Source organism: Bradyrhizobium sp. SZCCHNRI1029 (assembly GCF_032487555.1).
Taxonomy (GTDB): domain Bacteria; phylum Pseudomonadota; class Alphaproteobacteria; order Rhizobiales; family Xanthobacteraceae; genus Bradyrhizobium.
In genome coordinates, this window is record NZ_JAUEUK010000011.1 from 1 (window position 1) to 56,542 (window position 56,542).

The window sequence follows — 56,542 nt, forward strand, 5'->3', positions numbered from 1 at the left end:
TCGCCGACAGCAGTCAGCCCGAGCTTGCCCAAGGTGCCGGTGCTGCCCGAGAGCGTCAATCCCGCCGCCGGCGGCGTCAAGGTGATCGCACCCGCCGTGATCGACGCGGTGACGCCGGTCTGGGTCTGGATCGCCGACAGCAGGTTGCTGACGCTGTCGCCGATGCCGATGTTGGTGCCCGTCGAGGACGTGCCGGTGATGAAGGTGAAGGTGGTGCCGTTGACGACCAGCGTCTCACCGGAGGTGATGCCGGAGGCGAGGTTGTTCGACGCGGTGCCCGCCGTGCCCGACAGCTTGGTCGAGCCGGTGATCGCCACCGCGCTCGAGGTATTGTCGTTGTTCACGACCGAGCCGGTCACAGCCGTCGAGCTGGAGCCGAGCAGGTCTGTGGCGGTCGCGCCGGTCAGAGCCGCCGAGGTCACGCTCGACTTGGTGGAGTAGCCCACCGCGCTCTGCAGAACCTGGTTGGCGATCGACTTGGCGCTGTCGACGAGCTTCTGCAGCGAGGTGATGCCGGTGTTGGCGGCCTGCAGCACCTGCACGCCGTTGCCGATGCCGTCGAGCAGATTGGAGATGTCGGAAGCGCGGTTGTCGAGACCCTGGGCGGTGAAGAAGTTGGTCGGATTGTCGAGCGCCGAGTTGACCTTCTTGCCCGTGGAGAGGTTGTTCTGCGTGGTGGCGAGGAGCTGAGCCGTCGACTGGAGCGAGAGCAGGTTCTGGCGAACCGACGCAGAGAGTACGATACCTGACATTGTCATTCCCTTCTGGATGAACATGAGTAGACATCGCCGCACCGTTCTGTCGGCGATGGCGCAGACTGGTCCGCGGAATCCTACCCGTTCGTTAAATTGACTTCGGAACGGCCGCGCGCAGCCTCCCCCGCCGCCGTTAATCCTAATTGGCCGCTAATCAGTTTGATCAAATGCGTGCAGGCCGCCGCGATTCACGGTAAAATGGCGCACGGATCCGCGTCTGACGGTCGGCGCGCGCTGATACGCGGTGCGACCGTTAAGGCAGTGCTAACTATGAGCTTGCGGAAGAGCGGCCGGTTACGCGGGGGCGCGGTCCGCGCGCGGGAGGACGATCTCGACGCTGGCGGTCCGGCCGCGCGGCTCCTGGAGCTCCAGACGTCCGTTCGAGCGCCTGACGAAATCCTCGACCAGCCGGATCTCCGAGAACACGGGATCGGCTGGACCGGCCTCCGCCGCACTCACCGACGCCGTCAACACGATCTGCACGTCGGAGGAGATGCCGCCGGCGCCTGAGGCGTCCGCACTCATGCGCCTGGCCTGGATGTCGATGCGGCCACCGTGCTCCAGTCGATGTCGGGCCCCGATCGCAAGGCACAGCAATGCCGCCATCAACTGGCCCGGATCAGCGAAGACGGCCGGCACGTCCGCGCCCACCGACGTCGTCACCTCGACCTCGGTGCCCAATGTCGGACGAAGCAGGCGAGCGACGTCGACCAGGAGCTCGTTCAACTCCACCGCACATGGCTGCGGCGGCCGGCCCCTTGCGAACGACAGAAGCTGCGACGTCAATCGAGCGCCCCGGGTCGCGGCCTCGTCGATCAGACGCGCGACGGCCGCCAGTTCAGGCTTGTCCTCGACCGCTTCGGCGAGAATGTCGATGGTCCCCGTGATCACGGTGAGAATGTTGTTGAAGTCGTGCAGCAGGCCACCGGCAACCTGACCCACGATGGCCATCCCTGGGTGGATGTCCGGCGTCGCTGCAGCCGGAATGTCTGCGCCCGGGCTCGGTAGCGACTGATTGGACCGCTGGTAGGTGGAAGAGGCCATGAATCGTGCAATACCTGTTGGGGGGAGGACGGCGGGGCTATCGGGACGCAAACGCACGGACGCCGCTGCGATGTTCAGCTTCGTCTTGATGCTCAGCCTTGGCGCTCAGTCTCACCGCTGACCATCGATCGCGCTCCGGCTGGATGCAGCATCAGTCGGACTCCCGCTCCTGCCAGGACGACAACCTCGTCACGCCAGTCGCAGGACACCGGCCGATGCCTCCACTCGCGACGAGAGTTGCATCCGACAGAAAAAGATCCGTCAACGAATCAGCGCGCTTATTAGCGATTTTGGCCTCAAGATGTCCGCTGTCAATTGCGGCGCTTGCTACGTGGCGTCCGTGCCCATCGGAGCTGCCGCGGCCGGAGCAACGAGACGTTCGCCGCAAGTGTGCTGCGCTGCTTTCACGAGCCGAGGCGGAGGCCGGATGCGTGCCGACTGTATACAACCGCGCGCGATCAGATCAGCACATCGCACACACGTTGACGGCCCAAATCCGCAAAGCGCATTCGCGCCTGTCTGCACGACAACGCACACAGCAGGAACGAATGGCCTTTACTGGGAATATTACCCGTGATTCTTCTTGTCAGCGGATGGGACGCAGTTCTATGGAACCATGAGGGCATTGAGATCTGCGAGGCTCCGATACTGCAATGCAGGAGATAGCTTTGGACCCCAGCTTGCGTTCTCCGAACGGTTTCCTGTCGTCGTTGACCGACGATGATTTCGAGCTGATCCGACCCTATCTGCGGACCGTGGATCTGGTGCAAGACTCCATTCTCGCCGAGGTCGGCGAAAAGCTTTCGCGCATCTACTTTCCTCATCGCGGCGTGATCTCGCTGGTCGTGAACCTCGCGCGCGGAGAGCGCGTTCAGGTGGCGATGATCGGTCGCGATAGCTTCTTCGGAAGCATGTCCCTGCTCGCGGGCGGCGATCCGGTGGTGCTGAACAGCGCGGTGGTCCTCGTTCCCGGTGCTGCATCGGTCGTCGACATCGACAGGGTACGGGCAGCCGCCGAACAGAGCCCCTCGTTTCGCGCGCTGATGTTGCGCCACGCACTCGCCATCTACGTGCAGAGTCAGCAGACCGCCGGTTGCAACGCCGCCCACACCGTCGAGTCGCGTCTTGCCCGTTGCCTGCTGCAGACGCATGACCTTTCAGGCGGCAACAAGCTCTACATCACCCAGGAGTCCCTGGCCCAGATGATCGGCGCCCGGCGCAACAGCGTTTCGCTGGTGGCGAGCACGCTGCAGCAGGCGGACTTCATCCACTATAGCCGCGGCCATATCGAGATCATCGATCTGGAGGGGCTGAAGAAGACGGCGTGTGAGTGCTACGGCGCCGTGAAGGCCCACTACGAGAACCTGGTCCGGCCGCGCAGCCTGCCGTAAGCAGGCTTCGTTCCGGCCGTCGCGCGCCGGCGCCTCGCCGAACGCCCTTGCCTCCGTACAACTACGGCCCATTGCATGATCCCCATCACCGATGCGGACGGAATTAACGCGCTGTTCAACGGGCGCTGATAATTGTCGACGTGCTGACGAGCGCGAGTTCCAAGAAGCGTCGAATTATCTTCGTGCTGATATATCTCGCCCGTGTTCGGCTTTTGACCAGACGCGCGGAGTAATGACATGGCCTTTGATCTGTCGATGCCGATCCTGGTGGTCGATGACTACGCCACTATGATCCGGATCATCCGCAACCTGCTGAAGCAGCTCGGATTCGAGAACGTCGACGACGCCAGCGACGGATCGGCCGCGCTCTCCAAGATGCAGGCGAAGAAGTATGGCCTCGTGATCTCCGACTGGAACATGGAGCCGATGACCGGCTACGACCTGCTGCGCGAGGTGCGCGCCAGCCCGGAACTGTCGAAGACGCCGTTCATCATGATCACGGCCGAGTCGAAGACCGAGAACGTCATCGCCGCCAAGAAGGCCGGCGTGAGCAACTACATCGTCAAGCCGTTCAATGCCGCGACGCTCAAGACCAAGATGGAAGCCGTGTTCGGTCCGGCCGAATAGCCGAGCTCCCGGGGAATGCCCTGCGCGGCGGCCGGACCGGTGTCCGGCCGCTTTCTCTTTGGCGGACGAACTCCGCGCGGTTGACGACGGCAGGACGCACACATCGCCGCACCCTCCCCGTAGTCGTACGGAAACCAAAATTTACGAGGGGGTCAGAGCCGGCCGGTAGACATGATCCTGCTTGCCGATGACCGTGTCAGGGCGGCAACGGGACAGGGAATTCATGCGCAACGAACTCCTCGTGATCGAAGATGCCGCCGTGCATGTTTCAATCTTGCGAAAGATTGCAGCACAGGCCGGCTTCAACGCGACGGACGTGAGCTCGGTCGACGCAGCCTCGATCGTCCTGCAGAAGAGGAGCTTGGACTGCATCATGCCGGACCTCTCGCTGGGCAACCGCTCCGGCACCGAGGTTCTCGAGCTCAATATAGGTCCCCCCTTCTCGAAGCCGATCGACCTGATGCGGCCCCGGCAAACTCTGAAGCAGATCGCGCAGCAGACCGATCGCCGGCGGCTGGTCAGACCGGCGGGCTGGTAGCAGGCGATGAGCAAAAAGAAGCGCTTTCTGGGAGCGCCTGCAGCGATCGCGCTGATCCTCGTCTGCGTCATTGCCGGCAGCAACCTCTTCTTCCTCACCAATCTGCGCGAGAACGCGCTTCAGCACGCCGAGGAAGATCTCAGCCGCCATAGCCTCACGCTTGCCGAGAACGCCGACCGTTCGGTGAAGTCCGTCGACCTCGTGCTCACGAGCGTGCGCGACTACCTGGTGCGCGGCGGCGCCATCGACGCTGCGGCGTATCGCAAGGTCGCGTCAGACCATCAGACCCACCTCCTGCTCAAGGAAAAGATCGCGGGACTGCCGCAGATCGATGCGGTGACGCTGATCGACGCGCAAGGCAGGCTCCTGAACTTCTCGCGCTACTGGCCGATCCCGGACGTCAACATCGCCGACCGCGACTACTTCAAGGCGCTGAAGGCCGACCCTGCACCGCACACGTTCCTCAGCACGCCGGTTCAGAATCGCGGCGACGGCACCTGGAACATCTATTTTGCCCGCCGGCTCGACGATCCCAATGGCGAGTTCATGGGCATGATGCTCGGCGCCATGTCGGTGCCCTATCTGGAGAACTTCTTCGGCTCCACCGCGCAGGGTCTCGATGCGGCGGTGTCGCTGATCCGCGAGGACGGGACGCTGCTCGCGCATTTTCCGCCCACGAGCGAGATCGGCAGGCCGACCTCCGGCTTCGGTCAGCGCGCGCTGTCGGCCGGCGGCGTGCTGCGCGAGCCCTCCGCACGAACCGGCGAGATGCGCCTGCGGGCGGCAAAGATGCTGCCCAATTATCCCGCGATGATCGTGGTGTCGGTATTCGAGCACGACGTCCTGAAGGCCTGGCGCGACATGGCGACGCTTCTGGTCATCGTGTCGCTGGTGAGCGCGATGGCCGTGCTCGCGGCCGCGGTCCTGATCTCCCGCTGGTGGGAACGCCACGAGCACCTGATCGAGGCCGCGGAGGCCGCGAACGCGGCGAAGTCCACTTTCGTCGCGATGATGAGCCACGAGATCCGCACGCCGATGAACGCGGTGCTCGGCCTCGCCACGACGCTGCTGGAAACCAATCTCGATCCCGAGCAGCGCCGTTCGGTGGTGGCGATCCACAATGCCGGCGACAATCTGCTCGAGATCCTCAACGACATTCTCGACTTCTCCAAGCTCGAATCCGGCCAGCTCTCGCTCGAGGACATCGCGTTCTCCGCCGAGGCCCTGGTCCACAACACGCTCAGCATCATCGGGCCGCGGGCTTCCGCCAAGGACCTGAAGCTGAGGAGCGTCGGCGACCCATCCGTGCCGCCGGCGCTGGTCGGCGACGCCGGCCGCATTCGCCAGATCCTGCTCAACCTGGTTTCCAACGCGGTCAAGTTCACCTCGTCCGGCGAGGTCGTCGTCACGACGCGCTGCATCGAGAAGGATGACGAGAAGGCGACCGTGGAATGGACGGTGACCGACACCGGCATCGGCATTGCCGCCGACAAGATCGGCTCGCTGTTCACGAACTTCGTCCAGGCCGACAATTCGATCAGCCGCCGGTTCGGGGGCTCCGGACTCGGACTCGCGATCTGCAAGCGACTGATCGAGCAGATGGGGGGTGACATCAGGGTCACCTCGACGCTGGGCAGCGGATCCACCTTCTCGTTCCGCCTGACGCTGCCGATTGCCGAGACCATCGCGGTGCCAGAGCAGAACGACGACGGCATCTACACCTCGCTGCAGAACCGGATCGCAGCGTTCGGCCGGCCGCTGCGCGTCCTCGTGGTGGACGACAATCCGACCAACCGCTTGGTCGCGACCAAGATGCTCAAGGATTTCGACATCCAGACCGACACGGCCTGCGACGGCGCCGAGGCCGTCACCGCCGCCAGCCGCTTCAACTACGACCTCATCCTGATGGACGTCCGCATGCCGGAGATGGACGGCTTCCAGGCGACCCGGACCATTCGCGCGCGAGGCGAGCGCCGCTCCAACGTGCCGATCATCGCCTTCACGGCGAACGCCTTCATGGAGGATATCCGAGCCTGCCGGGAAGCCGGGATGAACGATTTCGTCGTCAAGCCCGCCCGCAAGAAGGCGCTCGTGGAGGCCATCCTGCGCGTGCTGCCCCTGCCCTTTCCGGTGCTGGACACCGCGGCGTCAGACGCCCCGCTGGTGCCGGCTCAGGCGGATGCCGCGGCCCCCGACATTGGCGCCGACACCGAAATTGCTCCCGAAGCTGCGCTGGACCGCGAAGCCTACGCCGAGCTGGTCGGCGAGATCGGAGACGAGGCGGCGCAGGAGATCCGCGACGTGTTCTTCAGCGAGACGGATGCGCGGCTGAAGCAGCTCCGCCAGCTGACGCTCGACGGCGAGCGCATCAAGATCGGCCGCGAGGCGCATTCGCTGAAGAGCGCAGCCGGAACCTTCGGGTACCGCCGGCTTGCAACCTACGCGCTGGCGCTGGAGAAGAGCGCACCACGCCTGTCCGCCAAGGAGTATGCCGAGCTGCTCGACAACATCGAGGCCGCCTACGCCGCCGCCCGCGCCCAGGAGCTGCAATATTGACGCGGGGAGGCCGCAGGCCTCCCTGGCGCATGCCGATCCGCGCGACGTCCCCGCACGGTGCACCGCGGCGACGAGGACGGGCTCCGACGATCGAGATGGCAAACGAGACGTTCACGAACGCGGATTCGCCGAACCTGACCTTCATAATCCCTTACAATGGGTTGACGCCGTACTTCTACGGCTCACGATTTTCACAATCAACTAATCATGAGCTGCGAGACTCGGGGTCACATAGGAGATGTGTCCCATGTTTACTTTTGAAACCGCCGACCAGAAGGAAGTCAGGCGTTTCCGAATTGCGCAGTTCAACGGCCGGACCGCGACCGTGAAATCCGGCGGATCGACGATCACCGGCCACGTCCGTTCAGTCATGGAAAAGGAAGCGAGCGTACCGCCGCGCTGGACCATTACGATCGTGCCGACACCGCCCAAGGCGCAAGCGCCGCTGCGCCCGACCTCCCGGGTTCGTCCCTTCGCCGAGGATTATTTCTGACAGCACGGACATCCGCGTCCGCAATCAGCGCGTTCGACCGAGCCGGTCGGACGCCGATTGTCGTTGTCTGCATCGCAGGGCCCACCTCGAAGGCACGAGCGCGGCATTCGCGCTCGTTCGCCGTCATCCGATCTGATTGAGGAGTGCTGCGCGGACGAGTTCGGCGGTATTGCGCGCGCCAACCTTGCGCATGGCTTCGGCGCGATGGCTCTCGAAGGTGCGGGGGCTGATGCCCATGCGCAAGGCGCCCTCCTTGTTCGAGTGCCCCTCACTGATCAGCTTGAGGACCTCGTATTCGCGCGGGGTCAGCGACTTGGTGGCCCGGCCGGGTGGCCGCCCGGGCACCGCGCCCTCCTCGGGAGCCGGCACCGCCCGTGACAGCGGTCCGAACTGCCCGTGCGCGCCGGACATCTGGTTGACCAGGGCGCAGATCCGCTCGGTCTGCAGCAACGCGTTGTCGACGACGAGCTGGACATGCCGGCGCTCGCCGGGCGTCCTGGCAATCTCGTCGCTGCGCTGCTTGATTTCCTCCATGTAGAGCATCAGGGCGGTGAGCGAACCGTTCAGCTGACGCGCCAGAACGAGCTTGCCCTGGTCGTCATGACGTCCCATCGCAATCGGCGCAGACGTGCCGGAACGGGTCGCCAGGAGATCCGGGTCGTTAACCCCTTGGCCGCCCGGAGCAGGTGCGGCGTGAGCGTCGGAAAGGCTGTTGTTCAGCTGTGCCATGCCTCATTGTGACGCGACGGCAACTTTAACATGGTTAATTATGCTGTCCGTAGCAATACGGGATTGTTCCGGCAACTCGCGCAACCGTCGATCATTTCCCCAAAAAGTTGCAAGCTGCAATGGTTAAGCCGGGGCGTGATGCCACCCTTCAAGGAGACGTCCGCGGCGCGTGCGGCGGCGGCTGTCCACGATGCCGCGCATTACTACGATTGTTTACTGACATTAATTTCGCACCAACTGTTTCGTGCTTCCATGCGTTCCGTGCCCGTCCGTGGAGACGAGCGACCTTGAGATATAGCTGACAGCCTGACGCCAATGGGACCGGTCGACCGGATCTGGGAATTCCTGCAGCGGTTGTCACCGCTGACACGAAGCTGTCTGCTCAGCGAGCTCGAACGGCTGGAGCTGAGCGGCGTCGACATGCCGGGATCCGCCGACCTCCAGGCCCGGCTGCGCGCCGAGATCCGCAACAACAATGGCGCCGGCGGCCACCGCACCATCAATCCTTCGCGCTACTTCTTCATGCCGGTCGAGCAGCTTCTCATCGACGGTTCGCCGGAGCATGCCAATGAGGGCCGCATTGCCCGCGGCTCCCTCACGCCGATCTGGGAATGGATCTCGCGCGATCTGCTGCCGACCATGGCGCGCGACTATAATGCACAGATGAAGGACCTGATCGCGGCGGACAAGCAGCGCGAGATCCGCCAGACGGCGAGCGCGTTCCAGACCAAGGTGACGAAGTCGCTGGAAGGCACGTTGGCGCGCGCCGAGGGCATCGAGCAGGTCCGCAGCAAGCTGAAGGCCTATACGGCCTCGCCGTCGGTGTTCGACGATGTCGTCAAGCTGATGAAGGCGCTGCGCGCCCGCGAGGAACTCGCGAAGTTCGCCGATTCGCTGCCGGACCGGATCGCGGAGTTCGACGATCCGCAGGTGAAGAAGATGGTGCTGCTGCTCGATGCCCTGCGCAAGAGGCAGCCGGAAGCCGTGCCCTTTGCGTTGACGCTCGTCGCCAAGCGTCTGAAGGAGCCGTGGCAGGTGATGCGGCTGGCGACGAAGGCGGCGCGCTCGAAGAACATTGCCGACGTCATCGCGGCACCCTACGCGATGACCGTGCCGATGGTGCTCGACCAGTTGGAGGACAAGCGGCTCGCGCTCCGGATCGCGTTGAAGAACAACCGCGTCGTGACCGCCAAGGAAATCCTGACCAGCATCTATGACATCGAATATGCGATCCAGGTCCGCATCGATCGCATCGAGGACTCGGACTGGGGTACGCGCCTGAGCACCATCATGGCCAATACCGACAGAATGGTGCAGGCCGAGGTCAAGCGCTTCCCCGAAGAGGTCGGACACGTGCTCGGCTCGAACAGGCTGCGCAGCCATCGCTCGTTCGGCGGCCGCCTCACCTATTTCGCCTGGAAGGGCCGCGACGCGATCAAGACGGTGCTGCGGTCTGCAACCGGTTGACGGCGGCGCGTCGAGACGGCCTTCCGGCCATCCTATCCCTGGGCCATGCGTTCGCGCGCCGACTTGAAGCCCGCCACGAAGCGCGCCAGCGTGTCCGAGGTCTTGCCGCGCGGCAGCATCACTTCGATCAGCGAGAAGCGTCCGCGCCGATGCACTGCGCGCTCCAGCGCGGCGACGAGCTCGCTGCGGGTGGCGACGCGCTCGCCGGTGCCGCCGATGGAATTGGCGATGTCGGCATAGTGCCAGTCGTCGAGATCGTTGAACCGCGATTCCGGCTGGAACACACGCAGCATCTCCCAGCTGCAATTGTTGAACAGCACGACGATCGGATCGAGCCCGTAGCGGCGGCAGTTGCCGAGCTCCCATCCGGTCATCTGGAACGCGCCGTCGCCGACCAGGATCAGCGGACGAAGTCCGGTCGCGGCCACGCCGATGCCCGCCGGCACGCCGAAGCCCATCCCCGCGTAGTAGCCCGGCGCGGCCAGCGCGGTATTGTCGATCTCCATCGCGGTGAACAGGCAATCGCCGATATCGGAGGTCATCGGCATCCGGCCGTGGCGGTCGAACATGTCGTTGACCGCGGTCGCGATGTCCGAAGGCGCAATCGGCGCGCCATCGGCAGCGAGGCCGCGCGGATAGGCCGAGCGCTGCCGCGGCAGGCCGGGAGCTGCGGCCCGGGGTGCCGCGCGCTCGTCGAGCGCATCGATCAGATCGCCGAGCGGCATGTCGCGATAGGCGTGATGACCGATCTGCACCTCACGGCTGGCGGCCAGGATCATGCGGCGCGGGTCTGGCGCCCGGTTCGACAACGCGAAATTGGTATCCGACAGGATGACGCCCAGCATCAGCACGAGATCGGCATTCTCGACCAGCTCCGTGATCGCCGGATTGCCCGCGGCGCCGAGATAGGTGCCGGCGACGACATCGTCGGCCCTGTCGAGCAGGCCGCGGCCCATGAAGGTCGTCACCAGCGGGAGACCCAGCTTGCGCGCCAGCGCGGCGATCCTGTCCTCGACACCGTAGCGGCGGATTTCGACGTCGACGACGATCACGGGACGCTCTGCCTGCGCGATGCGGGCGAGGATCTCCTCGACGCATTCGTCGAGCGCCTCGCGGCTGGCCCGCCGCGGCGGCAGCGGCACCACCGGCTCGACCTCGGCATCGACCATGTCGCGCGGAAATTCGAGATACACCGGCAGCGACATCTCCTTCGCGCTGCGCAGCACGCGCGCAATCTGGGCCGGGGCGGTGGCCGGATCGCTCAGCACCGCCTGATCGCAGGTGATCTCCTTGAACACCGCGAGCTGCGTGTCGACGGTGCGGGCCTGGTGGTGCAGCAGAAAGCCGGAGACGCGCTCACGCGCGCCGGGCGCGCCCGCGATCACCACGACGGGCGAGCGTTCGGCATAGGCGCCGGCGACCGCGTTCACGACGTTGAAGGCGCCGGCGCCGTAGGTGACGACGGCGACGCCGAGGCCGCCATGATAGCGCGCGGCCGCATCCGCGGCGAAGCCGACCGCCGGCTCATGGCTCAGCGTGACGCTCGGCAGGATGTTGCTCTCCTCGATGACCTTGAACAGCGGCAGCACGAAGTCGCCGGGAATGCCGAAGATCTCGCGGGCGCCATGGTCCTTCAGGGCGGCGAGCAGCGCATGGGCAAGAGCAGGCATCCGGATCCCCTGAGCGTGGCGTAAGGTTCAGCCGGTGCTACACGATGAGGGGCGGACTGCCAACCGGCGGCCGTTCGATCTGCGAGCCGCGCCGTCTGGATCGCCCCGTCCAAACATCATGCTCGAGCGGCAAGGCCGGAGCTCACCCGCGCCACATCAGTTTGCCGTCAGCACCAGGGCGTGGGCGGATGGTGCGCCGCCATGCGGGACGGCCAGCGTAACCGTGAACAGGATGGCGACGACCATGATCATGCAGAGCTTCATCATGACCGTCCTGCGATCGGTGATCGGCAGGAACAGGAAGAACAGCAGCATCGCCGCCAGCGCGAGTTCGAAAACGTAAGACATGGATGACCTCCTCCGTTGCCAGGAGGATGGCGCATGCCGGAAGCCCAGACTGTGCGTGCCGTCACACCGGTCCCATAGACCACGCGAGCGAGTATCCCGGCCGCCGCAGCGGGACCATGCAACCCAATCGATTGCCACCTCTCAGCCGTCGAACAGCGCGGCTTCGGTGAAGGCGAGATCGCCGAGACGCGGCGGATGCGGACCTTTGGCATATTTGCGTCCGCGCTTGTCCGAGTACCAGCCGGCCAGCCCTGCGATGGGCCCATTGGCATCGAGCCGCACCAGCAGGCCGCCGCGCCGCAGCAGCAGCCAGCCGATGTTGCCGGCCAGCCGCACGAGGTCAGCGACATCCCGGCAATACAGCAGGCGATACACCGGCAGCGCATTCATCACCCGGTGCTTCTGAAACACGAACGGATACGCCGCATCGGCCTCGCGCGCGACGAGACCGAGACACCCCCATTGCGCATGCTGCCGCAACAGATCCGCCTCATCGGGAGAGAGCCCGTGCACATCGTCCTCGGAGAATTCTTCGATACGGACATCCGAGCGCGGTCGCGACAGGGCCAGCGCGGCGTAGACCTGTCCCTTGCAGTAGACCGAAAAGCCCTGAGCCTCGACCTGTGGCCAAGTGTGCGGGGCCGGCGTGATGTTGAAATAGGTCACCGTCTTGTCGCGCGTCGCCGCGCGCACCAGCATCGAGCTGAAGGCACGGAACGCCGGCTCGACATACCAGCTCGAGACATTGGCCCTGACGATCGGCTCACCGCCGATGTGGAGCTCGGAGAACAGCAGCAGGATCACGCCGGCAGGCACCCCGGCTTGGTCGAGACAATAGCCGAATGCCGGATAGCCGGCCGGCCGCGGGCGCGCCGCGTGGCGTTCGAGTCCGCGCAACCAATAGGCCTCGCTGCGAAAGGCGAATCCGCGCGTCAGCAGTGCGGCGACCGCCGGCAGATCCGCCGCGCCGATCTCTCGGATGCGAACGCCGGTCACGGCCTGCGCGGGAGCCGGCCTGTCATTTGCAATCTCAGCCTTTTTGATTGGCTGCATTCCAGCATCACCCGAGAGAGATCCGGCGCGCCACCCATGGCGCGGCGGGATCGTCATGACGGCAATTATCGTAAAAAGCTTTGGCGGCAGTGAACCACGTCGTGCTGGCCTTACTTTTCAGTTAATGGAACATGCGAGCCACACCCGACAGGCTTCGATCAGCGCCGACATGATCTTCGCGATCCGAGCCGCCGCTCACGGCCGCGGCACGCGAAACATGTAGGTTTCATCGGCATTGAGGCCGTCGACGAAGAAACGTCCGGGCTTTGCCTCGATCCGGCGCCGCAGCCCATCCCAGCCCCAGACCTCGAGGCTGCGCGTCCCTGCGGGCAGCTCGAGCTCGACCGCGCGGCCCGGCCGCTCGGTCCAGCCGGCAATGTTCTGCCACACGATCAAATCGGCATCCGATCCGCGCAGCGTGTACAGCGCCAGCCGCCGGTCGATGGACACGATCCTCATGTGACCGGCGAGCTGCAGCACCGTCTTCACCACGAGGCTGCGCGCCTCCGGGGTCCAGGGATCCTTGCCCGTCGCCATCGCATAGGCCAGGCCGTCGACATCGGGCGTGTCGCCGAGATTCCAAGGAAACGCCAGCATGGACACCGGCATGCTGCCATCCTTGCCGACCACCGCAAGCTGGTCCCAGATCGCATTGAGAAACAATCTGGCCGCGTCCGTATCGCTGTCCCACGCGCCGGCGCGCGCGACGTTGAACTCGGTTGCGTAGAAGTTGATGTCGCGGCTCAGCCCCATCGCCTGCTTGATACGGTCGAAGCAGGTCTGCACCGAGAACTCGCGGCCGCGGGTCATCGGATACCATTTATCATTGTAGTAGGTATGCAGGTCGATGCCGTCGAGACGGCCGTCCTCGAGCAGATCGGCGATCGCCGGACCGTAGCCGCGCAACGTCGCATCGCCATGCGAGTTGCAGGTGGCAAAGCCGCCGGGAACGACCCGCAGCTTGGGGTCGACGCTGTGAACACCGTCGGCAAGCCCGGCCAGCGCGTCGTGATAGTCCTGGCGAGGGATCGTGGCCTGCACATCGGGCTCGTTGATGGCGGTGAAGACGGTAGCACCCCAATCGGGAATACCGTTTTCGCGGCCCCATTCGCCGCCGGGGCGGAAACGTCTCGCCATCGCCTGCCCAGCCGCGAACCAGTCCTGATAGGACCCGATCGGCTGCGGCGGAGTCAGGCTCTGATAGCTGCCTTCATACTCCAGCAGGATCAGCGGCATGATACCGTTCTTGTGCGCCTCCAGCATAGCGGCATCGAAATCGTGCGGCGTCGGTACCCGCGCCAACGTCCGCCAGCCGTAGGAATCCATTCGGCCCATCCTGGCACCGACACCGTGCAGTGCCTGATAGATCTGCGCGCTCTTGCCGGCCAGATGCGTGACCAAATTGCCGCCGCCGATGCGCTCGTCGATCCGCAGCGCCGAGGCGTTCGTTCCGCTGGCGTAGACAGCGCTCCGCCATGGCGACGTGACAAACGTTAACAGGGCTGTGCTAATGACCAGCAGATTGGAACGAAGTCGCAATGTCTGATCCTTTAGATTTCCGTTATGACGTTTGAGATCGTCCAGGTCGTTCAAGAGATAAGCAATGCCGGCGGCGTGGAAACCGTCGCTATCGAGCTGGCGCGCGTTTTCGGCCGGAATGGTTTATCGAACATCGTGCTCGCGAGCACCGTCGCGGACAATCTCGAACACACGATCAGAGTCGAGCGCGTTGCGCCATGGCTGGCGCGGATTCCGACTCGCGGACTGTTCCGGCACATCGGCCGCGCCATTGTCGTGCCGCTGTTCACGCTGGCCGCGACACGGGCGCTGGCGCGTCACCCCGACGCCGTCGTCATCAGCCACGGCGACAGCCTCAAGGGTGACGTGCTGATCGTGCATGCCGTCAATGCGCAGAGCATCGCCGAGAAACGCGCCGCCGGCAGCTGGCGCTGGATGCTCAACCCGATGCATCTGTGGGTCGCGCTGCGCGACCGGTTCATGATCGGAGGCCTGCGGTATCGGGCGTTCGTGGCGGTGTCCTCCCGCGTCACCGCGGAGCTGCAGCGCTTCTTCCGCGTGCCGGCCGCCCGCATCCACGTCATCTCCAACGGCATTGATCTCGCGCGCTTCAAGCGCGACGCCGTCGGCGGCCAGGCGATCCGGCGTGAGTTCGGCATCCCGGAGAACGCGCGCCTGCTGCTGTTCGTCGGCCACGAATTCAACCGCAAGGGACTGGCGCATGCGATCGGCGCGCTCGATCGGCTCGGCAACGACTTCTGGCTGCTGGTCGTCGGCTCGGACAATCCCGCGCCCTACCGCAGACTGACGCGCAACGCCCAGCAACGACTGATCTTCGCCGGCCCACGCTCGGACCTGCCGGCGCTGTACTCGGCGGCCGATGCCTTCGTGCTCCCCACGAGCTACGAGACCTTCTCGCTGGTCTGCATGGAGGCCATGGCCTGCGGGGTGCCGGTGTTCGCAACGCCGGTCGGCGGCATCGAGGACTATCTGCGCGACGGCGTCAACGGCTTCCGCATTTCAGCAGACGCCGACGACATCGCGGCCAAGCTCGCGGCCGTCTTCGCCGACCCCGCACTGATGCGCCGGCTGCAGGACGGCGCCCAGGCCACCGCGCAGATCTATGGCTGGGACCAGATCGGGCTGCAATACATCGAACTGCTCAAGCAGATCGATGCCGCCAAGCGCCAGTCCGGCCGCGCAGCGATGGCGCTGCCGGTGAAGGCCTAGCTAATTCGTCTGCAGCCGCTGTGGGCGGGCGAGGCCGGATGCGGTTCTCGACTGATGCGCCGCACGGCATGCCGTTTCAATCGCCGCTGCGACCGCATCATAGGTGAAGCGCCGGAGCACGTTCGCGCGGGCCGCCTCACTGCGAACGGCGAGCTCCGCCCGCCGACCGCTGAGCTCATCGATGAGCCGACACAGGCTGCCGGGATCCTGCTCCGGCACGATCCAGCCGCCGTCGCCGACGACATCCGGAATCGCTCCGCAGGTCGATCCGATCACCGGGATGGCGCAGGCCTGGGCCTCGATGATCACGCGGCCGAACTGCTCGCGCACCGCGTCCGTGGTTCGCGTCAGCAGTAGCAATGCGTCCAGGCCGCGCAGAAAAGCCGCGACCGCAGCGGGTGAAGCCCAGCCCTGGATGGTGACGCGCCCGCCCAAACCAAGTTCGGCCACGCGCCGGCGCAGATGCGGCTCGTGCGGACCTTCGCCCATGATGCTCAGCGTCGCCGCCGACTTGCTGCGCGCGAGCGCTTCGAGCGCATCGTCGAGGCCCTTCTCGACCACCAGCCGGCCGACATAGCCGAGCCGCAGCGGCGAGCCGGCCGTCGCATTCGATCGATCACCCGCCGGCATGAAGGTCGCGAGATCGACACCATAGCCGATCGGCGTCACCGGACCCGTGTAGCCGCACGCCCTCACGACCTCAGTCGCATCGGGACTGCGCGACAGGATGTGGGCGGTGCGGCCGAGGACGAATTTGCGGATCGCCTCGAATGGTGGCGGCAGCCGTTTCAGGATGTTCTGGTCGACCTCGAGCACGAGCGCCGCACGGCCGCGCAGCATCTGCGCCTGCAGCGCGACGATGCTCCAGGGCTCTTCCCAAAGGTGAATCACGTCGGGATCGAGCTCGCGCAGCAGGCGGCGCAGCGCCGGATAGAAGTGCAGGTACCATTTCATCGGACCCGCGTCCGGGAGTCGGATCGGGAGCCGATGGATGGGAAAGGCTTCGTTGGAGTGAGCCGCGGTGATGGTGCGGCCGAATTCCTTCCACACCTCGGGCGTCACGAGATGCAGATCGACGTCGGGCCGGGACGCGAGATGGCGGTAGCGCAGCCGGCCGGCCTCGCTGCTGGTGGCCGGATGCGCAATCGAGACGATTCGCAAGCGCCCCCTGCTAGACACGGCCCATCACCTTCGCTGCAGTCCCGCTGAAGCCCGTGAGATGCAGCTCCATCGCCGCAAGCGTACGATGCGCGCCATTCATGGTGTTGCGCGGAATCGAGAACGCATCCTGCCCTGCTTTGACAAGGCCCTTGCGCGTGGTCGCGGCACTGGCGAATCCGGCCTGCCGCGCCAGCGCAAAGTCCCGCGGTCCGCAATCGGCGGCGCGCCCGTAAGGAAATGCGAAGTGCCGGACGTCGATGCCGAGCCGCTCGTTCAATCGCAGCCGCGCGCCGGCCAGCTCGCAAAGGGCGTCTTCGGAAGACAGCGACGAGATGCGCGCATGCGAGACGGTGTGGGCTCCGATCTCGATGAGCGGATCCGCCGCCAGCACTTCCAACATCTCCCAGGAGATCGCATGTTTCCAATGCATCGCCTCGATGTCGATGGCGTTGGCGGCACAGAACGCGGCGTAACGATCCGCCGCCTGCGGGCCATCCCAGCGCGAGGCGATCTGCGCGAACACCGCGCGGCGCTGCTCGGCGCTCGACAGCGCGATCCGCTCATCGTCGACCCTGACATGGTCCCTGTGCAGCAGCGCATCCTCCAAGCCGGCGGCCCACAGCGGCAACGTGCCTTCGGGAATGCCGGTCGTCACGAACAGCGTCACCGGCACCTTGTGCCTGCGGAACACCGGCACAAGCAGATCGAACGTATCGCGGTAGCAGTCGTCGATCGAGAAGTTGACGTAGCGGCCGGACGGTTCGGCGCTTGCCGTCCGGCGCAGCGCCTCGCTGATCGTCACGACATCCCAACCCTGGTCGAGGACATAGCCGAGGAAGCGATCGAGAAAGTCGGCATCGACGTAGAAGTCGCGATTGGGCAGACGCTCCCACTGCTCTGCCGGCGCGGTGCGATGGAACGTCAAACAGCAGCCGCGCGGGCCGAGCACACGATCGATCGCTTTGGCGACGGGAAGGACGAAGGCGCCGGATGCCATCATCGCTTTGGCAGCAGCGAGGGCCAGTAGGGTCAACTCAGCTCTCCCTTCATCCTGAACGTACGACGAACATGACGGAGCGCCGTGCCCACCACGGCCGGCAGCAGGATGCCGATCGCGAAGGCCAGGCAGAGCAGATACGCCAATCCGCCGGCGAACAGGCGCGGCAGCAGGCCCGGCACGGAGGTCTGAATCATCATGCCGAGCACGACCATCAATGCGGTCGGCAGCAGGGCCAGGCCGATCACGAGCAGGAGCTTTCGCGCATCGCCGAGCACGAACACCACGCCCGACAGCAGCACGAGGCTGCGGATCGCTTCGCCAACGCCGAGCAACTGCATGCCGGCCGCCGGCGACGGATCGAACAGCGGCATCAGCAGGTTGAAGCCCATGTTGGCGAGATAGGCCGAGACGATGATGACCGCAGCGACGCCGTTGCGCCCCGCGCCATTGAGCAGACGGATCAGGATCCAGCCGAGGGTCGCGGCCCAGACGCCGCAGGCGATGCCCTTGAGCGCATGCGAGGTCAGCAGCAGGGCCTCGTCGCCGAACGCGCCGCGGAAATAGATCAGGCGGACGATGTCGGTCGAGAAGACCAGCAGGAACGCCGAGGCCGGCAAGGTCAGCGCGAGCAGCGGCCGCAGCAGCGCCTCGGTCTGCGCACGCGGATCGCGTGGGGCATGCTGCGACAGCACCGCCATGCCGAGCGGTTGGCTGATCAGCAGCAGCGCGCTCTCGGTCAGCGAGCGCGCGTAGTCCAGCGACGCGACGGCGCCGGTCGTCAGCCGCGATGCCGTGAAGCGCTCGATCCAGACATTGCCCTGCTCGGCCAACGGCAACGCCAGCAGGACGCGCAGCCGGCGGAAGAATTCGATACCCTTGTCGATCACCATGCCGGCGGTCAGGCCGGAGACGCTCAGCGCGCCCTCGCGCCACAGCGTGAACAGACCCCAGGCGGCGAGGCCATTGAAGGCGACGGTGAAGGCGCAGGCGAGCATGTAAGCGTCGCCGGTCAGCACCAGCAGGCCGATGCCGCCGATCACCGCGACGTTGAGCAGGCTGGCACGGACATTGGTCAGCCGCGTGCGGCCGAGCGCGATCTCGCCGGCGGCAAGCACATTGAGCACCGCCGACGCCGGCATGCCGAACGCCATCATGCGCACGAAGTGCAAGGTCAGCTCGCGCCCCTCCGCCGAGAAGCCGCCGACGACGGCGTTCACCCAGAGCTCACCGAGCAGCAGGATGATCGCGGTCACCAGGCTCGAGACGACGGCAATGACGATCGTCAGCGCACCGAGGCTACGCGCGGCATCCGGCCGCTGCAGCGCCTCGCGATGCATCGGGATCATGATCGCCGGCACGCTCTCGTTCTGCAGGAACGCAAGCGGGATGAGCACGGCCGCCATGGCGGCCCGGAATCCGTCGGCGATGAGCGAGGCGCCGAGCACATGCGCCATCAACACCTCGCGGCCGAAGCCGAGCATCTTGCTCGCCAGCGCACCGCTGATCAGCAGCGCACTGAAGCGCTTGAGCGAAGGACCGGAGGCGCTCATGCGGCATCCTCCGACACGGCCGGCGGCCCTTTCCATCGCGCAGGGACTTGTCCGTCCTCGAGCAGTTTCGACCACGACGGCACCGGCGCGAGAATGGCGAACGGCGGATCGCAGTCCGCGACGAGATCGACCATACGCCGCTCGGAGGACGGGGCAGGTGTGACGATCGTGCTCACACCGCCGCTCCCGCACCGACATTGCGGATCAGCAGCCCGATCGAGTCCAGCATGCGTGCAAGACTGTAATGGGTGCGCGCGCGGCGCGACGCGTAGTCGAGCTGGGGCGCGAGGAACTCGGGTTGAGCCAGCACCGCGTCCAGAGCCTCGGACAGCGCACGCGCGTCACCAGGCGGCACGAGCAGGCCGGCCCGGCCATGTTCGAGGATGTCCGGCGCAGCGCCAGCGTCAGTGGCGATCACCGGCACGCCGGCGAGCATCGCTTCGACCAGGGTGCGGCCGAACGGCTCGGGATCGATCGACGGATGCACCATCGCGTCCACCGCCTGCATCAGCAGCGGCACGTCGCTGCGATGCCCAAGGAAGTGAACGCGATCGCCGAGGCAAAGCTCCGCGACCAGCCGTCTCAGCTCAGCCGCGTAGTCCTGCTCGCCGAACAACGCGTCGCCAACGATGATACCGTGCACGTCCGGCAATTCGGCCAGCGCCTCGATCAGAACGTGCTGCCCCTTCCACCGCGCGAGCCGGCTGAACACGCCGACCAGCGGTCCCGACGGCAGGCCGAGCCGTTGCCTCAGCTCCTCGCGCGACACGGGTACGGGTTCGACGGCGAGACCATTGGGCACGACCTCGACGAGAGAGCGTCGACCTCCGGCCTCGATGAAGGCGGCTGCGGCAGCTTCGGAGGGGACGACGACCTTCGCCGCGAAGCGGTTGGCGAGAAAGATCTGCATGCGACGCTGCAGCGCGCCGAAATGAGCCGGGCTGATGATGTCGTGCAGATGCCAGATCAACGGCCGCCGTGCCGCGATGTTGGCGATGGCCGACAGGACAAAGGCCTTCTGCGAATTGGCATAGAGGACGTCATGCTTGCGTGCGACATGCGCGAGCTCCGCGGTGATCGCCGCGAGTCTGCCGAACAGCGGCAGCGCCTCGAGCCACGAACTGTCACGTCTGAACTGCCCCAGGCCGTGGCCCCAGCGCGACGTGACGACCGACATCCCGCGCTCAGCCAGCACCTGGCCGAGCGGGCCCGGCTCGAACAGGAACACCGACGAATCCTTGCGGCCCTGGACGACATCGAGCAGGATCAACTCGGCGCCGCCGATCTGCCCGGTGTGATCGACGAACAGGACACGCTCGGTCGACATCACCCGGCTCCGGCGTAGGCCGCCACGGGCGCGGTCTGGACCACAGGCGCGCTGCGGTGCTCGACGTCGGTCATGGTGACGACGATGCCGACATCGCGGGCTCCGAGTGCCCTGCTCCTGTTCACCGTCGCGACCGCCGGCTCGATCAACGACCGGTCACTGCGCACGCAGACGATCGCCCAGTCCGTACCGGCAAGGAAGTCGTTCCGTTGCGACGGCAATGGTGTGTCGACGATCACGGCATCATAGCCATCGAGATCAGCGAGGAGACGGTCGAGGCTGATCGCGTCGAGAATGTCGCCGACCGGACCGGTCGCCTCACCAACCGGCAGCACGTCGAGCGAGGGATGCGCGGTGGGCAGAACCATGTCCCGGAGCGGCGTCCCGCGCTCCAGCGCGCCGAGCCATCCGGGGCTTGCCGGCAGCGCCATGATCTCTGCAAAGGCGGGATGCGAGACGTCGCACTCGACGACCAGCACGCGCCAGCCTGCGGCCGCGAGGTGCTCTGCCAGCGCACAGGTCGTGGTCGTCTTGCCATCTGCTGCATCGGGAGAGGTCACAACGATGCGCTGCGATCGGGCGGACCGCTTCAAACCGAGTTCGTGGACGAGATCATGCAGCGTGTGCTGAAAATCAGTGTCCTCGGAGGCGAGGCGCAAGACGCGCGGGATCGCCAGCGGTTGGTGGCTTTGCAGGATCGCGCCGAGCGCCGACATCTCACGCAGGCTCTTCAGGCGCGGCAGGCAGGCCAGGATCGAAACGTCGGCGACGCTCGGGAGATGGGACCTTCGTTCAGGCGCTGCCGGTGGCGTCGCCGCTTGCGGTCCGGTCACACGCTCGGCCAATTCAGGGACGATGGCCGGAGCTTCGTCGACAGCGGGCGCCTCGACCTGCTCGGCCGGCGCTTCCGGCGTGACGGGCACGGGCGGGCTGATCAGGCGCGCGCCGAGCCTGTCGGCGAGCAGCGCAGCGCCGACACCGAAGATCAACGCGAGCGTCATGCCGGCGGCGAGGAACGGGATCTTCTTCGGGAAGAACGGCTTGCTCGGCAGCTCAGCGAGGCTGACGAGACGCGTGCTGCCGCGCAGGACACGCCGTTCGGTCTCGAGCTCGCTCGCCTTCTTGTAGAGCTCGGCATATTGCTGCCGCTTGATCTCGGTGTCGCGCACCATGCTCTCGATGGAGGCCTCGTCCAGCGTGGCCGAGCCGGCCTCCGCCTTCGCCGTCTCCATCTGCTTCTTCAGCGAGTTCACCAGCGCGGTGTTGGCATCGTACGTCTTCTGCGCGCTCGCCGCGATGCTCTGCATCTCGGCGATCAGCCGCTGCTGGATGATCGCCTGCTCGCGCGTCAGCGCCAGGATCGAGGGGTGCTTCGGCCCGAGCACACCGGCCGCACTGGCGAGCTGCGCGCTCACGGTCGTCAGTTGCTGCTTGAGGTCGGCGATGGTGCGGCTCTGCAGCACCGACGGGGCGTCGGTCGGCCCGCGCTCCTGCTCCGACTTGATCTCCTGCAGCCGCGCCGCGGCGTCGGCGCGCGCGGCCTCCGCCTGCGACAGCTGCTGGCCGATGCTGGTCAGCCGCTCCGAGGAGATCGGCGCATTGGCGCCACGCATCAGGCCCTTGGTGCGGCGGAACTTCTGGATCTTGTCGTCGGCCTCGCGCAGTTGCTGGTCGAGCTGCTTCAATTCCTTCCAGAGCCAGGAGCTCGCGACCTCGCGGCTGTTGGCGCCTTCGGTGCGCTGGTCCTCGAGAAAGGTCTGCGTCAACGCGTTGGCGAGCGTCTTCGCAGCCTCGGGACTGCTCGACTGATAGGAGATGTTGATGACGCGCGAGCGGCCGGCCGAAGCAACGCTGAAGCGACTGTCGACGTGATCGATGAACGCGCCCGGATCGGTCTTGAGGCGCTGGCACGCATCGCCCGAACCCATGAGACGGCCGCGCTCGCATTCGCCGACCACGGCGTCGACCACGCCGGGCGACGACATGATCTGACGCAGCAGGCGCGGCGAGCGAATAACCAGGAGCTGGCTTTCCATGTCGGCGGGATCGCCGATCTTCTGCGCCCACGCCGCCGAGGTGTTGGCACCCGGCTCCTGCTCGGCGATGATCACGGAAGCGGTGGCGAGATAGCGCACCGGCAGCAGCACGAGCGCGGCCACGGCAAGCGCGAGAACGGCGCCGGCCACGATGGCGAACACGCCGCGGCGGCGCCAGATCCGGGCGACGGCGTCAATGCCGGACAAGGCCTCGCCGAGAGCCGCCTGCCTCATGATCTGCACCCGTACCACATCCAATATTACGCAATCAGCCGCGTCGCGCGGCCCTGATGTCCCGCACGGAAACTGTCGATCTCCTCGTTGACCGCCGCGACGAACTGGCTGCGGAAACGCTCGGCCGAGAAGAAGCTGGCGCGCTGGCGGCAGTCGAGCCGCGAGATCGATTTCTCCTTGGCCACGAACGATCGCACGCAGGCCGCGATCGCCTCGGGCTCGGGCGAGCCGAAGAACATGCCGGTCGGCCGCGGCCCCGTGGTGAGGATCGACTCGCGTGCACCGCCGCGGCCGAGCGCCAGCACCGGTGCGCCTTCGGACTGCGCCTCGACCGGGATGATGCCGAAATCCTCTTCCGCCGCAAACACGAAGGCGCGGGCGGTGGTCATGAGGTCACGCAGCTGCTTGTCGGGCACGAAGCCGGCGAACTTGACGTTCGGCCCCGCGATCGACTTCAGCCGCGCGGCTTCCGGACCGTCGCCGGCCACGACCAGCTCGAGGTCCGGCATGGTGTTGAAGGCGCGCACGATCGGCTCGATGCGCTTGTAGGGCACGAGCCGGCTCGCGGCGAGGAAGTGGTTGCCGACGGGCAGGATCGCATCGCGCTGCGCGATGGTCACCGGCGGATAGATCACCTTGGCGTCGCGGCCGTAGATCTTCTTGATGCGGCGGGCGACGAACTGCGAATTGGTGAAGATGGCGTCGGGACCGTGCGCGGTGCGCGCATCCCAGATCCGCATCTTGTGCAACAAGGCGCGAGCGATCAGGCCCTTGACGCCGGTGGCGTAGCCGCTCTCCTGCAGATACTGGTGCTGCAGATCCCAGGCATAGCGCATCGGCGAATGCACATAGGCGATGTGCAGCTGCTCCGGCCCGGTCAGAACGCCCTTCGCCACCGCGCAGCTGGAGGAGATCACCAGGTCGTAGCTCGACAGATCGAGCTGCTCGATCGCGAGCGGCATCAGCGGCAGATAGGAGCGGTGATACTTCCGCAAGAGCGGCATCTTCTGCAGGAAGCTGGTGTGCGACTTCTCGAATCCCAGCTTGGCGCGGTCCTCGGGACGCAGCAGGTCGAACAGCGTGAAGACGTCGGCGCCGGGATAGCAGCGCAGGATCTCCTGAAGGACCTTCTCGGCGCCGCCAAGAACGTAAAGCCAATCGTGGACGATCGCGACGCGCACCGCACTCTCCCAATTCCCGGGGTATTTAATAAAACCCTTAAGGGAGGCGTTCACGCGCACAAACCCAATCCTAAACTTCTAGTTAATCGCCCTTGTCGTCCGACCCGTCGAATCCGCTGCTATCAGGTAAGGATCGATTAAGGATATGCCAGCCGCATTGCGTCTCATGCCGCGACATGGTGTGCCGGACCAGAACGCGAAACGAGGCCATGGTCCCGCTTCGGCACACTCCGCACCATAGGCCGCCTTGCTTAACAGGCCCTTGCGGATCGCAACGCCCGCGCGAATGCAGCCAAGCATGGCGACGGCCGCGACGACGCGCCGCGGCCTGATCGTTAGCGCATTCCGCCGCACGCGAACGTGATCGCGCGCCGCCTCAGCCGGCGATGGCGAGCTGCTCGATCGCGTATCCGTGGCGGATGGCGCGGTTCAGCACGGGATCGACCAGCTCGAAGTCGAAGCGGTCGGCGGGGCGGATGCCGCCCCTGGCGGCAAAGGTGCCGCCGAACATCGCGGTGCCCTCGGGCAGGCCGGCCTCGCCGTAGCGGCGCGCGATCAGGTCGAAAGGCGCCAGCATGCCGCTCAGCGCGCCCTCCTGGTACAGCACGCGCTCGCCGCCAATGGTCGCGAACGCGCGCAGCGTCAGCCGGTCCCAATGCGCGGCGACGTCGTCGACCAGCCACAGCTCGGGGGCCACCGGCTTGTCGCACATCTGCTTGGACACGGTGATGTTGTAGGTCTCGACCTTGCGGTCGGTATGATCGGAGCCGACGCCGACCAGCAGCCTTCCGCCCGCTTGCACCAGCACGAACTCGACCTCGCCGGAGGAGTCGCCGCCGCTGACCTCGATGCTGTCCGACGTCGTCAGGCGGCTGGCCGCGACCTCGTAATAGATCGGCGTCGTCGCGGGCCTGGCAATGCCGAGCTCTTCCAGTTCGGCGATGTGCTTGTCGCGGGCGACCGGATCGCGCCCGGTCCAGCCGGCGATGACGAGGCGGCTCAGCGTGATCCGCTGCCGCGTCGCCGCACCATCCGCGTGAACCAGGAAATCGATCGTCGCACCGCTCATCGTCTCATTGCCTCTTGCTGACCAGCCCGCCGCTTAGCCGTCCGGCCGCACGCTGGCAAGGCGCCCGGCCGTTCACTCCTGCTCGGCCTTCTCCGCTTCGTGATCCTCCTTGAGATGCCGCTTGCGGATCTGGTGGGTCGTGAACCAGATCAGCGCGATCGCGACCGGCACGAAGGCGGCGGTAGCCAGCGTCGGCTCGACCGGCAAGCCGGTGTCATGCGCGCCCTTGGCGAGATAGCCGAACAGGCTGACGACGTAATAGCCGATCGCGGCCACCGACAGCCCCTCGACCGTGCTCTGCAGGCGCAGCTGCAGCTTGGTGCGCTCGTTCATCGAGCGCAGGAGATCGCGGTTCTGCTGCTCCAGCTCGACATTGACGCGGGTGCGCAGCAAATCGGCGGCGCGCGCCAGCTTGAGCGACAGGTTCGACTGCCGTCCCTCCAGCGCGTTGCAGGTGCGCATCGCCGGCGCGGTGCGCCGCGCCAGGAACGACGACCAGCTCGAATACGGCGCGACCGGCTCGCCCTCGATCACCGCCAGACGGGCCTGCACCAGGTCGTAATAGGCGCGGCTGGCGCCGAACCGGAACAGGCTGCCGGTGGCGCCGCGCTCCAGCAGCGCCTCGAGCTCGGTCAGCTCGCGCAGCAGGTGGTTGTTGAGCTTGAACGACTGCGCGCCCTGCATCTCCGCCAGCACCTCGACCAGCCGCCGCTCGATGCGGTCGACGTCCGGCGCCAGCGCCAGCGCCGCCGGCAGGCCGAGCAGCGCCAAAGTGCGGTAGGTCTCGAGCTCCAGCACGCGCTGCACCAGCGCCCCGAGCCGCTCCGGGGTCGGGCCGTCGGCGCAGACCAGGATGCGGGTGAAGCCGTCGTCGTCGAGACGGAAGTCGGAGGCGACCGCGCCGGCGCTGCCCTTGATCGTCACGATGGCTAGGCTGCTCTTGTCGAAGATCTCCTCCGCGCGCGCCACCGGATCGGCCGCATTCTCGACCTCGAGCTTGACCGCGACCAGCAGCTCGCCGGCCTGCGGCAGCGCCGCGATCAGCGCCTGCAGCTCGGGCGCAATGGCCCCGAAGCGGCGCGGGCCTGAGTCCGCGGGCGGGCTCCAGATCCAGGTGAGGGTGGCGAATTCCGAATGCTGCTCGAAGCGCAGCCTGACAGGGCCGAGATCGACCTGGTGATGCTTGACGCCCGGCTCCGGCGGCGGCGCACCGCGCTGCGCGCAAAACGCGGCGAGGCTGGCGCGGTCGGTCGTGGCGCTGTCGCCTTTCGCCATGAAGGCGAAGCGGATCACCAGCACCGGCTGCGTCAGCGGCGTGAACGGCCGCGCATGCACCTCGTTCAGCACGCTCTCGCGCAGGGCATGCGGCGTGAAGGCGGACTTGTCGAGCGACGTCATCGGGAGAGTCCGCGCGTGAGAGCGACACCTGACGCAGACGATCGCGCTGCGCCTGAATTGATCACCCCCGTCATGCCGTGCATCCCCCTGACTTCCATTGTCGTCCGGCCGGCCAACGCGCCGGCAGCGTGTGACACCAGTGTAGCGCAATTCGATGACGGCGCCACGGCTGCGGCGACATTGTGCGCGCTGGCGGCTCTCTCAGCGCCACGGCAAGTCGATCATGATGCACGCAGACACACCAACACCTCCCGCGGCGCGATCGCGCCCGAGATTGCTCTCATCAAAACCCTCCGGAAATGCCGAGGGCGCAGGGAAGGCCGGACCTCGACTGAGGCCCGTGGCCCCCGTGCGGAAAAATTGCACGGGGCAGGAACCACAGGTTCAGCCGGACAGACCCGGCCCTCCCTGCGCGATGGGTTTAACGTCTGCTCCGAGCTCTCCCCGGGGACCGGCTTGTTTGCCCCCGTCGCCTGATGACACGTCATGTCATCCAGACTTGGCGCCAGCATCGGGGCGCCAGGACCACACGGCTTGAACGTCCGCGAGCTGCTAATCGTCCAGCGCATCAGCACCTGACAACACTCGCGGCCACCGCTCCCCGCCTCAACGTATCGTGACGACGCGTACGCCCCTCTGCATGAGGACGGGATGCAGGGAGTAGAGCATGATTTCGGAAAAATAGCAAGGAAGAATTTTGACGAGATGGGCTGGCCGAGGATGATGCGGGGCGACCGCATTTCGGGAAGATCGTGCCTGTCTCTTTCCTCATCGTCATGGCCGAGCTCGTCCCGGCCATCCTCGTCGTTCGTCGGGGAGAGACGTGGATGCCCGGAACAAGCCCGGCATGACGGGCAACCGATCTGCGCGCTTCAGCGTCGCAACGACCCATTTCGTTGCGAGCAATGGCGCCGATATAGTTGGGCTTGACCAAGCCACGCCAATTGCCGATCGGCACTGCACGATCAACCGCAGCGCCCCGCATGCCAGACGCCGCCGGAGGTTGGCTCTGATACGTGAATGCGTGCCAGGTGAAAGCCCCGGGTTCCGCAGCCCCGATCCGCGACCCATGCAATTGTCACGGTGGGCGTGGTAGATCATAACAGATTGGCCCTTTGCCATCGCTCGATGGTCCCTCGCCCATCAGATCCCATTTGCATCAAAGCCCTCACAGGACTCCCATGACAACCCTCTCCTCGATCGTTGCGCGCGGTGTCGCGCTGGTTGGCAATGCGGCGCTGCAGTGGCGCAAATTGCAGGGGGAGACGCCGCAGCCGGCCTGGGGCGCGCAGCCGCAGATTCCCCTGGCGAAGCCGCAGGGCCTGCTGCCGACCTTGAAGATGCCGACGGCGCGCGGCTGGCGCGACGGCGAAAAGCCGGTGGCGGCGGCGGGGCTGAAGGTGAATGCGTTCGCCACCGGGCTCGATCATCCGCGCTGGATCTATGTGATGCCGGACAAGTCGGTGCTGATCGCCGAGGCGACGCAGATTCCGAGCCCGGTGCGCAACATGTTCGGCTATGCGATGCAGGCGACGATGCGCCGCGCCGCAGCGCTGGGCGTCAGCGCCAACCGCATCACAAGGCTGGTCGATGCCGACGGCGACGGAAAGGCCGAGCGCCGCAACGCCTTCATGGAGAATCTCAGCCAGCCGTTCGGCATGGCGCTGGTCCGCGACACCTTCTATGTCGGCAACACCGACGGCATCGTCGCCTTCCCGTACAGCGCGGGCGCCGAGCGCATCACCGCGCAGGGCAAGCGTCTCACCACGTTCAAGCCGGGCGGACACTGGACGCGCAGCCTGCTGGTCAGCCCCGACGGCAGCAAGGTCTATGCCGGCGTCGGCTCGCTCACCAACATCGCCGAACTTGGCTTCGAGGTCGAGGAGGGCCGCGCCTGCATCTATGAGCTGGACATCGCAAGCGGCGCGAGCCGCATCTTCGCATCAGGCCTGCGCAATGCGGTGGGGCTGGCGTTCGAGCCGTCGACAAAGGTGCTGTGGACCGTCGTCAACGAGCGCGACGGGCTCGGCGACGAGACGCCGCCGGATTACCTCACCTCGGTGCGCGAGGGCGGCTTCTATGGCTGGCCCTATTGCTACTGGGGCAGGACGGTCGACGACCGCGTGCCGCAGGATCCGGCCCTGGTCGCGACCGCGCTGACGCCGGACTACGCGCTCGGCGGCCACACCGCCTCGCTCGGCCTGTGCTGGCTGCCCGCGGGCACCCTGCCCGGCTTCCCCCAGGGCATGGTGATCGGCCAGCACGGCTCGTGGAACCGCAGCAAGCTGTCCGGCTACAAGGTCGTGTTCATTCCGTTCGAGAACGGCCGGCCGTCGGGCCCGGCGCGCGAAATCCTCTCCGGCTTCCTGGCGCCGGACGAGAGCTTCTCCTATGGCCGGCCGGTCGGCGTGACGCTCGGCCCGGACGGCTCGCTGCTGGTGGCCGACGACGTCGGCAACTGCATCTGGCGCGTGACGGGCGCGTGAGGCAGCAGGCTGCGACGATCGAGGCGGCGCGCGGCCTCGATCGTGCCTGCAACTGTCATCTTCAATCGTGGCCGTAGTACTGGCGGTTGCAGTAGCGGCGGCCGGCTTCGTGCTTGGCCGCGCGCTGGGCCGGGGTGGCGTTTGCCGGCATCAGGAAGTTGCCGCTCGCGAACAGTTGCAGGCAGTTGATGTAGTTCTTGTTTCCCAGCCATTCCCAGCCGGCAGACGCCGGCGATGTCGATGCGGATGCGAGCAGGCCCGCGCCGGCGACGATGGCGGCGGCGAAAAGACGAATGCTGGAAGTCATGACCTTGTCCCTCGTTGCTTGCGGCTGCCCCTGCAGCCCATGCGAGGATCATGACGGTCAGGGCGCGCTGCTTCCGTGATGATCCGCACAGAGAGGGGTGATGCCGCATGAACGGCGCCGCGGCGCTCGGCCGCGGAACAAGCATCACGCCCGCGACGTTGTCCGGCACAGCGACAGGAGAGTTTCATGGCCGACAACGTCAATCCCGAGCAGAAGCAGCCGGGCGAGCATCACGAAGGCAAGTTCCACTACAATCCAGGCAACCAGGCCGGCAAGACGGTCGAGGTCGGCAAGCCGGAGAACGAGCAGGTCAACAACAAGGACCGCATCGAGAACCGCGAGAAACCGCAGTCGCGGTGAGGCGGACACCATTTTAGTTTTTCGTCATGCCCGGGCTTGACCCGGGCATCCATCTTCTGAAGCACCGAGGAGATGGATGGCCGGGTCAAGCCCGGCCATGACGGCGGAGAGAGGGCGGCCCGCCCTACTCCTCCAGCAGAAACGCCAGCGCCTCGTCGCACGGCGCTTCCACCTTCAGCGACAAGAGGTCATCCGCGCGGGTGCGGCCGAGATTGACGGCGGCGATGGGGATGTTGCGGTCCGCGGCGGCGCGGACGAAGCGGAAGCCGGAATAGACCATCAGCGAGGTGCCGACGACGAGCATGGCGTCGGCCTGCTCGACATGCTCGCGCGCGGTGGCGACGACCTCGCGCGGGACGGTTTCGCCGAAGAACACGACGTCGGGCTTGAGGATGCCGCCGCAGGCGCGACAGGCCGGCACATTGAAGTCCGCGAAATCGACGCCGTCGAGATCGGCATCGCCATCGGGCGCGGCGGCCGCATCATGCGCCAGCCAGCGCGGATTGGCGCCGGCCAGTTCGTCCTGAAAGTCGGCCCGCGACAGCACGGCGCCGCATCCCAGGCAGCGGACGCGATCGAGCCGGCCGTGCAGATCGATGACGTTGCTGGTCCCGGCGGCCTGGTGCAGCCGGTCGACATTCTGCGTCACCAGCAGCGAGCTCTTGCCCTGCGCCTCCAGCCGCGCCAGCGCATGATGCGCGCCGTTCGGCTGGGCGCGGCCGAACCGCCGCCAGCCGACCATGCTGCGCGCCCAATAGCGGCGGCGCGTATCGTCGCTGCCGACGAAGGCCTGATAGGTCACCGGCGGCGTGCGCTTCCACTGCCCGTCGGTGTCGCGATAGTCGGGAATGCCGGAGTTGGTGCTGCAGCCGGCGCCGGTGAGCACGACGATGCGGTGGTGATTATCGAGAAAGGATTTCAGCGCGGTGGGATCGGCCATGGCGCAGATGTAGTCGCCGGAACCGGCCTGCGCCAGTCCGCCACACCCCGGCCGGATCGCATGAACCATTGCGCGCGCCCGGTCTTATCCCGGCGGAAGGACCTGCCATGACACCACGCAACGGGCATGATCGCGGATTGTGGCCGCTCGACGCGGACGAACGGGATGGCGAGCCAATCGATGACGAGCGCGACCTCGCGACCGGCGAGGGCGGCACCATCGAGGTGCCGCTGACCGACGAGGACATCGCCAACGACGATTGACCGCGCTCAGGATTCCGGCGGCACCGTCGCCAGCCAGTGCCGGGCGATGTCGGCGCGCGGCGCGATCCACGCCGCGCCGTTGCCTGTGATGTGATTGAGGATGCGGTCGAGCGCGCCGATCCGGCCGGGGCGGCCGATCATGCGCAGATGCAGCCCGATCGACAGCATCTTCGGCGCCGTCGCGCCCTCGCGCACCAGCCAGTCGAAGGCGTCGATGACGTAGTCGGCGAAGTCCGCGCCGCGGAAGCGCGAGCCGTTGAAGAACTGCATGTCGTTGCTGTCGAAGGCGTAGGGCAGCACCAGATGCGGGCGGCCGGCGACGGCGACATAATACGGCAGGTCGTCATTGTAGGCGTCGCTGTCGTAGAGGAAGCCGCCTTGCTCAACCAGTAGCCGCCGCGTGTTGGGCGAGCTCGCCGATCGCGTGTGCCATCCCAGCGGCGGCCTGCCGGTGACGCGCTGGATCGTCTCCACCGTGCGCGCGATCACGCGGCGCTCCTCGGTCTCGCCCATACCGGCGTGGCTCTGCCAGCGCCAGCCGTGCGCAGAGACCTCATGGTCGCGCGCCACGGCATCGCGGGCGAGCTCCGGCGAGCGCTCCACCGCGCGGCCGCAGGCGCTGACGGTGACCTTGACGTTGTGGGCGTCGAACAGGTCCATGATGCGCCACCACGCCGCCCGCGTGCCGTATTCGAAATGGCTGTCGATGCAGGGGTCGGGGCCGTCGAGCCGGTGCACGACCTCGTAGATCGCCTCGTTGCTCGTATCGCCGTCGCACACCGAGAATTCCGAGCCCTCCTCGAAATTCACCACCAGCGACACCGCGACGCGTGCGTCGTGGGGCCAACGCGGATGCGGCGGCCTGCCGGCATAGCCCCTGAGATCGCGGCGGAAGGCAGGCTGTGAGGTCATCGTGTCAATCCGCGGTTCCGGCCATGCGGTGCAGGCCGACCAGGCGATCGCTGATCAGCAGCAGCACCAGGGTGCCGGCAAGAATGAGGGTGGAGAGCGCGGCCAACGTCGGATCGGGCGCCTCCTCGATATATTGCAGCATGCGGATCGGCAGCGTCTTGGAGCGGACGTCGGTGAGGAAGATCGAGACCGGATAATTGTCGAACGAGGCCAGCAGGCTGAACAGACCTGCGATCAGGAAGGACGGCGCCAGCGCCGGCACCATCACCCTGATCACGCTGCCGGCATAGGTGCAGCCGAGCGTGCGCGCCGCCTCGATCAAGGTGAAGTCGAAGCGGGAGAGCCCGGCGATCATGGTGCGCGCGACGTAAGGCAGCGTGACCACGAGATGCGCCACCAGCAGCGCGCTCCAGGTCGCGGTGAAGCCGACCATGCGGAAATATTGCAGCAGCGCGATGCCGAGCACGAGGCCGGGCATCATCAGGGGCGACACCAGCAGCGTGCCCAGCGCGGTGGCGCCGGGCAGCCTGCCGCGCGCGATGGCGATGGCGGCGAGCGTGCCGGCGACCAGCGACAGCGCGGTCGACAGCACGGCGATCTGCAGCGACAGCGACAGCGACGGCCAGAAGCCGTCGAGCCGGCCGATGCGGCCATACCAGCGCAGCGATGCGCCCGACAGCGGCAGGTCGAACACCGGCGTCGGCGAGAAGCTGGCCGCGGCGATCACGACCAGCGGCAGCAGCAGGAACAATGCGAGCCCGATCGCGAGCACCCAGCAGACGATGATGGCAAGCCGCGACATCATTTGGGCTCCCGCGACAGCGTCGCGCTGAGCGCGACGACGATGACGGCGATCGCCAGCAGCACCACGCCCGCGGCGGCGCCGAAGCCGGGCTCGCGCGCCAACAGATAGGCCTTGGCGATGGTGGTGGCGAGCGTCGGATATTTCTCGCCGATGAGCAGCGTCGGCACCACATAGGCCGACACCGACAGCGAGAACACCAGCGCCACGCCGGCGATGATGCCGGGCAGGGTCAGCGGCAGGATGACACGGAAGAACACGACGAACGGCGAGGCGCCGAGCGTCGCCGCGGCTTCCGCATAGCGGCCGTCGAGCTGCGCCACGACCGCGTAGATCGGCAGCACCATGAACGGCAGGAAGATGTTCACGGCGCCTACGATCAGCGCGGTCTGGGTGAAGATCATGCGAATCGGATCCTCGATGATCCCCAGCGCGATCAGCACCGTGTTGATGAGGCCGTCGCTGCGCAGCAGGATGGTCCAGGCGAAAGCCTTGACGATGACGGAGGCGGCGAGCGGCAGGAACAAGGTCGCCAGCAGGATCGAGCGCAGTGGTCCGCGCGCACGCGCCAGCGCGAACGCCGCGGGATAGGAGATGAGGAAGGCGATCAGGGTCGTCAGCAGGCCGAGCCGCAGCGAGTTCCAGATGATTCCGAGATAATAGGGCGTGCCGAGCAACCGGACGTAATGCGCCGAGGTGACGCCGCCCTTGGGGTCGAGCACGCTGACGCCGAGGAGCAGGGCCAGCGGCAGCACGAACACCAGCGCGATGATCAGCAGCGATGGCGCGACGAAGCCGAAGGCGGCGAGCCTTTCGCGATCCGGCGCGGGCTTGACGATCGGTGCTGATAGCACGGCGTCGGTCATGGTCAGGTCTCGGCGGCGAAGGCGAAGGTTTCGGCGACGGGCCAGGCGAAGCGGACCTCGTCATGCACGCGCGGCAGCTCGGCCTCGCGGCCCGAGAGCTCGGCGAGCAGGCTCGCGCCAGCGCCGGCATCGACGTCCACCAGGGTCCGCGAGCCCTGGAACACGACCGACCGAACTCGGCCGGCCGCGGAGTTGGCACCGTCACCAGCGCCCAGCCGCAACTGCTCCGGCCGCGTCGCCACGATCACCGAGGCGCCCGGCTGGAACGCGCCGCGCGCCGACAGGCGGCCGACCGGCGTCACCACCTCCACGGTGCCGTCCTGCGCGCCGACCACCTGGCCGGCGATGCGCGTCGACAGCCCGACGAAGTTGAGCGCGAACAGGCTGGCCGGCCGGGCATACAGCTCGCGCGGCGCGGCGAGCTGCTCGATGCGGCCCTTGTTCATGACCGCGACCCGGTCCGACATCGTCAGCGCCTCGTCCTGGTCATGAGTGACGAAGATCGCGGTCGCCTTGACCTCCTGCAGCAGGCGGCGCAGCTCGACCTGCATCTCCTCGCGCAGCTTGCGATCGAGGGCCGACAGCGCCTCGTCGAACAGCAGCACGTCCGGCTCGACCGCGATCGCCCGCGCCAGCGCGACGCGCTGCTGCTGGCCGCCCGACAGCGCCGAGATGCGGCGGCCGCCGAGATGGCTGAGCTTGACCAGCGCGAGCGCGCGCTCGACCGCGCGGTCGGTCTCGGCCTTGGGCGTGCCGCGCACCTTCAGTCCGAAGGCGACGTTGCCGGCGACGGTGAGATGCGGAAACAGCGCATAGCTCTGGAACACGACGCCGACATTGCGCCGGTGCGGCGGCACATGGGTGACGTCGCGCCCGGCGAGCGCGATCGTCCCGGTGTCGGGCGGCGCGAGGCCGGCGATCGCACGCAGCAAGGTGGTCTTGCCGCAGCCGGATGGGCCGAGCAGGGTCACCAGCTCGCCGCGGCGGATCGTGAGATCGACGCGATCGAGCACGGTCGCCGCGCCAAACCGCTTCGAGACCCCGCTGATGACGAGATGCGGAGCGGCGCTCATGTCATCTCCTTGCTCCAGCGATCGACCCAGCCGGCGCGGTTCTTCGCGATGAAGGCCCAGTCGGGCGCGAACAATGTCGCGGGATCGGGATAACCGGCCGGCAGCGGCGTGGCCTGATTGGTCGGCGCGATGAACGCCGTCTTGGCGAGGATGCTCTGCGCCTCCGGGCTGAGATAGAAGTCGATCGCGGCGTCGGCGAGGTCGCCGGCCGGCGCGCCGCTCACCTTGGCGATGCCCGACGGCATCGAGAAGCCGCCATCCCTCGGGATTGCGAGATCGACCGGCGAGCCGTCCGCTTTCCGGATCAGCGTGTAGGCCGAGAACTGGCCGCCGATCATCCAGGCCTCGCCCTGCTCCAGCAGATTGATGGCCTGCGGTGCGTTGGTATAGACGTTCAGCAGATTGGCCTTCAGGCTCTTGATCTTCTTGAAGCCGGCGTCGATTTCGTACTGCGCCTCCTTGTAGGGCTTGCCGGTCTCGAGATGCGCGGCGGCGAGCAGCGTCCAGAACCCTTCGGTGTTGGACAGCGACGGCACGACGATCTTGGAGTCGTATTTCGCGTCCCACAGCTCGGCCCAACTGACGGGCGGCGTCTTCATGCGCCTGGTGGAATAGGCGATGCCCACCCACGGCTTCTGGTAATTGGCCCACATGCCGTCCTGGTGCACGGCGTCGTCGACCAGCTTTACGAGATTGGGAATCGCCGACGCCGACATCTTGGTGATCAGCCCTTCGGCCGCGGCCGGCAGCATCACCGGGTCGTCCATGATCACCACCGAGATCTTCGGGCTCGCCTTGTCGGCCTGCATCTTCTGCAGATTGGTCAGCGAGTTGGTGCCCTCATAGAGCACCTTGCAGTCGAGCTTCTTCTCCAGCACCGGAAACAGGTCGGAGTTGAAATATTTGGCGGCGCCGGCCGGGCCGCCGATCACGATCTCTTTCGGGGCGGCGCGCACCAGGGCTGGCGCGGCGAGCGTGGCGGCGAAGGCCGCACTGGTCTTCAGAAGGCTGCGTCGGGAGAAGGGGTGCATGACGAGGATCCCGTGTGAGCTGTCGCGTGGCGTGTCACCCGCGATCAGCAAGCGCCGTGCCAAATGTGCACATTCTTGATTCATCAATGAGATCAGCGTTCCGGGCTATGTCTCGATCCGCAGCGCGCCCGGCCGCGGACAGAATGTGCACATTTTTTGGAGGTGACGTGCCGCGCCTTTGGGCCTAGCTAAAACCTCATGGCGATGCGAGCGCAGCGAATCGGGAAGGCCAATCCCGCCGAGGACGAGGCGGTGTACCAGGCCATCCTGCGCGCGCTGCTGGAGGGCAAGCTCAAGGCCGGCACCAAGCTCGCCGAGACGCCGCTCGCCGCGCTCTTCGGTGTCTCGCGCGAGCGCATCCGAAAAGTTCTTCACCGGCTCGGCGCCGAGCGGCGGCTGGAGATGATCCCGAACCGTGGCGCGCGGGTGCCGCGGCCGACGCTCGATGATATCAGACGGGTTTATGAGGCACATCGCGTACTCGAGGCCGGCGTGCTCAGCCAGCTGGTGCTGCGGGTCGATGATCTCCTGCTCGCACGGCTCGATGCGCATCTGGCCGAGGAGCGCGCCGCCGCGCAGCGCGGCGATCGCGCGACGTCGGTGCGGCTGTCTGGCGCCTTCCACGTCCATCTCGTCGACTCCATCGGCAATCCCGAGCTGTCGCGCATGCTCGCCGATCTGCTCAGCCGCTCCTCGGTGATGGTGTCGGTATACGAGCCGGCGGCGCAGTCGATCTGCGCGGTCGACGAGCACGGCGCGATCGTCGACGCGCTGCGCGACCGCGACCTGCTGCGCGCGATCGCGGTGTCGCGAGAGCACTTCCTGCATGTCGAGGGCCGGCTGCGGCTCGACGACGATGCGGCGACGCCGTCTCAGGATCTCGCCGCCGTGTTCGCCGGACGGCGGCCGCTGCGCGGCAAGCTGCGGTCGGCTTAGTCGGACCGGCCACGTTACTTCGTCGTCAGCGCCGTCACCGGATGCCAATGATGATCCGCCCGCGTGCCTGCCAGGGGCCTGCAGCGCGTGATCATGACCTCGGCGGCGCGATCGCCGGGCTTGAGCGCGAGGACTGCTTCAAACGCCGCGATGGCTGCCTCGAAGTGCTGCGCGCGATAGTCCTGAAGTCCGCACGCGTAGTGTGCGATCCAGCGCACGTCCTGCGCGGCGACATTCTCCGCAAGCCCGACCAGCTCGTGGACGCGCAGGCCCTCTTCGCGGCCATAGACGGCGATGCGGTCGATCTCGCGGGTGAGAAACGCATCGCCCGCCAGCCGCGCGGTGCCCTCGCCGATCAGGATATCGGTGCCGTAGCTCTTGTTGGCGCCCTCCAGCCGGCTCGCGACGTTCACGGCATCGCCGATCACCGTATAGTTGAGACGCACCTCGGAGCCGATGTTGCCGACCAGCATGGGGCCGGAGTTGATGCCGATGCGGATGGCGAGCGGCCGGCCGTCATCGTCGCACAGGCCGCTGGCCTCCACCGCGTCTCGGCACGCCAGCGCGGCGCGGCAGCACAGAACCGCATGATCCGGCTGCGCGGCCGGCGCGCCCCAGAACGCCATCACCGCATCGCCGATGAACTTGTCGATGGTGCCGCCGTGGTCGACGATGACGGTCGAGATCAGGTCGAGATAGCACGACAGCAGCGGCACGACACGGTCGCCCATGCGCTCCGACAACCCGGTGAAGCCGGCGATGTCGATGAACATCACGCTGAGCTCCTGGACATGGCCGCCCGGCCTGGCGTCGACGCCCTGCCGCAGCAATTGCCGGACGAGATCAGCGGGAATGAACTTGCCGAATGACGACAGCCCGCCGGCCATGTCATGAATGGCGGCGGACAGGCTCGCGATCTCGCGAAGCCGCGAGGGATGACGTCGCACCTGCTCGAGCGCGAAGGCCTCGACGTGACGCAGTTCGGCCACCACACGCCCGAGCGGGGCGGCGATGACGGCACGCGCCAGCGCGGCGGAGGCCAGCGCCGCGAGCACGGCGCCGATGCCGAGACCGATGATCACGCGCCGCAGCGCCGCGTCGACCGGACCGAGAAACTCCGCTTCCGGAATCACCGTGACCAGCGACCAGCCGGGAAACGGCAGCGCCGTGCGCGCGACCTCGAAGGCGCCGTCGCCCGATAGCACGCGCCCGCGCCAGGCCTCGTCGCCTTCGCGCGAGGACCGCATCGCCTGCTGCGCGATCGGCAGCAGCGGCTGGCGGCCCTGCCCGGCATTGACCTCGTCGGCGGTCTCGTCGGGCGCCGCGACCACGCCGCCATCAAGCGCCAGGATGAAGGCGCTGCCGGTGCGGCCGACCTGAAGCTGGGCGAGAAAGCGCGAGATGCGCGCGTGCTCGATGATGATGGCGAGCACGCCCTGCCGCTCCTGATAGACATCGATCGGGCCGGCCAGCGCGATCGCCGGGCGGTCTCCGCTCGGATGATGATCGACGCTGAACCAGCGCGGTTCGTCCGCAGCGAGGCTCTCCTTGAACCAGGGCTGGTCGGCGACCTTGAAACGGGTCGGCTCGAAGCGGCGTGTCGCGAACTCGATGTCGCCGGGCACGACGTCGTATTCATCGACGCGGCGCTGGCCGGGATGATCGGTCAGGGAGATCTCCATCATCTCCAGGCGCCGGTCGCCGAGCTTGTGGGCGGCGAAGAACGAGCCGTCCGGCCAGCCGAACGCCGCCGATGAGATCGTCGCCTGCGACTGCAGCTGCGACAGGAACACGAATTCGCGCTTGTCCGCCTCGCGGGTGTCGAGCACGTTCTGCAGGAACAGCGTGCGGATGGCGGTGTGCGCGGCGCGCGCCTCGCTGACGATCGCGCTCACCTCCTTGCGCACGGCGCTCGCGATCTGCGCGTTGATGGTGCTCGCGAGCTGACGGCTGATCGCCTCCGAGGTGCGCCACCACAACAGACTCGAGGCAAGGGCCGTCAGCAGGATCGCGGTCAGCACCAGGGCCGACACGGCGAAGCGGATGCTGACGGTCAACCGCTCGTCGGCGGCGCCTCGGCGCGGCACTCGGCTCTTTGCGCTCGCCATCATCGCAGGTGGATCTCCGATCGGACCGAGCGGCGCGCGGGGCGGCGCGCGACCGGGAGCCGCCAGACTGCGCTCCGATGGCGTGAGCCGCCAATGCCGGCCGGCTAAGTCGATGATGCCTGCAAAGCATTGGCACTTCGAGTCGGCTTGCGCTCGACTAGGGCAGCTCCCAAGCACGCAATACCGCTCACAGGGTCGTGAGCGGAGTCGCCGCGTAACATTGTCGTGGCGGCGGGCGAAGGAGAGATGCGCGTCGCCAAGCGAGCGACGCAGAACACGAGAGGAATCGTCATGTCCGCCAAGAGAACCGTCACCACGCTGGCGCTCGCCGGCGCCGTCAGCACCGCGCTCGCAAGCCTCGCAATGGCCGGGCCACTGACCAAGGCCGAAGCGGAAGCCGCAATGGCCGCCAAGAAGGAGAAATGCTTCGGCGTTGCCCTGAAGGGCCAGAACGATTGCGCCGCCGGTCCCGGCACGACCTGCCAGGGTACCTCAACGATCGACTTCCAGGGCAACGCGTGGAAATTCGTCCAGGGCGGCACCTGCACCAGCATCGACGTCCCCGGCGGCCGCAAGGGCTCGCTCAAGCCGATCTGATCGCTCTCGTTCACCCCAAGCGGAAAGCGGAGACGCAGCATGCGCACCGATGCCCCCCCTGCACCGGGCCCCACCATGCCGCTTCGCTTTCCGCCACCTCTCGGCGGCGTCGCCGGGACCAGCTTCAAGCCGTCGCACCTGGCCGCCATCCTGGCCGAGGCGCCGCGGCGCGGCTTCTTCGAGGTCCATGCCGAGAACTACATGGGCGCCGGCGGTCCGCCACACCATCAGCTCGAGGCGATCCGCAGGGATCATCCGCTGTCGATCCACGGCGTCTGCATGTCGATCGGCGGCCCGCAGCCGCTCGATCGCGACCACCTCGCGCGCTTCCGCAAGCTCGTCGCCCGCTATCAGCCGAGCCTCGTCTCCGAGCATCTTGCATGGTCGACGCACGATACGACGTTTTTCAACGACCTGCTGCCATTGCCCTACACGGCCGCCACGCTGGCACGGGTCTGCGACCATATCGATGAGGTGCAGAGCGCGATCCGCCGGCCGATCCTGCTGGAAAATCCGTCGACCTACGTCGCCTTTCACGACTCGACGATGAGCGAGACCGACTTCATCCGCGCCATCGTCCGCCGCACCGGCTGCGGGCTCCTGCTCGACCTCAACAACGTGTTCGTCTCAGCGATCAATCATGGCTTCTCGCCACAGGACTATCTGGCCGACGTTCCGCTCGCCGCTGTCGGCGAGATCCATCTCGCCGGTCACGCCGTGCAGGCCGACGATGAAGGCGAGCCGCTGCTGATCGACAGCCATGACGGCCCCGTCGCCTACGATGTGTGGGCACTGTTCGCCAGCGTGATCGCGCGCAACGGTCCGGTGCCGACGCTGATCGAATGGGACAGCAACATTCCGGACTGGCCCGTGCTGAAGGCAGAGGCCGCGGCCGCGCAGACGATTCTCGATGACCACGCCCCCAACTGCTTGCAGGAGGTGCGCGATGCCGCAGCCTGAGCATATGTCCGACTATGCCGCTCAGTTCGCCGCGGCGCTGCTGACGCCGGATCGCGCGACGCCTGTCGCCGTCAGGGGTCCGCTGGCCAAGGCGGCCGGGCGCCGGTTCAACGTCTACCGCAACAACGTCACGGTCAGCCTGATCGAGTCGCTCGTCGCGATCTATCCGGCGGTGCAGCGCATCACCGGTCCCGACTTCTTCCGCGCGATGGCGCGGGCGCATGTACGCGAAACGCCGCCGACGTCGCCGCTGCTCGTCGACTATGGACGCGACTTCCCCGCTTTCATCGCAGCTTACGAGCACGCTCGGACGATGCCGTTCCTGACGGACGTCGCACAGATCGAGCGGGCCTGGCTCGACGCCTATCACGCGGCAGACGCCGCGCCGCTCGACGGCGCCACGCTGGCGACGGTGCCGCCCGAGCGGTTGCCCGAGCTGCGCTTCGCCGTTCATCCCGCCACCCGCATCGTGCGCTCGGATTTCGCGGCGGTGACGATCTTCTCGGCCAATCGCGGCGATGCGCCGGTGCCGCGCATCGACGGCTCGGTCCCGGAGGACGCGCTGATCACGCGGCCCGCGTTCGACGTCGCCGTGCGCCACCTGCCGCGGGGCGGCGCGATCTTCGCAAGCCTGCTGATCACGCGGCAGCCGCTCGGCGTGGCCGCGGAAGCCGCGTTCGAGGCAGCGCCGGAGTTCGATCTCGCCACCAACATTGCCGGCCTGATCGAGGCCGGCGCCTTCACGGACATCAGTTTCGAGGACGCATGATGACGACGGACCACTCCATGGCGCCGACCGCGACACTGTCGCTGCCTTCCCTCGTCGGCCAGACCGTTCGGCTGCTGCAGAGCGCGACCCCGCTCACCCTAGTCCAGCTCGTCACTCGCATTGCGCTGGCGGTGCCGTTCTGGCGCTCGGGCATTCTCAAATGGGACGGCTTTCTCAGGCTGAGCGACACCGCCGTGACGCTGTTCAGCGACGAGTTCATGCTGCATCTGCCTGGCGGGCCATACCACTTTCCCATGCCGACGGTGATGGCGTTCCTGTCGGGCTGCGGCGAGGTCACCTTCCCCGTCCTGCTCATTCTCGGCCTCGGTACCCGCTTCGCGGCACTCGGCCTGCTGTTCATGACATGCATCGTCGAGCTCACGGTGCCCGACGGCTGGCCGATCCATCTGACCTGGGCCGCGATGGCGCTGGGCCTCATTGCCCATGGCGGTGGAAAGATCTCGCTCGATCACATCCTCGGCGGGCTGTTCGGCGGCGCGCACCAGGGCAGCACGAGCCGTGGCATGTAGTAGCCGCGCCACTCGCAGACCTCCTCGGGCCCCTTGCGCTTGAGCGCCATCTTGACCGGCTCGGCCTGGCTGATGCCGACATGGAGCGCGAGCAGCACCGCGCCGATCGGATAGGCGAAGCGGGAAAAGCGCAGGTCCGACAGACGATCGAGCAGGACCATGCCGGCGATGATGATCAGGGGATCGGTGAAGACGAAGTACTCGACCTTCAGCCCGCGGCGGACGCCGAGCGTGTCGATGCCGATGGCCGCCAGCATCAGGAGGACGGCTTGGATGGCCGCCTGCCGCTCACCGCGGCGCCAGGCCATGACAATGCCGGGGATGATCAACCAGGTCAGGAACACGGCGGGGCGGGCCGACGATTGCAGCACGAAGGTGTAGCGCCGGATGACCCCGAAGACGCCGGACAGCAACAGGCCGATCGCACCGCCCAGGCTGCCGGCGGCCTCTGGCGCGTCGACATAGGTGATCATCTTCTCGAGCGGATTGAGCACGATCACGACATCGTTGATGTTGTAGCTCAACTTCAGTGCCAGCAGGCCGAGGCTTGCGCTGGCCACCACCGCCAGCAGCGCCGCGACGGTCTCGGCCGCGCTCACACGCCATAACCACGCGAAGGCGGCCAGGCAGACCGCGACCACGCCGAGCAGCGCGAACTGATAGAGGCCGAAGCGGCCGAGCAGCATCGGCTTGAGGCCGGCAGCCGTCGCATTGACGGGGTCGAAGCCGGCGGCGACCAGCGGCCAGGCGGCGATCGCGGCGATGATCGCCGCCACGGCGGCGACCATGACGGCCGCCCATGCGCGCGAGCTTTGCCAGAACGCCACGCTTGCGCTCGTCGCCGTCCCGAACGGCAACACCAGCACGGGAATGGTGGCGATCAGCAGGATCGCATGCACCTTGTTCTCCAGACCGAGCATGCAGAGCAGCGCGGCGAGTCCGACGGCGAGCGGCCGCGTCAGGCTGGCGCGGCGCGCGACCGCGATCAGGATCATCAGCGCGAGGATGCAGAACGACGCCGCGATCATCTCGCTGCGCAGGATGCGCAGATGCATCTGCACGCCGCCGGAGAAGGCGAAGGCGGTGACGGCGAGCATGGCGATGCGCCAATCCGACACCAGCCGGCGCGCGGCCCAAGCAAAGGCGAGGATGATGCCGGCGGCCGTCAGCAGCGCGGCGACGCGTCCGGCATGGACGGCGCCGGTCATCGCGACATCGAAGGCGGCGCGATCGGCGGGGATCGCCGACAATGTCCAGGCGTCGAGCAGGCCGAGCCGATGCAGCAGCGCGAACCAGGTCTCGACCGAGAGGATGGTGAGATAGGCCGGGTGATCGAAGAAGGCCTGTGCGCCGCCATCGTTCATGGCGAGCGCATTGTAGATCACCATGAAGTCCATGTCGGCATTGCGCCAATAGACGGTGAAATAGCCGGCGGTCAGGAACGACACGAGCGACAGCAGCAGCGCGACCGCGACCCCGCCGCGCCAGCCGAAGCGCGTCAGGCGGTCGAGGGCGTCGGGAAAGGGAGCCGATGCTTTCGGTACCGCTTTCTCCGTCATGCGCAGGCTTGTCCCACGCATCCATGTCGGCCCTCATCGACGAAAGAAGACGTCGATGGCCGGGTCAGGCCCGGCCATGACGATGTGGGAAGATGGGCAACCGATCCACGCACCGCTTGGTCAGGCTCGACGGCGTAGACAGCGGCCATCTCAGATCGCCTTGATCTTGAAGAACGCGAACACGACCATCTTCAGCAGCATCCAGCCGTGGCGGAAGCGGGAGATCTGGGTTTCGCCATAGCTGCGCGCGGCGTAGCGGATCGGCAGGTCGATCGATTTCAGGTTCAGCTTGGAGGCGCCGAAGATCAGGTCGAAATCGCCGAACGGATCGAAATCGCCGAAATAGGCCTTGCCGGCCTTGAGCCTGACATAGTCGCTGCGGCGGAGCACCTTGGTGCCGCAGAGCGTATCGGTGTAGCGCTGGTTCAGGAGCCACGAGAACAGATAGGAGAAGGTCTTGTTGGCGATGAGGTTGAGGAACCGCATCGCGCCCTCGTCCATCGGATAGACCAGGCGCGAGCCGTTGATGAACTCGCCCTTGCCGGAACGCAGCGCCTCGAAGAATTTCGGCAGTTGCTCCGGCGGCATGGTGAGGTCGGCATCGAGGATCATCAGCACGTCGCCGCGCGCGGCGTCGAACGCGGTGAACACCGCGTCGGCCTTGCCCTTGCCGGGCTGTCGCATCAGCTTGATGTCGTGATCGGGGAATGCCGCGCGCACCCGCTCCATCTCCTCATAGGTACCGTCCTGGCTGTGGCCCTCGACGAAGATGATCTCGACGTCGTTGCAGAACGCCGCGATGCGCCGGACCGCCGGCTCAATGTTGCCGCGCTCGTTGCGCGCGGGGATGACGACGGTGGCCGAGCGGACGTCGTCGCTCACGCAGCGCAGCGAACGCGACACCAGATAGTGCCGCAGCGCCAGCGCGCGCAGGCCCGGCAGCACGCTGAGAAAGCGGTTGGCGAAACGGCCGAAGCCGTAGAGCCGCAGCGGCGAGAGCACACGCTGCTCTGATTTGACGGGATCGAAATCGGCCAGGTGCGCCAGGCTGCGCAGGTCGGCTGGCGACAGCACGTTCTGCTCCGGCTGCGGCATCCGCAGGCCCAGTGCTTCCGCAGCCTTCAGCAGCGGATACCAGAGGTGCGAGAAGTAGCCGATGACGAGTCGCGTCTCGCGCGTGCACAGCGGGTGCAATTGCTCGATGAACTGCTGGCAGTCGTCGAGCGAACCGATGGTGTCGAGCACCAGAATGACATCGAACGGGCCGGTGGCGGCGGCGAGCGTGGCCGGATCCTCCGCGTCGCCCAGAATGAAGGTCAGCTCAGGATGCCGGCTGCGGGCGATCTTGATCTGCTTTTCGCTGAAGTCGATGCCGACGCCGTAGGACGGCGCGAGCGATGCCAGGGTATCGCCGAGGCCGCAGCCGATCTCGAGCACGCGGCTGCCCGGCGGGATCAGGAAGCGCAGATAGCACTCGTCCTCGCTGTGAAAGAACGCCGCCTTGTCGCGCCAGCCGGCGCGCGCATCGGCGAAATCGTTGGCATGGTCGAGGATGGCCGCCTTGCGCGGTGACAGCGCCTTCGTTGCCGACGACGGGGTTGCGGCAACCTGCGACCGCTCGCATTCGTCCTGCCGGACCTGCTCGTCCAACTCCGCCACCTGATACCACCCCTGTTAGGAACTACGTCCTTCTAGGCCAGCCCGGTTGGGCGGAGTCAAGGCGGCGGCAGAGAAGTCCTCCGCTCTGTCGGCATCGTGGCCCCCTCGCTCTGACGCGCGACGGAAACGAGCAGACATCGGCCAGCCACAATGAAGCCGCCGCGATCGTTCGCGCCGCATGCGTCCGATCTTTGCATCTCATTCGCGCTCGCAACTATGCCGGCGCGGGAAGACCGGCGACGCTGGACCGTCGTTGCCAGATTGGCGCCGGCACCAACGGCTTGAGTGCCGCGCGCCTGCCTTCGCGGGGCACGGATGCACCTGACGAGCCCGCCGTCGCGGCTCCCCCCTCCTATCAACACAGCGACGCACCGCGATCGAGAAATGCCGCTGCGCTCACCGCCCGCAGCAGAACTTGTATTTCTTGCCGCTAGCGCACGGGCATGGATCATTGCGGCCGACCTTCGCGGTGGCAGCCGCACGCTTCGGCTCCGTGACGACGGCTCGCGCGTCACCCTCGACGAAGCGCCAGGCACCGTCGGCGTCGCGGCGGAACTGCGAGACCTCGTGGTGCTCGATGGTCTTGCCGGCCTCGCGATAGCTGGCGACGAAGCTGACGACGCCGTCGGCGTCGCCGGGCTGGCCGCGGACCGACGAGACGATGCGCAGGCCGAGCCATGTGGCGCGTGTCGCCCAATCCTTCGCGGCTACCGCATCGAACGCACCGCGCCGGTCGGCGGCGAGCGTCGTTTCGACATAGCGAATGTCGCCGCGCGTATAGGCCGTATAGCGCGAGCGCATCAGCGCCTCGGCGGTCGGCGGCTGATCGTCACCATCGAGATAGGGACCGCAGCAGCGATCATAGGGAAGACCTGATCCGCACGGACATTGCATGAGACGACGACAGAGCTCCTTTTCCGAGATCCCACCATAGCCCGTTGACCAGCGCGCGGCACCCTGCGTTCGCGCATCGAACAAAGAGCTCGTCACCTCCGGTTGTGACCGCAAAGACGCAGTTCTCCGTTGCCGGCGAGCTGACATCCCGACGACGGCCTAGCGTGGTTTCGAAACCGGCGAATCCGTGTTAACCATTGGTTAAGAACAAGGGTGTTGGGCGCACGGCTGACCGGCCCGGCCCCGCGCGGACCAGAACCTTCCGGGCGCCGCCTCATTACGTGGCGCTTGTGACCGCAAGCCCTCCGCATCATCGGCGGATCAGGGCGCGTGAGACGCCAACGATTTCTTCGCGCGACGCCAGCCCGGCCGCAAGAACGAAGGCCCGCTTCGAGGCGGGCCGCTGCCCGATTCCCGATCAGACGTGCACCCGATGCCGGCGCGGTCAGCGCTGCGTGCAAACGCAGCGTCGCGCCCATCACCACCGATTGGAGCAGCCCCGATGGCTGATGAGTCCGTAGTCGCATCCATCATTCCCTGGCAGCAGCCGAAGACGGCCAAGCCGCGTCCGAAGCGGGCCAAGGTCGTCAAGCCACGCCCGCGGCCCCGAGCCGACAAGGCCGAGAAGGCCAAGATGGCGGCGCTCGACGACGAGATGCTCGCGTCCGAGACGCTGATCATGCCGGATTTCCTGGACTACGTGAACGAGCCGGCGAAAGCTCCGGCCGTTGCCGAGGCGTCCCGCACGGGGGCGGCTGCCAGCGCGGCGGCCGCGGCGATCCCGGCCGCAGCGCCGCCGGCCACGATACCGCCGCGCGAAGCGTCGGCCGCGACCGAAGGCGAGGTCGTGCCGGCCGCCGCGCCGATCACGCCGGCAAAGCCCGCGCGCGCTGGCATCACCGCCTCGTCGGTCCTGCTGCAGCTGGCCGCACTGGCGCTGGCCGCGGTCGGCATGGCCATGAACGGCTGGTTCGCACACTCGCTCGGCTCGAACAGCACCGCGGGCTACATGTTTCTGGCGGTCGGCGTCACCGCCGACCTCGTCGCGCTGGTGATGCCGACCTGCGCCGCACGGCTGTGGCAGGCGCGCCACCGCGCCTCGGCACTGACCGGCTGGACGGTGTGGCTGATGACCTTCGTGTTCGCGGTCACCGCCGGCATCGGCTTCGCCTCCACCAACATCAGCGACGTCACCTTGGCGCGCGCCTCGCGCGTGACGCCCGCGGTGCAGGCCGCGCAGACGGCGCTCGCGGATGCAATGACCGCGCGCGACCGCGAGTGCAAGGGCGGCGTCGGCAAGTTCTGTCGGGAGCGCGAGGCTGCGGTCGCCGAGCGTCGCCTGGCGCTGGACGCGGCGATGTCCACGGTCAGCCAGACCGCCGATCCGCAAACCGAGGCCGCGATCAAGCTGGTGGCGTGGGTGTCGCGCGGCGTGGTGAAGCCCTCCGCCGACGACTTCGTCATGCTCCGCCTGATCCTGCTGGCGCTCCTGCCGCAGATCGGCGGCGTCCTGCTGATGGTCGGGCGGAGGGTATGAGAGTTCTTGTCGCCGCCGGCGATTGTTTCGCCGGGGTCGGCTCAGCGCTTGCTGCGGCCGCGTGAACGCTGCGGACGATGCGCGGCGCGCCACGCGCTCTCGAGCACGCTGCGCAGGCGAGCGGCGTCGACATCGGCGAGCGACACGGTGGTCCAGCCCTGATCACCCCATTTGTTCGGGACCCGGCGAAACACGCCGGGCTGCAGGCCGGCATGGTGCTCCTGCTCGTCGGGCGTGAGCAGGACGTTGGCGGATGCGCCATCGGCGGCGAGGGTCGCGAAGGTCCGGTGCAGCTTGAACGCGGTGCGATCGAAGTGAGGCGCCGCGGTCGTTCCGGCGAACGACAGGGCGAGAGCACGAAATTCGTCACCGGTCATCTCGACGCGCCTCGTGTGATCGTATTCGAACGATAGGACTAGCACCGGCCATGGCGGTCCGCCATACGGCGGACGTCGCGCCCTGCACGCAAACGTGAAGCCCCGGCATCCCGGGGCCTTGATGCAGGTCAAAACTATACGACCTCGTTTCTATATGGCTTGTCGCAGGATGGATCAGAGGAGAGCAGCCATGCCGGCACAGAGCACGATGCAGGTCTACCTGAACTGGGCCAGGGAGCGCCTCCACGAGATGGATGCCGCGCTGGAGTCGCTGGGGGTCAAGGCAGCCGAGGTCGAAGCAGCATCCAAGGTGAAGACCGAGGAGATCATGGCGGACTTGAAGAAGCGCCGCAGCGACCTCGAAGCCCTGCTCAAGACGCAAGCAGCGGCCGGCGAAGCCGCGATGGCCAGCGCGAAGACCGAGCTGGACGCGCATTGGGCTGGATTCGAGGCGCAGATGAAGGCCTATTTCGACGCCGCCGGCAAGCAGGCCGCCCAGCAGCAGGCGACCTTCAAGGACATCGCCGCCGCGCAGGCGACGGCATGGCGGGAGTCGGCTGACAGGTTTCGCGAGGCGGCGACCAAGGTGACGACGGTCGGCACCACCGATCTGGACGCCGTGCTGAAGCAGCTCAAATCCGACGCGGCAGAGGCCGGCGCCCATCTCGAGAAACTGAAACAGACAGGCAGCGAATCCTGGTCGGTGCTCAGCGCCGCCCTGAGCGAATCCCGCAAGGCGTTCGATCAGGCCAATCAGGCAGCTTGGAATGCGTTGAAGGGGCCGGGCGGGAAGAGCTGAGGCCGGTACGGCCAGAACGCCGCGACCCATCATGTGGCGCCGCCGCGAAACGCGACGCGCCCCGCAGCCAACGGATGGACGAAATGTGACGGGGTCGAGGGAAGCCGCAGCACCGCCCCAGGGCAAGCCTACCAGCGCGAGCGGACAGCGCCGCTCGGACTCACTCCCTGATCGAGTCACTGCCCTGCGCGCGGCCGAGATATTGTTTGGGAAATTGGTACTGCTCCGCCGGACTATCGTCGTAGATCGAATCAGTCCGATGCATGAAGACGCAGTAACTCATGCAGGCAGCTTAGCTGAGCGACTCGGATGGAAGCAAATGTCGTAGCCAGCCGAGATCGCCGTGTCGCTGCACTTGGGAGTACGACGCTGGACGTCGATGCACGACGCCGCAACCGGCTTGGGCCGTGCTTGAAGGACCCATAGCCGACGTCGAACCAGGCGTCCGTCAGCCTCGCTTCGAACTACCTGGCGGTGGCGCGCCGCTCACGCCCGGACTGATCGCGAGCGTGGTGCCGGCGGCACCTCCCGCTTCATAGGCCGCCGTCGACACCATCCGGCTCGTGCTGCGCGCCGACCGCAGCTTCAGATCGAGCTTGTCGAACTCGGCATCGACCACCGAGGTCTTGAGCACGACCAGCCCGCGGCCGCTGCTCTGGTTGATCTGATCCCGGGCCGCCTTCATCGCCACCAGGCGGTCGGCGATCGACACCACCATGCCGAGGGCGAAGGAGGCATTGGCGAGATGCCGGTCCTGGTGCCGGAACCGGCGGTACTCGGCCGAGGTCTTGTAGCGGCCGAGTTCGGCGCGCACGGCGTTGTCGATCAGCTCCGCCAGGTAGTGCGCAACCTCGACATCCGCGGGGAGACCGAAGAACACATAGCTCGCTTCGCCGGCCGGATTCTTCTCGCGCCAGACCCGGCAATCGCAGAAATGCGCGATCGCGCCGATGCAGTCATCGAGCGGAATGCGCTTCTTGCGATGGGTCTCATAGACCTTGCGCTCGCACGCCGACGCCCGCAGCTCGAGGTCGGACAGCGACAGGTCGTGGCGATCGAGCAGTTCGGCGACCTTGGCGGCCGCGGACAGCGCCTCGTCCTCGGTGCAGCCATTGGCGATGGTCTTGGCGCGCAGCGCCTGAATGCGGGATTTCAGCTTGTCGAGCGCAACAGGATCGGAAGCGGCAGGATCGAACGTCTGGCTCACCGCTCAAGGCCCATGACAAGCCCCGCCGGGAGGTGGCCGAGGGAGGAACTGGCGGAGAGGGAGGGATTCGAACCCCCGATAGGCTTGCACCTATGCCGCATTTCGAGTGCGGTGCATTCAACCACTCTGCCACCTCTCCAGGCGCAAATCAGGGGCGAGCCCCCGGGTCGGGCGTCGTTCTAGGGCACGATGCGGGGGGTGACAAGGCAGCCGGTCGAAATTTTCCCGGGGCTCGCGCATGCGCGCGCCATTGCGGTCCGCTCGGGGAAGCGGACCGCACGCGGCGGCTGAACGGCTACACCGCTCGGCCCCGCGCTCCGAAGGCCCCAGACTGACGCGGGCCTTCGAACCCGCTGGTCTGCGCCGCGCTCGTCAGCGGAACAGGTCGAAATGGTAGTTCAAGCCGAGCCGCACGGAGTGAATCTTGGCCGCTCGCCAGTCCGGCAGATCGTCGTGCTTGAGGTCGGTGTAGAGGTATTCGAGCTTGGCCGACCATTTCGGCAGGAACGCCCATTCGGCGCCGCCGCCCGCGGTCCAGCCCATCTTCATCTTGTGGGTCGGCCCGTCCTTCAACTCGCCGGCCGCAAGTCCCGCCGTACCATACAGCCACAGGCGCTGGTCGAGCACCGCGATGCCGGCGCGCGCGCGGCCGGAGGTGAGCCAGGGCATGCTGACGGCCGGATTGACGAGGTCGGCCTTGCGCGAGAGACCGGTGAATTCGAGATCGTTCTCGATGCCGACCACGAACATCGGCGAGATCTGGTAGTTGTAGCCGGCCTGCAGGCCGCCGATCACGCCGGACAGCTCACCGCCATTGGCGCCGGCGGCGTTCGTGAAGGAGTCGTTTCCGGTGAAGGCGCCGCCGACATTGGCGCCGGCATAGAAGCCGGTCCAGGAAAACGGTGCCGGTGCGGCGGCATAGGCCGGCGCCTTGTAGGTGGTCGCCGCCAGGTCGGCTGCCTCTGCCCCGCCGAGGCCCAGCGTCGCCGCCGCCACCGCAGCCATCCAGCCTCTCGCCCGTCTGATCATCATGTCCTCACACTCCACCCGGCGCGAGATTGCGCCGTCAAATCCCACCCCATTTGGGATGTCCATTTATAAACCGACTAGACGGTTTGTAAATGGACTTGATTTATACCGACGACGATTTCTCCTGCCGTTGCGGACGCGGCGGCTGGCGACGGAGGCCAGGAGACAAAGGTGGGACCGCCGTACGCTGACACATACCGGCGGTCCCGTGTCGCTACATCTTGGGGAAACCGACGGAAGAGACGGGGGTCAATCCGGCCGGCCTGAGCGACGCCGGCGACCCTGAGCCATCTGCGCGTGCATCGCAATGCGAACCGTTCCTTAACCTAACCAGTCAAGGTTACCGGGTTCCAGGCCATCCGACTGGTTGTACGGCGGTTTTCCGCACGTCCGGGAGCGCGAAGGCGCCATGCTGCAGCGCAGCATGCACCCCCCCCTCCGGACCGCCGAGAGACATGGTGCGGCCGCGCCAATGCTCAATCCTTCTTCTTCTTGGCCGCCTTCTTGTCGTCGGCCTTGTCCTCCTTGGCCTTGTCGTCCCTGTCTCTGCGGCCGTTCTCCTTGCGGCGGTTGGTAAAGCGGGCATTGCCCAGGCCGGTGCCGATGGTCAGCACGCCCCAGCGCTCGAACTCCTGCATGAACGGCACCTCGGAGAGGCCCTGCACGACGCCGTCATTGTGCATCAGCACCGCGGTGTCGTGATCACCGATCATCGGGATCGCCTCGACCAGGCTAGCCGGCAGGTTGAACTTGCTGCTCTCCCAATTGCCCGGCAGGTTCTGTGCGCCCTTCTCGATCGAGCCGTCCTCGTTGATGACGCCGGGACAAGCGATGCCGATGAAGGGCGCCAGCCGCAGGCCCTCGGCGTCCGCCTCCTCGATCAGCTCCTTCAGCATCTTGGCGAGCCGCTTGACCGCACCTTCCCGCGTGGGTTCGTCATCGGCATGGCGCCAGAGATCGGACTTCCACACCGACGCTTTCGACAGGTCCGGGGCCTTCTTGCGCGCGGTCTCGACCACGCCGCAGCGGATGTTGGTGCCGCCGATATCGACCGCCAGGATGCTGTCATGGGCCTCGAAGATCCAAGACGGCGCCAGATGCAGTGCGCCGATCAAGCCGGCATCGTCGGGATGGTAGCGGATCGGCTCCAGCTCGACGCCAAAACCCTCGTCCTTGAGGATGATCTCGGTGCGCGCGATCGCGAGCTCGCCGAGGCGAGAGTCGCGAAAGCCGCCGCCGACCACGATGCATTCGGTCTTGGCCCAGGCCTTGGTGCGCAGGAAGCGCCGGGTGACGTGGGCGAGCTCCTGGGCGAATTCCTCGATCGCGGAGTGCACCACGGCCGAGGCCTCGGTGTCGTCGCCGACCAGGATGGCGTCCAGCGCCTTCTTGCTGATGGTCTCGCTGTCCTCGTCGCCGAACGGATCCTTGCCGGATTTGCGCAACGGCTTGCGCCAGCGCTCCAGGATCTTGCGAAAGGCGCCCTTGGAGGCGCGGTCGCCGAGGAAACCGTCCTCGTCCTTGAGCTCGATGTTGAAGCTGTCGATCTCGACCGTCGGCAGCCGCGCGGCGCCGTGGCGGGCGATGCCCGTGGTGGTCATGACGTCGTCGGCCATGCGATCCTGCCCTGTTGTGCATTGGGTCCGGACAACGGCGGAGGGAACAGTTGGTTGCGGGTCCGGTGCGCCGGGTCGAGCGAATGGCGGCCGGGGGTCGGCGGGGCCCGGGCATCCCATCCGAGCGGCAACCGGCCATTCACCTTGACTCGCCGGCTCACGCCGCTATAAGCGCCCGATCGACCGGCGCGGGCGTTCCTGCGCCGTTTGTCGTTGCGCCCTTTCTCGAGGCCTCAAAGCCTCGGGCGCGACTTCCGGCTCCAATCGGGCCGGACCACATGAACCATAACGACTGAACAAGAAGCCGACCCGGGGCCATCGCGCTCTGAGGCCGGGATCGAACACGAAGGATGAGAACGATGTTCGCAGTCATCAAGACCGGCGGCAAGCAATACCGCGTCGCCCCGGATGATGTGCTCGAGATTGGCAAGATCGACGGTGAGCCCGGAACGATCGTGCAGCTGAACGAGGTGCTGGTGGTCGGCGGTGATACGCCGATGCTGGGCATCCCCGCGGTGGCCGGCGCGTCCGTGGCCGTCGAGGTGCTGGACCACAAGCGCGGACCCAAGGTGATCGCGTTCAAGAAGCGCCGCCGCAAGAATTCGCGCCGCAAGCGCGGCTACCGGGACGAGCTGACCTTGATCCGCGTCTCGGAGATCCTGACCGACAACGCCAAGCCGACCAAGGGCCCGCGCCCGAAGAAGGTCAAGGCGGAAGCCCCGGCGGCCGACGCCGCCGAGTAAGCGTGCCGGCGCACGTCTCGCGCGCCGCACCGGGTTGAACCTCATCGCGCGTGGATTTTTCGTCCGCGCAGGTTGCAAATGTGAATGATCCCTTAGCGGAATCGCGCTAAAGGTGATCGCAAGAGATCGGAGACGAGCGATGGCTCATAAAAAGGCAGGCGGTTCATCCCGCAACGGACGCGACTCCAAGGGCAAGCGCCTCGGCATCAAGGCGTTCGGCGGCGAGCGCGTGATTCCCGGCAACATCATTGCGCGTCAGCGCGGCACCACCTGGCATCCCGGCCTCAACGTCGGCATGGGCACGGATCACACGATCTTCGCGAAAATCGAGGGCGTCGTCGAGTTCCATGACCGTGCCAACCGCACGTTCATCTCGGTACGTCCGGTACTCGCCGAGGCTGCTGAGTAGAATACGGTGGAACAATTCGCGTCCGCCGGGTCCTGACAAACCGGCGGAGCGCCAGATGGCTCCAGGGGAGGCGGGACAACCGGCCTCCCCTTTTCATTTTCGCTGATCAGTTGATCCCGAAGCGTCGATGGAGCCCGACATGCTGCAGGACATCACCACTCCCACCTTGCGCGAGGCGAGACCTTGCGTCCTCGAAACCTCCCGGCTGACGCTGCGTGCGCCGGTGCTCGCGGACGTGACCGCCATCGCCCGGCTCGCCGACGACCGTGTTATCGCCGAGAATACCCGCCGCCTGCCGCATCCCTATTCGGAGGTCGATGCCGCTCGCTTCGTTCGCGCGCTGGAACAGACGGGTGAGACCGCCTTCCTGATCGAGCATCTGGACACGCCGATCGGCATGGTCGGGATCAATCGAGCAGCAACGGGCCGTGCCGAGCTCGGCTACTGGCTGGGCGTTGCGCATTGGGGCCGCGGCTTCGGCACCGAAGCCGCGCGCGCCGCGATCGACCATTTCTTCGAGACGAGCGAGGACAATTTGCTGATCGGGCACGCCCGCGTCAGCAACCCAGCCTCGCGCAACATCCTGGAAAAGTGCGGCTTCCAATGGACCGGCGTCGAGCTGCACCGCTTCGAGGTGATCGGCTCGTCCGCCCCGGTCGACGCCTTCCGCCTGACCCGCGGCGTCTGGTCCTCGCTGAAGGCCTGGGCCAATGCGGGGCGGCGGAGTTAGGCCGGGCCACCCACCCCGCCTCACGTGTCGCTTCGCTCCGCGTGAGGCGACCCTCCCCCTCCAGGGGAGGGTCGCATCTCAGGCCGGCGGATTCACCGCACCCTGGCCCTGCCCCAGGCTGCGCTCGCGCAGATAGATGTACAGCCCAGCGCCGATGATGATGGTGGCGCCGATGATGGTGGCGGGATGCGGCACGTCGCCGAACACGACGAAGCCGAACAGCACGGCCCAGACGATCATCGTGTACTGATAGGGCACGACCACCGAGGCCGGCGCCAGCTTGAGCGAGCGGTTGACGCAGAACAGCGCGGTCACCGAGATGAGGCCGGCGGCGGCGAACAGCACCAGGCTGCCGGACGTCGGCGTCACCCAGCCGAACGAGGACATCGCGGCGCCGAGCAGGAAGGTCCCGACGAACTGCGACGACGCCATCACGATGTCGGGCGTCGCGCGCAGGCTGCGCGTGATCAGCATCAGCACCGCGAACGACAGACTGCCGCCGAGTGCGATCAAGGCCGGCAGGCTGAAGGTCTGCGCCGAGGGCCGCAGCGCGATCAGCACGCCGCAGAAGCCGATCATGATCGCGGTCCAGCGCCGCCAGCCGACATGCTCGCGCAGCACCAGCGCCGACAGCGCGGTGACGAAGATGGGCCCGGCGAGATAGTAGGTGATGACGTCGGCGAGCGGCAGATAGACGGTGGCGAGGAAGAACGCCGCGACCTCCAGCGTCGACAGGATCACGCGCACCAGCTGCAGCCAGGGGCGCTCGAGCTGCAGGAACGCGGCGCGGTTGCGCCAGATGAACGGTGCGAGCAAGAGCAGCGCCGCACAGGCGCGCAGCCACAGGAGTTGGCCGACGGCATAGGTCGACACCAGGAACTTGCCGAGGGCGTCGCCGAACGAGAACATCGCAATCGACAGCAGCATCAGGCCGATGCCGGCCAGCCGCGCCGAGCGCTCATCGTTGGCGGTGGAGATTCGGGACAGCACGCTCATGATGGGGCTGCCTTATCAGGCACGCCGCCGCGGCTCCAGCCCTTCCGCATGGCGCGTCATGCAGCCCTGCTGCAACCCCTGCGCACGCCTTGTCCACGTGCTGCGCAGCGCGGCTTTACCGCTCGAAATTAAGGCTTCGGGCCGAATTAAACCCATTCCGCGGTTGCCGTGGGGACCCGCCTCGCCTACGTAGGACGCATCATGAAATTCCTCGATGAAGCCAAGGTCTATGTGCGCTCCGGCGACGGCGGCAACGGTTGCGTTGCGTTCCGGCGCGAGAAGTTCATCGAGTTCGGCGGGCCGAACGGCGGCAATGGCGGCCGCGGCGGCGACGTCATCATCGAGGCCGTCGACGGCCTCAACACCCTGATCGACTACCGCTACCAGCAGCATTTCAAGGCCCAGAAGGGCGAGAACGGCATGGGCAAGGACCGCCATGGCGCCGGCGGCAAGTCCGTGGTGCTGAAGGTTCCCGTCGGCACCCAGATCTTCGACGAGGATCGCGAGACGCTGATCCACGACTTTACCGCGGTGGGCGAGCGCTTCGTGCTGGCCGAGGGCGGCAATGGCGGCTTCGGCAACGCCCATTTCAAGTCGCCGACCAACCGGGCGCCGCGCAACGCCAATCCCGGCCAGCCCGGCGAGGAGCGCTGGATCTGGCTGCGCATGAAGCTGATCGCCGATGCCGGCCTGGTCGGCCTGCCCAATGCCGGCAAGTCGACCTTCCTGTCCAAGGTCTCCGCCGCCAAGCCGAAGATCGCCGACTATCCGTTCACCACGCTGCATCCGCAGCTCGGCGTCGTGAACGCCGACGGCCGCGAGTTCGTGCTGGCGGACATTCCCGGCCTGATCGAGGGCGCGCATGAGGGCGCCGGCCTCGGCGACCGTTTCCTCGGCCATGTCGAGCGCTGCCGTGTGCTGCTGCACCTGGTCGATGCCACCTGCGAGCACGCCGGCAAGGCCTACAAGACCGTGCGGCACGAGCTCGAAGCCTATGGCGGCGAGCTGACCGACAAGGTCGAGATCGTCGCGCTGAACAAGATCGACGCGGTCGATCCGGACGAGCTGAAGAAGCAGAGGGACCGGCTGAAGCGCGCCGCCAAGAAGACGCCGCTGCTGATTTCCGGCGCCACGGGCGAATGCGTCAAGGAAGCTTTGCGCAAGCTCGCCGACGTGGTCGGCGAACAGCCTGTGTCCCTCAAGGCCAAGAGCACGACCGAGAGCGCCGCGACCGAGGAGCCGTGGGCGGCCCCAACGTCACCGCAGGGCTGAACTGAAGCCAACCTTGCCTCGCAGGCCCTCGCTTGCGACACTCGCCGCCATCCATCAACACTTGAGCCCCGTCCCGTGCGGACCGCGTGTCAGCCACGCACCTCTCATCACGATGCGAGGGCTCGAACCGACCCCGTTCACGCCATGGCACCCCGTCTCGAAAATTTTCGCCGCATCGTCGTCAAGGTCGGCTCGTCGCTGCTGGTCGATTCCGAGGCCGGCGAGGTCCGCGCCTCCTGGCTCGCCGCGCTGGCGGCCGACATCGCCCGGCTCCACAGCCGCGGCTGCGAGCTGCTGGTCGTATCCTCGGGCTCGATCGCGCTCGGCCGGAGCCGATTGAAGCTGCCGCGCGGACCGCTGAAGCTGGAGGAGAGCCAGGCGGCCGCCGCGGTCGGCCAGA

53 protein-coding genes, 1 tRNA gene and 2 pseudogenes (1 of these 56 cut by a window edge) are annotated in these 56,542 nt (G+C 66.8%); 22 read left to right on the forward strand and 34 right to left on the reverse strand.

Features of this window, described 5'->3' with window-relative positions; genetic code table 11:
• Both QW861_RS26990 and QW861_RS26995 read right to left on the reverse strand, forming a co-directional pair.
• Nucleotides 1-752, reverse strand: a pseudogene (locus tag QW861_RS26990) (flagellar protein); the annotation flags it as partial.
• A 297-nt stretch (nt 753-1,049) separates the two neighbouring features.
• Nucleotides 1,050-1,799, reverse strand: coding sequence for a histidine kinase dimerization/phospho-acceptor domain-containing protein (locus QW861_RS26995; RefSeq protein ID WP_409998631.1), 750 nt, complete (start codon nt 1,797-1,799; stop codon nt 1,050-1,052).
• A 668-nt stretch (nt 1,800-2,467) separates the two neighbouring features.
• Between QW861_RS26995 and QW861_RS27000 the strand changes: the two genes are divergently transcribed.
• From QW861_RS27000 to QW861_RS27020, 5 genes are all read left to right on the forward strand, one after another.
• Nucleotides 2,468-3,190, forward strand: a complete 723-nt coding sequence (locus tag QW861_RS27000; protein WP_315715994.1) for a Crp/Fnr family transcriptional regulator — start codon at nt 2,468-2,470, stop codon at nt 3,188-3,190.
• Between the two features lie 237 nt (nt 3,191-3,427).
• Nucleotides 3,428-3,817: a response regulator gene (locus QW861_RS27005; RefSeq protein ID WP_008968243.1), complete on the forward strand. Its 390-nt coding sequence runs from the start codon at nt 3,428-3,430 to the stop codon at nt 3,815-3,817.
• Between the two features lie 223 nt (nt 3,818-4,040).
• Nucleotides 4,041-4,355, forward strand: a complete 315-nt coding sequence (locus tag QW861_RS27010; RefSeq protein ID WP_315750846.1) for a response regulator — start codon at nt 4,041-4,043, stop codon at nt 4,353-4,355.
• A 6-nt stretch (nt 4,356-4,361) separates the two neighbouring features.
• On the forward strand, nt 4,362-6,911 hold the full coding sequence (locus QW861_RS27015) for a hybrid sensor histidine kinase/response regulator (protein ID WP_316172912.1): 2,550 nt from the start codon (nt 4,362-4,364) through the stop codon (nt 6,909-6,911).
• A gap of 247 nt (nt 6,912-7,158) precedes the next feature.
• Nucleotides 7,159-7,404, forward strand: a complete 246-nt coding sequence (locus tag QW861_RS27020; protein ID WP_006614403.1) for a hypothetical protein — start codon at nt 7,159-7,161, stop codon at nt 7,402-7,404.
• Nucleotides 7,405-7,527: 123 nt separating this feature from the next.
• Here the strand turns inward: QW861_RS27020 and QW861_RS27025 are convergent, their stop codons facing one another.
• The gene (locus QW861_RS27025; protein ID WP_315750709.1) at nt 7,528-8,133 is read right to left on the reverse strand and encodes a helix-turn-helix transcriptional regulator; all 606 of its coding nucleotides are present in this window, start codon (nt 8,131-8,133) and stop codon (nt 7,528-7,530) included.
• Between the two features lie 315 nt (nt 8,134-8,448).
• Between QW861_RS27025 and QW861_RS27030 the strand changes: the two genes are divergently transcribed.
• On the forward strand, nt 8,449-9,600 hold the full coding sequence (locus QW861_RS27030; protein ID WP_315750707.1) for a hypothetical protein: 1,152 nt from the start codon (nt 8,449-8,451) through the stop codon (nt 9,598-9,600).
• Between the two features lie 32 nt (nt 9,601-9,632).
• Here the strand turns inward: QW861_RS27030 and ipdC are convergent, their stop codons facing one another.
• The 4 genes from ipdC to QW861_RS27050 all read right to left on the reverse strand — a co-directional run bounded on the left by ipdC (nt 9,633) and on the right by QW861_RS27050 (nt 14,087).
• Complete coding sequence (gene ipdC / locus QW861_RS27035) at nt 9,633-11,270, reverse strand: indolepyruvate/phenylpyruvate decarboxylase (RefSeq protein ID WP_315715990.1); 1,638 nt, start codon at nt 11,268-11,270, stop codon at nt 9,633-9,635.
• Nucleotides 11,271-11,426: 156 nt separating this feature from the next.
• Nucleotides 11,427-11,618, reverse strand: coding sequence for a hypothetical protein (locus QW861_RS27040; RefSeq protein ID WP_315715989.1), 192 nt, complete (start codon nt 11,616-11,618; stop codon nt 11,427-11,429).
• Between the two features lie 141 nt (nt 11,619-11,759).
• Nucleotides 11,760-12,671: an acyl-CoA acyltransferase gene (locus QW861_RS27045; RefSeq protein ID WP_315750705.1), complete on the reverse strand. Its 912-nt coding sequence runs from the start codon at nt 12,669-12,671 to the stop codon at nt 11,760-11,762.
• Between the two features lie 195 nt (nt 12,672-12,866).
• The gene (locus tag QW861_RS27050) at nt 12,867-14,087 is read right to left on the reverse strand and encodes a hypothetical protein (RefSeq protein ID WP_315750845.1); all 1,221 of its coding nucleotides are present in this window, start codon (nt 14,085-14,087) and stop codon (nt 12,867-12,869) included.
• A gap of 147 nt (nt 14,088-14,234) precedes the next feature.
• On the opposite strand from QW861_RS27050, the gene QW861_RS27055 reads away from it, so the two are divergent.
• Entirely contained in the window at nt 14,235-15,419 is a 1,185-nt protein-coding gene (locus QW861_RS27055; RefSeq protein WP_315750703.1) for a glycosyltransferase family 4 protein, read from the forward strand.
• On the opposite strand, the gene QW861_RS27060 is transcribed toward QW861_RS27055, so the two are convergent.
• The 9 genes from QW861_RS27060 to QW861_RS27100 all read right to left on the reverse strand — a co-directional run bounded on the left by QW861_RS27060 (nt 15,420) and on the right by QW861_RS27100 (nt 26,375).
• Nucleotides 15,420-16,598, reverse strand: coding sequence for a glycosyltransferase (locus QW861_RS27060; RefSeq protein WP_315750701.1), 1,179 nt, complete (start codon nt 16,596-16,598; stop codon nt 15,420-15,422). It abuts the gene before it with no gap.
• A complete protein-coding gene (locus QW861_RS27065) occupies nt 16,591-17,613 on the reverse strand; it encodes a polysaccharide deacetylase family protein (RefSeq protein ID WP_315750699.1) in 1,023 nt (340 codons plus the stop codon). Before QW861_RS27065 ends, QW861_RS27060 begins: the two co-directional genes overlap by 8 nt.
• Nucleotides 17,610-19,130, reverse strand: a complete 1,521-nt coding sequence (locus QW861_RS27070; RefSeq protein ID WP_315750697.1) for a lipid II flippase MurJ — start codon at nt 19,128-19,130, stop codon at nt 17,610-17,612. The genes QW861_RS27065 and QW861_RS27070 overlap by 4 nt, the downstream gene beginning before the upstream one ends.
• The gene (locus QW861_RS27075; protein ID WP_315750695.1) at nt 19,127-19,306 is read right to left on the reverse strand and encodes a hypothetical protein; all 180 of its coding nucleotides are present in this window, start codon (nt 19,304-19,306) and stop codon (nt 19,127-19,129) included. The genes QW861_RS27070 and QW861_RS27075 overlap by 4 nt, the downstream gene beginning before the upstream one ends.
• A complete protein-coding gene (locus tag QW861_RS27080) occupies nt 19,303-20,460 on the reverse strand; it encodes a glycosyltransferase family 4 protein (protein WP_315750693.1) in 1,158 nt (385 codons plus the stop codon). Before QW861_RS27080 ends, QW861_RS27075 begins: the two co-directional genes overlap by 4 nt.
• Nucleotides 20,457-22,727, reverse strand: coding sequence for an exopolysaccharide transport family protein (locus QW861_RS27085; RefSeq protein WP_315750691.1), 2,271 nt, complete (start codon nt 22,725-22,727; stop codon nt 20,457-20,459). Before QW861_RS27085 ends, QW861_RS27080 begins: the two co-directional genes overlap by 4 nt.
• A gap of 26 nt (nt 22,728-22,753) precedes the next feature.
• Nucleotides 22,754-23,908, reverse strand: coding sequence for a glycosyltransferase (locus QW861_RS27090; protein WP_315750689.1), 1,155 nt, complete (start codon nt 23,906-23,908; stop codon nt 22,754-22,756).
• A gap of 376 nt (nt 23,909-24,284) precedes the next feature.
• A complete protein-coding gene (locus QW861_RS27095; protein WP_315750688.1) occupies nt 24,285-24,977 on the reverse strand; it encodes a DUF2848 domain-containing protein in 693 nt (230 codons plus the stop codon).
• 72 nt (nt 24,978-25,049) lie between these two features.
• Nucleotides 25,050-26,375, reverse strand: a complete 1,326-nt coding sequence (locus tag QW861_RS27100; protein WP_315750686.1) for a DUF3422 domain-containing protein — start codon at nt 26,373-26,375, stop codon at nt 25,050-25,052.
• 1,181 nt (nt 26,376-27,556) lie between these two features.
• On the opposite strand from QW861_RS27100, the gene QW861_RS27105 reads away from it, so the two are divergent.
• A complete protein-coding gene (locus QW861_RS27105; protein WP_315750684.1) occupies nt 27,557-28,861 on the forward strand; it encodes a sorbosone dehydrogenase family protein in 1,305 nt (434 codons plus the stop codon).
• A gap of 61 nt (nt 28,862-28,922) precedes the next feature.
• Here the strand turns inward: QW861_RS27105 and QW861_RS27110 are convergent, their stop codons facing one another.
• Nucleotides 28,923-29,168 carry a hypothetical protein gene (locus QW861_RS27110; protein WP_315750682.1) on the reverse strand — a complete coding sequence of 82 codons (246 nt, stop codon included), beginning with the start codon at nt 29,166-29,168 and terminating at the stop codon, nt 28,923-28,925.
• A 186-nt stretch (nt 29,169-29,354) separates the two neighbouring features.
• Between QW861_RS27110 and QW861_RS27115 the strand changes: the two genes are divergently transcribed.
• Complete coding sequence (locus QW861_RS27115; protein WP_315715975.1) at nt 29,355-29,528, forward strand: hypothetical protein; 174 nt, start codon at nt 29,355-29,357, stop codon at nt 29,526-29,528.
• Between the two features lie 124 nt (nt 29,529-29,652).
• Here QW861_RS27115 and QW861_RS27120 read toward each other — a convergent pair whose 3' ends face one another.
• Nucleotides 29,653-30,468: an NAD-dependent protein deacetylase gene (locus QW861_RS27120; protein WP_315716187.1), complete on the reverse strand. Its 816-nt coding sequence runs from the start codon at nt 30,466-30,468 to the stop codon at nt 29,653-29,655.
• Nucleotides 30,469-30,575: 107 nt separating this feature from the next.
• Here QW861_RS27120 and QW861_RS27125 point away from each other — a divergent pair, with 107 nt between their 5' ends.
• Nucleotides 30,576-30,731: a hypothetical protein gene (locus QW861_RS27125; RefSeq protein WP_315715974.1), complete on the forward strand. Its 156-nt coding sequence runs from the start codon at nt 30,576-30,578 to the stop codon at nt 30,729-30,731.
• 6 nt (nt 30,732-30,737) lie between these two features.
• On the opposite strand, the gene QW861_RS27130 is transcribed toward QW861_RS27125, so the two are convergent.
• From QW861_RS27130 to QW861_RS27150, 5 genes are read right to left on the reverse strand one after another with little or no spacing between them, the layout of a single operon-like run.
• On the reverse strand, nt 30,738-31,643 hold the full coding sequence (locus tag QW861_RS27130; protein ID WP_315750679.1) for a polysaccharide deacetylase family protein: 906 nt from the start codon (nt 31,641-31,643) through the stop codon (nt 30,738-30,740).
• A gap of 4 nt (nt 31,644-31,647) precedes the next feature.
• Nucleotides 31,648-32,448 (reverse strand): ABC transporter permease, encoded by an 801-nt coding sequence (locus QW861_RS27135; RefSeq protein WP_315750677.1) that lies wholly within the window; start codon nt 32,446-32,448, stop codon nt 31,648-31,650.
• Entirely contained in the window at nt 32,445-33,311 is an 867-nt protein-coding gene (locus tag QW861_RS27140; RefSeq protein WP_315750674.1) for an ABC transporter permease, read from the reverse strand. Before QW861_RS27140 ends, QW861_RS27135 begins: the two co-directional genes overlap by 4 nt.
• Nucleotides 33,312-33,313: 2 nt before the next feature.
• Nucleotides 33,314-34,384: an ABC transporter ATP-binding protein gene (locus QW861_RS27145; protein WP_315750672.1), complete on the reverse strand. Its 1,071-nt coding sequence runs from the start codon at nt 34,382-34,384 to the stop codon at nt 33,314-33,316.
• Entirely contained in the window at nt 34,381-35,415 is a 1,035-nt protein-coding gene (locus QW861_RS27150) for an extracellular solute-binding protein (RefSeq protein ID WP_315750670.1), read from the reverse strand. The genes QW861_RS27145 and QW861_RS27150 overlap by 4 nt, the downstream gene beginning before the upstream one ends.
• A 198-nt stretch (nt 35,416-35,613) precedes the next feature.
• Between QW861_RS27150 and QW861_RS27155 the strand changes: the two genes are divergently transcribed.
• Entirely contained in the window at nt 35,614-36,351 is a 738-nt protein-coding gene (locus QW861_RS27155; RefSeq protein WP_315715968.1) for a GntR family transcriptional regulator, read from the forward strand.
• 14 nt (nt 36,352-36,365) lie between these two features.
• Here the strand turns inward: QW861_RS27155 and QW861_RS27160 are convergent, their stop codons facing one another.
• Nucleotides 36,366-38,462 carry an adenylate/guanylate cyclase domain-containing protein gene (locus tag QW861_RS27160; protein WP_315750668.1) on the reverse strand — a complete coding sequence of 699 codons (2,097 nt, stop codon included), beginning with the start codon at nt 38,460-38,462 and terminating at the stop codon, nt 36,366-36,368.
• Between the two features lie 288 nt (nt 38,463-38,750).
• Between QW861_RS27160 and QW861_RS27165 the strand changes: the two genes are divergently transcribed.
• Genes QW861_RS27165 through QW861_RS27180 form a run of 4 tightly spaced genes read left to right on the forward strand, consistent with a single transcriptional unit; the run spans nt 38,751 to nt 41,315 of the window.
• The gene (locus tag QW861_RS27165; RefSeq protein WP_315715966.1) at nt 38,751-39,056 is read left to right on the forward strand and encodes a DUF2282 domain-containing protein; all 306 of its coding nucleotides are present in this window, start codon (nt 38,751-38,753) and stop codon (nt 39,054-39,056) included.
• 39 nt (nt 39,057-39,095) lie between these two features.
• On the forward strand, nt 39,096-40,016 hold the full coding sequence (locus tag QW861_RS27170; RefSeq protein ID WP_315750666.1) for a DUF692 domain-containing protein: 921 nt from the start codon (nt 39,096-39,098) through the stop codon (nt 40,014-40,016).
• Nucleotides 40,003-40,785, forward strand: a complete 783-nt coding sequence (locus QW861_RS27175; RefSeq protein ID WP_315750664.1) for a DNA-binding domain-containing protein — start codon at nt 40,003-40,005, stop codon at nt 40,783-40,785. Before QW861_RS27170 ends, QW861_RS27175 begins: the two co-directional genes overlap by 14 nt.
• Nucleotides 40,785-41,315 (forward strand): DoxX family protein, encoded by a 531-nt coding sequence (locus QW861_RS27180; RefSeq protein WP_409977912.1) that lies wholly within the window; start codon nt 40,785-40,787, stop codon nt 41,313-41,315. The genes QW861_RS27175 and QW861_RS27180 overlap by 1 nt, the downstream gene beginning before the upstream one ends.
• Here QW861_RS27180 and QW861_RS27185 read toward each other — a convergent pair.
• From QW861_RS27185 to QW861_RS27195, 3 genes are all read right to left on the reverse strand, one after another.
• Nucleotides 41,255-42,874: a hypothetical protein gene (locus QW861_RS27185; RefSeq protein ID WP_315750662.1), complete on the reverse strand. Its 1,620-nt coding sequence runs from the start codon at nt 42,872-42,874 to the stop codon at nt 41,255-41,257. The genes QW861_RS27180 and QW861_RS27185 overlap by 61 nt on opposite strands.
• Before the next feature lie 150 nt (nt 42,875-43,024).
• The gene (locus QW861_RS27190) at nt 43,025-44,533 is read right to left on the reverse strand and encodes a bifunctional class I SAM-dependent methyltransferase/glycosyltransferase family 2 protein (protein WP_315750661.1); all 1,509 of its coding nucleotides are present in this window, start codon (nt 44,531-44,533) and stop codon (nt 43,025-43,027) included.
• A 396-nt stretch (nt 44,534-44,929) separates the two neighbouring features.
• Entirely contained in the window at nt 44,930-45,427 is a 498-nt protein-coding gene (locus QW861_RS27195) for a YchJ family protein (protein ID WP_315750660.1), read from the reverse strand.
• A gap of 502 nt (nt 45,428-45,929) precedes the next feature.
• Here QW861_RS27195 and QW861_RS27200 point away from each other — a divergent pair.
• Nucleotides 45,930-46,964 carry a hypothetical protein gene (locus QW861_RS27200; RefSeq protein WP_315750659.1) on the forward strand — a complete coding sequence of 345 codons (1,035 nt, stop codon included), beginning with the start codon at nt 45,930-45,932 and terminating at the stop codon, nt 46,962-46,964.
• A 41-nt stretch (nt 46,965-47,005) separates the two neighbouring features.
• Here QW861_RS27200 and QW861_RS27205 read toward each other — a convergent pair whose 3' ends face one another.
• A complete protein-coding gene (locus tag QW861_RS27205) occupies nt 47,006-47,341 on the reverse strand; it encodes an MmcQ/YjbR family DNA-binding protein (protein ID WP_315750658.1) in 336 nt (111 codons plus the stop codon).
• 190 nt (nt 47,342-47,531) lie between these two features.
• On the opposite strand from QW861_RS27205, the gene QW861_RS27210 reads away from it, so the two are divergent.
• Entirely contained in the window at nt 47,532-48,140 is a 609-nt protein-coding gene (locus tag QW861_RS27210) for a hypothetical protein (RefSeq protein ID WP_315716186.1), read from the forward strand.
• 184 nt (nt 48,141-48,324) lie between these two features.
• Here the strand turns inward: QW861_RS27210 and QW861_RS27215 are convergent.
• From QW861_RS27215 to QW861_RS27235, 5 genes and pseudogenes are all read right to left on the reverse strand, one after another.
• Nucleotides 48,325-48,423, reverse strand: a pseudogene (locus QW861_RS27215) (restriction endonuclease); the annotation flags it as partial.
• 165 nt (nt 48,424-48,588) lie between these two features.
• Nucleotides 48,589-49,347, reverse strand: coding sequence for a DUF2786 domain-containing protein (locus QW861_RS27220; RefSeq protein ID WP_315750657.1), 759 nt, complete (start codon nt 49,345-49,347; stop codon nt 48,589-48,591).
• A gap of 49 nt (nt 49,348-49,396) precedes the next feature.
• Nucleotides 49,397-49,486, reverse strand: a tRNA-Ser gene (locus tag QW861_RS27225).
• Nucleotides 49,487-49,719: 233 nt separating this feature from the next.
• Entirely contained in the window at nt 49,720-50,379 is a 660-nt protein-coding gene (locus tag QW861_RS27230; RefSeq protein WP_409998630.1) for an outer membrane protein, read from the reverse strand.
• Nucleotides 50,380-50,852: 473 nt separating this feature from the next.
• Nucleotides 50,853-51,992: an ROK family protein gene (locus QW861_RS27235; protein ID WP_315750655.1), complete on the reverse strand. Its 1,140-nt coding sequence runs from the start codon at nt 51,990-51,992 to the stop codon at nt 50,853-50,855.
• 359 nt (nt 51,993-52,351) lie between these two features.
• On the opposite strand from QW861_RS27235, the gene rplU reads away from it, so the two are divergent.
• From rplU to QW861_RS27250, 3 genes are all read left to right on the forward strand, one after another.
• Complete coding sequence (gene rplU / locus QW861_RS27240; protein ID WP_315750653.1) at nt 52,352-52,735, forward strand: 50S ribosomal protein L21; 384 nt, start codon at nt 52,352-52,354, stop codon at nt 52,733-52,735.
• 139 nt (nt 52,736-52,874) lie between these two features.
• A complete protein-coding gene (rpmA, locus tag QW861_RS27245) occupies nt 52,875-53,144 on the forward strand; it encodes a 50S ribosomal protein L27 (protein ID WP_315750651.1) in 270 nt (89 codons plus the stop codon).
• A gap of 139 nt (nt 53,145-53,283) precedes the next feature.
• A complete protein-coding gene (locus tag QW861_RS27250) occupies nt 53,284-53,874 on the forward strand; it encodes a GNAT family N-acetyltransferase (protein ID WP_315715951.1) in 591 nt (196 codons plus the stop codon).
• A gap of 78 nt (nt 53,875-53,952) precedes the next feature.
• On the opposite strand, the gene QW861_RS27255 is transcribed toward QW861_RS27250, so the two are convergent.
• Nucleotides 53,953-54,870: a DMT family transporter gene (locus QW861_RS27255; RefSeq protein ID WP_315715950.1), complete on the reverse strand. Its 918-nt coding sequence runs from the start codon at nt 54,868-54,870 to the stop codon at nt 53,953-53,955.
• 201 nt (nt 54,871-55,071) lie between these two features.
• Between QW861_RS27255 and obgE the strand changes: the two genes are divergently transcribed.
• Nucleotides 55,072-56,142 carry a GTPase ObgE gene (gene obgE / locus QW861_RS27260; protein ID WP_315750650.1) on the forward strand — a complete coding sequence of 357 codons (1,071 nt, stop codon included), beginning with the start codon at nt 55,072-55,074 and terminating at the stop codon, nt 56,140-56,142.
• A 144-nt stretch (nt 56,143-56,286) separates the two neighbouring features.
• Nucleotides 56,287-56,542, forward strand: partial view of a glutamate 5-kinase gene (proB, locus tag QW861_RS27265; RefSeq protein WP_315750649.1) — the 5' portion only. The gene runs 881 nt beyond the window's last position; the window shows 256 of its 1,137 coding nt (coding positions 1-256); it begins with the start codon at nt 56,287-56,289; the stop codon falls past the right edge of the window.

Bases quoted from the DNA above. Each gene is read 5' to 3' on its own strand.
- QW861_RS27115 (WP_315715975.1), top strand. From the start codon at position 29,355: ATGGCCGACAACGTCAATCCCGAGCAGAAGCAGCCGGGCGAGCATCAC.
- QW861_RS27185 (WP_315750662.1), bottom strand. From the start codon at position 42,874: ATGACGGAGAAAGCGGTACCGAAAGCATCGGCTCCCTTTCCCGACGCC.
- QW861_RS27230 (WP_409998630.1), bottom strand. From the start codon at position 50,379: ATGATGATCAGACGGGCGAGAGGCTGGATGGCTGCGGTGGCGGCGGCG.
- rpmA (WP_315750651.1), top strand. From the start codon at position 52,875: ATGGCTCATAAAAAGGCAGGCGGTTCATCCCGCAACGGACGCGACTCC.
- rplU (WP_315750653.1), top strand. From the start codon at position 52,352: ATGTTCGCAGTCATCAAGACCGGCGGCAAGCAATACCGCGTCGCCCCG.
- QW861_RS27040 (WP_315715989.1), bottom strand. From the start codon at position 11,618: ATGTCTTACGTTTTCGAACTCGCGCTGGCGGCGATGCTGCTGTTCTTC.
- QW861_RS27125 (WP_315715974.1), top strand. From the start codon at position 30,576: ATGACACCACGCAACGGGCATGATCGCGGATTGTGGCCGCTCGACGCG.
- QW861_RS27175 (WP_315750664.1), top strand. From the start codon at position 40,003: ATGCCGCAGCCTGAGCATATGTCCGACTATGCCGCTCAGTTCGCCGCG.
- QW861_RS27005 (WP_008968243.1), top strand. From the start codon at position 3,428: ATGGCCTTTGATCTGTCGATGCCGATCCTGGTGGTCGATGACTACGCC.
- QW861_RS27100 (WP_315750686.1), bottom strand. From the start codon at position 26,375: ATGACGTCGCTCGACAAGTCCGCCTTCACGCCGCATGCCCTGCGCGAG.
- QW861_RS27180 (WP_409977912.1), top strand. From the start codon at position 40,785: ATGACGACGGACCACTCCATGGCGCCGACCGCGACACTGTCGCTGCCT.
- ipdC (WP_315715990.1), bottom strand. From the start codon at position 11,270: ATGCCTGCTCTTGCCCATGCGCTGCTCGCCGCCCTGAAGGACCATGGC.
- QW861_RS27105 (WP_315750684.1), top strand. From the start codon at position 27,557: ATGACAACCCTCTCCTCGATCGTTGCGCGCGGTGTCGCGCTGGTTGGC.
- QW861_RS27110 (WP_315750682.1), bottom strand. From the start codon at position 29,168: ATGACTTCCAGCATTCGTCTTTTCGCCGCCGCCATCGTCGCCGGCGCG.
- QW861_RS27165 (WP_315715966.1), top strand. From the start codon at position 38,751: ATGTCCGCCAAGAGAACCGTCACCACGCTGGCGCTCGCCGGCGCCGTC.
- QW861_RS27095 (WP_315750688.1), bottom strand. From the start codon at position 24,977: ATGAGCGGTGCGACGATCGATTTCCTGGTTCACGCGGATGGTGCGGCG.
- QW861_RS27150 (WP_315750670.1), bottom strand. From the start codon at position 35,415: ATGCACCCCTTCTCCCGACGCAGCCTTCTGAAGACCAGTGCGGCCTTC.
- QW861_RS27155 (WP_315715968.1), top strand. From the start codon at position 35,614: ATGGCGATGCGAGCGCAGCGAATCGGGAAGGCCAATCCCGCCGAGGAC.
- QW861_RS27085 (WP_315750691.1), bottom strand. From the start codon at position 22,727: ATGAGGCAGGCGGCTCTCGGCGAGGCCTTGTCCGGCATTGACGCCGTC.
- QW861_RS27200 (WP_315750659.1), top strand. From the start codon at position 45,930: ATGGCTGATGAGTCCGTAGTCGCATCCATCATTCCCTGGCAGCAGCCG.
- QW861_RS27010 (WP_315750846.1), top strand. From the start codon at position 4,041: ATGCGCAACGAACTCCTCGTGATCGAAGATGCCGCCGTGCATGTTTCA.
- QW861_RS27055 (WP_315750703.1), top strand. From the start codon at position 14,235: ATGACGTTTGAGATCGTCCAGGTCGTTCAAGAGATAAGCAATGCCGGC.
- QW861_RS27160 (WP_315750668.1), bottom strand. From the start codon at position 38,462: ATGATGGCGAGCGCAAAGAGCCGAGTGCCGCGCCGAGGCGCCGCCGAC.
- QW861_RS27045 (WP_315750705.1), bottom strand. From the start codon at position 12,671: ATGCAGCCAATCAAAAAGGCTGAGATTGCAAATGACAGGCCGGCTCCC.
- QW861_RS27070 (WP_315750697.1), bottom strand. From the start codon at position 19,130: ATGAGCGCCTCCGGTCCTTCGCTCAAGCGCTTCAGTGCGCTGCTGATC.
- QW861_RS27205 (WP_315750658.1), bottom strand. From the start codon at position 47,341: ATGACCGGTGACGAATTTCGTGCTCTCGCCCTGTCGTTCGCCGGAACG.
- QW861_RS27145 (WP_315750672.1), bottom strand. From the start codon at position 34,384: ATGAGCGCCGCTCCGCATCTCGTCATCAGCGGGGTCTCGAAGCGGTTT.
- QW861_RS27130 (WP_315750679.1), bottom strand. From the start codon at position 31,643: ATGACCTCACAGCCTGCCTTCCGCCGCGATCTCAGGGGCTATGCCGGC.
- obgE (WP_315750650.1), top strand. From the start codon at position 55,072: ATGAAATTCCTCGATGAAGCCAAGGTCTATGTGCGCTCCGGCGACGGC.
- QW861_RS27135 (WP_315750677.1), bottom strand. From the start codon at position 32,448: ATGATGTCGCGGCTTGCCATCATCGTCTGCTGGGTGCTCGCGATCGGG.
- QW861_RS27170 (WP_315750666.1), top strand. From the start codon at position 39,096: ATGCGCACCGATGCCCCCCCTGCACCGGGCCCCACCATGCCGCTTCGC.
- QW861_RS27025 (WP_315750709.1), bottom strand. From the start codon at position 8,133: ATGGCACAGCTGAACAACAGCCTTTCCGACGCTCACGCCGCACCTGCT.
- QW861_RS27210 (WP_315716186.1), top strand. From the start codon at position 47,532: ATGCCGGCACAGAGCACGATGCAGGTCTACCTGAACTGGGCCAGGGAG.
- QW861_RS27015 (WP_316172912.1), top strand. From the start codon at position 4,362: ATGAGCAAAAAGAAGCGCTTTCTGGGAGCGCCTGCAGCGATCGCGCTG.
- QW861_RS26995 (WP_409998631.1), bottom strand. From the start codon at position 1,799: ATGGCCTCTTCCACCTACCAGCGGTCCAATCAGTCGCTACCGAGCCCG.
- QW861_RS27195 (WP_315750660.1), bottom strand. From the start codon at position 45,427: ATGCAATGTCCGTGCGGATCAGGTCTTCCCTATGATCGCTGCTGCGGT.
- QW861_RS27120 (WP_315716187.1), bottom strand. From the start codon at position 30,468: ATGGCCGATCCCACCGCGCTGAAATCCTTTCTCGATAATCACCACCGC.
- QW861_RS27030 (WP_315750707.1), top strand. From the start codon at position 8,449: ATGGGACCGGTCGACCGGATCTGGGAATTCCTGCAGCGGTTGTCACCG.
- QW861_RS27235 (WP_315750655.1), bottom strand. From the start codon at position 51,992: ATGGCCGACGACGTCATGACCACCACGGGCATCGCCCGCCACGGCGCC.
- QW861_RS27250 (WP_315715951.1), top strand. From the start codon at position 53,284: ATGCTGCAGGACATCACCACTCCCACCTTGCGCGAGGCGAGACCTTGC.
- QW861_RS27020 (WP_006614403.1), top strand. From the start codon at position 7,159: ATGTTTACTTTTGAAACCGCCGACCAGAAGGAAGTCAGGCGTTTCCGA.
- QW861_RS27255 (WP_315715950.1), bottom strand. From the start codon at position 54,870: ATGAGCGTGCTGTCCCGAATCTCCACCGCCAACGATGAGCGCTCGGCG.
- QW861_RS27140 (WP_315750674.1), bottom strand. From the start codon at position 33,311: ATGACCGACGCCGTGCTATCAGCACCGATCGTCAAGCCCGCGCCGGAT.